This is a genomic window from Nocardiopsis eucommiae (genome assembly GCF_965344335.1).
In the GTDB taxonomy this organism is placed as follows: domain Bacteria; phylum Actinomycetota; class Actinomycetes; order Streptosporangiales; family Streptosporangiaceae; genus Nocardiopsis; species Nocardiopsis eucommiae.
This window is the reverse complement of sequence record NZ_CBDRIY010000020.1, coordinates 55937-106401: the sequence shown is the minus strand read 5'-3', so window position 1 is coordinate 106401 and position 50465 is coordinate 55937. Positions and strand designations below refer to the sequence as shown.

General features: G+C 72.5%; 41 protein-coding genes (1 of these 41 cut by a window edge). 29 read left to right on the top strand and 12 right to left on the bottom strand.

Annotated features, from left to right (window positions below):
- Positions 1-7: 7 nt before the first annotated feature.
- A complete protein-coding gene (locus ACRWK8_RS15105; RefSeq protein ID WP_431871009.1) occupies positions 8-778 on the bottom strand; it encodes a cupin domain-containing protein in 771 nt (256 codons plus the stop codon).
- Positions 779-982: 204 nt separating this feature from the next.
- On the opposite strand from ACRWK8_RS15105, the gene ACRWK8_RS15100 reads away from it, so the two are divergent.
- Complete coding sequence (locus tag ACRWK8_RS15100) at positions 983-2029, top strand: LacI family DNA-binding transcriptional regulator (protein ID WP_431871007.1); 1047 nt, start codon at positions 983-985, stop codon at positions 2027-2029.
- 29 nt (positions 2030-2058) lie between these two features.
- Here ACRWK8_RS15100 and ACRWK8_RS15095 read toward each other — a convergent pair whose 3' ends face one another.
- On the bottom strand, positions 2059-3108 hold the full coding sequence (locus ACRWK8_RS15095; RefSeq protein ID WP_431871005.1) for a LacI family DNA-binding transcriptional regulator: 1050 nt from the start codon (positions 3106-3108) through the stop codon (positions 2059-2061).
- Between the two features lie 252 nt (positions 3109-3360).
- On the opposite strand from ACRWK8_RS15095, the gene ACRWK8_RS15090 reads away from it, so the two are divergent.
- From ACRWK8_RS15090 to ACRWK8_RS15060, 7 genes are all read left to right on the top strand, one after another.
- Complete coding sequence (locus tag ACRWK8_RS15090) at positions 3361-4110, top strand: ABC transporter permease (RefSeq protein WP_378737886.1); 750 nt, start codon at positions 3361-3363, stop codon at positions 4108-4110.
- A gap of 138 nt (positions 4111-4248) precedes the next feature.
- On the top strand, positions 4249-5304 hold the full coding sequence (locus tag ACRWK8_RS15085) for an ABC transporter substrate-binding protein (RefSeq protein ID WP_378737884.1): 1056 nt from the start codon (positions 4249-4251) through the stop codon (positions 5302-5304).
- A 2-nt stretch (positions 5305-5306) separates the two neighbouring features.
- Positions 5307-6140 carry an ABC transporter ATP-binding protein gene (locus ACRWK8_RS15080; protein WP_431871002.1) on the top strand — a complete coding sequence of 278 codons (834 nt, stop codon included), beginning with the start codon at positions 5307-5309 and terminating at the stop codon, positions 6138-6140.
- A gap of 47 nt (positions 6141-6187) precedes the next feature.
- Complete coding sequence (locus ACRWK8_RS15075) at positions 6188-7348, top strand: Gfo/Idh/MocA family protein (RefSeq protein ID WP_378737880.1); 1161 nt, start codon at positions 6188-6190, stop codon at positions 7346-7348.
- Entirely contained in the window at positions 7345-8601 is a 1257-nt protein-coding gene (locus tag ACRWK8_RS15070; RefSeq protein WP_431870999.1) for a dihydrodipicolinate synthase family protein, read from the top strand. The genes ACRWK8_RS15075 and ACRWK8_RS15070 overlap by 4 nt, the downstream gene beginning before the upstream one ends.
- Positions 8598-9485, top strand: a complete 888-nt coding sequence (locus ACRWK8_RS15065) for a sugar phosphate isomerase/epimerase family protein (RefSeq protein ID WP_431870997.1) — start codon at positions 8598-8600, stop codon at positions 9483-9485. Before ACRWK8_RS15070 ends, ACRWK8_RS15065 begins: the two co-directional genes overlap by 4 nt.
- Before the next feature lie 219 nt (positions 9486-9704).
- Complete coding sequence (locus ACRWK8_RS15060) at positions 9705-12470, top strand: PQQ-dependent sugar dehydrogenase (protein WP_431870995.1); 2766 nt, start codon at positions 9705-9707, stop codon at positions 12468-12470.
- 74 nt (positions 12471-12544) lie between these two features.
- On the opposite strand, the gene ACRWK8_RS15055 is transcribed toward ACRWK8_RS15060, so the two are convergent.
- Positions 12545-12739 (bottom strand): DUF1918 domain-containing protein, encoded by a 195-nt coding sequence (locus tag ACRWK8_RS15055; RefSeq protein WP_378737872.1) that lies wholly within the window; start codon positions 12737-12739, stop codon positions 12545-12547.
- Positions 12740-12924: 185 nt separating this feature from the next.
- Between ACRWK8_RS15055 and ACRWK8_RS15050 the strand changes: the two genes are divergently transcribed.
- A complete protein-coding gene (locus ACRWK8_RS15050; RefSeq protein WP_431870993.1) occupies positions 12925-13131 on the top strand; it encodes a hypothetical protein in 207 nt (68 codons plus the stop codon).
- A 70-nt stretch (positions 13132-13201) separates the two neighbouring features.
- Here ACRWK8_RS15050 and fdhA read toward each other — a convergent pair whose 3' ends face one another.
- Together fdhA and ACRWK8_RS15040 are read right to left on the bottom strand one after the other, a co-directional pair.
- A complete protein-coding gene (gene fdhA / locus ACRWK8_RS15045) occupies positions 13202-14422 on the bottom strand; it encodes a formaldehyde dehydrogenase, glutathione-independent (protein WP_378737868.1) in 1221 nt (406 codons plus the stop codon).
- A gap of 93 nt (positions 14423-14515) precedes the next feature.
- Complete coding sequence (locus ACRWK8_RS15040) at positions 14516-14980, bottom strand: hypothetical protein (RefSeq protein ID WP_378737866.1); 465 nt, start codon at positions 14978-14980, stop codon at positions 14516-14518.
- Positions 14981-15182: 202 nt separating this feature from the next.
- Between ACRWK8_RS15040 and ACRWK8_RS15035 the strand changes: the two genes are divergently transcribed.
- From ACRWK8_RS15035 to ACRWK8_RS15000, 8 genes are all read left to right on the top strand, one after another.
- Positions 15183-15887 carry a DsbA family protein gene (locus ACRWK8_RS15035; protein ID WP_378737864.1) on the top strand — a complete coding sequence of 235 codons (705 nt, stop codon included), beginning with the start codon at positions 15183-15185 and terminating at the stop codon, positions 15885-15887.
- Positions 15888-15892: 5 nt separating this feature from the next.
- Entirely contained in the window at positions 15893-16876 is a 984-nt protein-coding gene (locus ACRWK8_RS15030) for a cytochrome c biogenesis CcdA family protein (protein WP_431870990.1), read from the top strand.
- Between the two features lie 16 nt (positions 16877-16892).
- Positions 16893-18146, top strand: coding sequence for a PQQ-binding-like beta-propeller repeat protein (locus ACRWK8_RS15025; RefSeq protein ID WP_431870988.1), 1254 nt, complete (start codon positions 16893-16895; stop codon positions 18144-18146).
- A 56-nt stretch (positions 18147-18202) separates the two neighbouring features.
- A complete protein-coding gene (locus ACRWK8_RS15020) occupies positions 18203-18583 on the top strand; it encodes a BlaI/MecI/CopY family transcriptional regulator (RefSeq protein WP_431870986.1) in 381 nt (126 codons plus the stop codon).
- Positions 18580-19521 carry a M56 family metallopeptidase gene (locus tag ACRWK8_RS15015; protein WP_431870984.1) on the top strand — a complete coding sequence of 314 codons (942 nt, stop codon included), beginning with the start codon at positions 18580-18582 and terminating at the stop codon, positions 19519-19521. The genes ACRWK8_RS15020 and ACRWK8_RS15015 overlap by 4 nt, the downstream gene beginning before the upstream one ends.
- Before the next feature lie 92 nt (positions 19522-19613).
- Entirely contained in the window at positions 19614-20345 is a 732-nt protein-coding gene (locus ACRWK8_RS15010; RefSeq protein ID WP_431870982.1) for a hypothetical protein, read from the top strand.
- Positions 20346-20523: 178 nt separating this feature from the next.
- On the top strand, positions 20524-21183 hold the full coding sequence (gene leuE, locus ACRWK8_RS15005; RefSeq protein WP_378737852.1) for a leucine efflux protein LeuE: 660 nt from the start codon (positions 20524-20526) through the stop codon (positions 21181-21183).
- A gap of 436 nt (positions 21184-21619) precedes the next feature.
- On the top strand, positions 21620-22288 hold the full coding sequence (locus tag ACRWK8_RS15000) for a DUF899 domain-containing protein (RefSeq protein WP_431870980.1): 669 nt from the start codon (positions 21620-21622) through the stop codon (positions 22286-22288).
- A gap of 43 nt (positions 22289-22331) precedes the next feature.
- Here ACRWK8_RS15000 and ACRWK8_RS14995 read toward each other — a convergent pair whose 3' ends face one another.
- On the bottom strand, positions 22332-22928 hold the full coding sequence (locus ACRWK8_RS14995; protein WP_378737848.1) for a TetR/AcrR family transcriptional regulator: 597 nt from the start codon (positions 22926-22928) through the stop codon (positions 22332-22334).
- A gap of 80 nt (positions 22929-23008) precedes the next feature.
- On the opposite strand from ACRWK8_RS14995, the gene ACRWK8_RS14990 reads away from it, so the two are divergent.
- Positions 23009-23881 (top strand): oxidoreductase, encoded by an 873-nt coding sequence (locus ACRWK8_RS14990; protein ID WP_431870978.1) that lies wholly within the window; start codon positions 23009-23011, stop codon positions 23879-23881.
- A 43-nt stretch (positions 23882-23924) separates the two neighbouring features.
- Here the strand turns inward: ACRWK8_RS14990 and ACRWK8_RS14985 are convergent, their stop codons facing one another.
- Positions 23925-26438 (bottom strand): penicillin acylase family protein, encoded by a 2514-nt coding sequence (locus tag ACRWK8_RS14985; protein ID WP_431871013.1) that lies wholly within the window; start codon positions 26436-26438, stop codon positions 23925-23927.
- Between the two features lie 315 nt (positions 26439-26753).
- On the opposite strand from ACRWK8_RS14985, the gene ACRWK8_RS14980 reads away from it, so the two are divergent.
- From ACRWK8_RS14980 to ACRWK8_RS14960, 5 genes are all read left to right on the top strand, one after another.
- Positions 26754-26966 carry a hypothetical protein gene (locus tag ACRWK8_RS14980; protein WP_378737844.1) on the top strand — a complete coding sequence of 71 codons (213 nt, stop codon included), beginning with the start codon at positions 26754-26756 and terminating at the stop codon, positions 26964-26966.
- 305 nt (positions 26967-27271) lie between these two features.
- Positions 27272-37633: an amino acid adenylation domain-containing protein gene (locus tag ACRWK8_RS14975; protein WP_431870976.1), complete on the top strand. Its 10362-nt coding sequence runs from the start codon at positions 27272-27274 to the stop codon at positions 37631-37633.
- Between the two features lie 64 nt (positions 37634-37697).
- Positions 37698-37907: an MbtH family protein gene (locus tag ACRWK8_RS14970; RefSeq protein ID WP_378737840.1), complete on the top strand. Its 210-nt coding sequence runs from the start codon at positions 37698-37700 to the stop codon at positions 37905-37907.
- A gap of 51 nt (positions 37908-37958) precedes the next feature.
- Positions 37959-38930: an ATP-binding cassette domain-containing protein gene (locus ACRWK8_RS14965; protein ID WP_431870973.1), complete on the top strand. Its 972-nt coding sequence runs from the start codon at positions 37959-37961 to the stop codon at positions 38928-38930.
- Complete coding sequence (locus ACRWK8_RS14960) at positions 38927-39727, top strand: ABC transporter permease (protein ID WP_431870971.1); 801 nt, start codon at positions 38927-38929, stop codon at positions 39725-39727. Before ACRWK8_RS14965 ends, ACRWK8_RS14960 begins: the two co-directional genes overlap by 4 nt.
- Positions 39728-39777: 50 nt before the next feature.
- Here ACRWK8_RS14960 and ACRWK8_RS14955 read toward each other — a convergent pair whose 3' ends face one another.
- The 3 genes from ACRWK8_RS14955 to ACRWK8_RS14945 all read right to left on the bottom strand — a co-directional run bounded on the left by ACRWK8_RS14955 (position 39778) and on the right by ACRWK8_RS14945 (position 43484).
- A complete protein-coding gene (locus ACRWK8_RS14955) occupies positions 39778-40785 on the bottom strand; it encodes an SRA domain-containing endonuclease (RefSeq protein ID WP_431870969.1) in 1008 nt (335 codons plus the stop codon).
- A 343-nt stretch (positions 40786-41128) separates the two neighbouring features.
- Positions 41129-42145, bottom strand: a complete 1017-nt coding sequence (locus ACRWK8_RS14950; RefSeq protein ID WP_431870967.1) for a nitronate monooxygenase — start codon at positions 42143-42145, stop codon at positions 41129-41131.
- A 73-nt stretch (positions 42146-42218) separates the two neighbouring features.
- The gene (locus ACRWK8_RS14945) at positions 42219-43484 is read right to left on the bottom strand and encodes an MFS transporter (RefSeq protein ID WP_378737829.1); all 1266 of its coding nucleotides are present in this window, start codon (positions 43482-43484) and stop codon (positions 42219-42221) included.
- 168 nt (positions 43485-43652) lie between these two features.
- On the opposite strand from ACRWK8_RS14945, the gene ACRWK8_RS14940 reads away from it, so the two are divergent.
- Positions 43653-44408: an SDR family NAD(P)-dependent oxidoreductase gene (locus ACRWK8_RS14940; protein ID WP_431870964.1), complete on the top strand. Its 756-nt coding sequence runs from the start codon at positions 43653-43655 to the stop codon at positions 44406-44408.
- A gap of 149 nt (positions 44409-44557) precedes the next feature.
- The gene (locus tag ACRWK8_RS14935; RefSeq protein ID WP_431871011.1) at positions 44558-46192 is read left to right on the top strand and encodes an AMP-binding protein; all 1635 of its coding nucleotides are present in this window, start codon (positions 44558-44560) and stop codon (positions 46190-46192) included.
- A 36-nt stretch (positions 46193-46228) separates the two neighbouring features.
- Here ACRWK8_RS14935 and ACRWK8_RS14930 read toward each other — a convergent pair whose 3' ends face one another.
- Positions 46229-46498: an HPr family phosphocarrier protein gene (locus ACRWK8_RS14930; RefSeq protein WP_378737825.1), complete on the bottom strand. Its 270-nt coding sequence runs from the start codon at positions 46496-46498 to the stop codon at positions 46229-46231.
- A gap of 78 nt (positions 46499-46576) precedes the next feature.
- Positions 46577-47518: a 1-phosphofructokinase gene (pfkB, locus tag ACRWK8_RS14925; protein ID WP_378737823.1), complete on the bottom strand. Its 942-nt coding sequence runs from the start codon at positions 47516-47518 to the stop codon at positions 46577-46579.
- A 362-nt stretch (positions 47519-47880) separates the two neighbouring features.
- Here pfkB and ACRWK8_RS14920 point away from each other — a divergent pair, with 362 nt between their 5' ends.
- The 4 genes from ACRWK8_RS14920 to ACRWK8_RS14905 all read left to right on the top strand — a co-directional run.
- Positions 47881-48642: a DeoR/GlpR family DNA-binding transcription regulator gene (locus tag ACRWK8_RS14920; RefSeq protein ID WP_352388129.1), complete on the top strand. Its 762-nt coding sequence runs from the start codon at positions 47881-47883 to the stop codon at positions 48640-48642.
- Between the two features lie 83 nt (positions 48643-48725).
- A complete protein-coding gene (mtlA, locus tag ACRWK8_RS14915) occupies positions 48726-49844 on the top strand; it encodes a mannitol-specific PTS transporter subunit IIC (protein WP_378737821.1) in 1119 nt (372 codons plus the stop codon).
- Positions 49845-49885: 41 nt separating this feature from the next.
- Positions 49886-50194, top strand: a complete 309-nt coding sequence (locus tag ACRWK8_RS14910; protein WP_378737819.1) for a PTS lactose transporter subunit IIB — start codon at positions 49886-49888, stop codon at positions 50192-50194.
- Positions 50184-50465 carry the 5' portion of a PTS mannitol transporter subunit IIA gene (locus ACRWK8_RS14905; RefSeq protein WP_378737817.1) on the top strand. Its footprint extends 159 nt past the window's final position, so the window shows 282 of its 441 coding nt (coding positions 1-282); it begins with the start codon at positions 50184-50186; its stop codon lies beyond the right edge, outside the window. Before ACRWK8_RS14910 ends, ACRWK8_RS14905 begins: the two co-directional genes overlap by 11 nt.

Genomic DNA, 50465 nt, shown 5'->3' with positions numbered 1-50465 from the left:
CCCCGCGTCACTCGGTGCGCTCGGTTCTCTCGTACTTGTCGAGGCGCCCGCACATGCCCCAGGCCGGGACGGACCCGCCCCGGTGGACGGACGCCGAGGCCAGGTGGGAGGCGTCGCCCTCCGCGAGCGCGTCGAGGTGGGCGGCGGTGCGGGCGACCTCGGCGGCCGGTCCGCGCTCGAACCGGGTCCGCCAGTCGGGCAGGCGGGCGGAGACCAGGCGCAGGGCGGCGGTGTGGAGGTCGGTCAGCGCGGAGGTGTCGCCCGATTCCAGGCGGTTCCGCAGTCGGGTGAAGCCGGACACGGCGAGTTCGCGCCGCTCACGTGCCGAGCCCTCGGGGTCGGCGGGGTCGAGGGCCGCCGCCCTCGCGTAGGCGGCCGGGTCGGCCAGGACCTCGAAGGGGAAGGTGAGGACGGCGTCGCCGGCCTCGGGCAGGCCCGCGTTCTGCATGAGGACGATCATGCGCAGGTCACCGTGGTTGATCAGGCGGTGCACGGTCCCGGGGGTGAACCAGAGGAGGTCGCCCTCGGTGAGCGGCGTGGACGCGAAGCCCGACATGGTCAGGGTCTGCACGGCCCCCGAACCGCCGGTGACCGCGTACGCCTCGGTGCAGGCCAGGTGGAGGTGGGGGGTGCCGCCGCACAGGCCGTCGGACCCCGGCGCGGCGGGCCAGTCGTAGACGCGCAGCCCGGACAGTCCGATCCCTCCGGGCAGCGCGGGGAGGTCGTGTGGCGGCGGTGTCGGTGCGTCAGTGCTGGCTGGCTGGGGAAACGGGTTCACCGCGGCTCCCGGGACGCGTGGGGGAAAGCGCTTTCTATGCCGAGAAAGTACGTTCGGTCCCCGCTGGCTGTCAAGGTCCCCAGGGGCACTCGATTCCCGCCTGCACCGGACGGGGAACTTCGCCATACTGCTGGGAACGCCTCCCCGGACGGCGCTGGCGGCAGCGCGGTCGGGAGGTTCCGGGAACGGGGGAGCAGGGCGGAGATGGCCACCACACTCGCTGACGTGGCGCGGCGGGCCGGGGTGTCACCGGCGACGGTGTCCCGGGTCCTCAACGGCAACTACCCCGTGGCCCGGGCGACGGCGGAACGGGTCCACCGGGCCGTCGCCGAGCTGGACTACGTGGTCAACGGCAACGCCCGCGCCCTGGCGGCGGCCAGCTCCGACCTGATCGGTGTCCTGGTGCACGACGTCGCGGACCCGTTCTTCGGGGTGATCGCCAGCGGTATCCAGGACGCCATGGCCGAGGGCGACGTCCTGGCCGTCGTGTGCAACACCGCCAGCTCCGCCGAACGGGAGCTGCGCTACCTCCGGCTCCTGCGCAGACAGCGGGCCAGGGCCGTGGTGCTCACCGGGGGGTCGGTCAACGACCCCGGACACCGCGCCGCCCTCCTCGACCAGGTCACCGAGTTCACGTCCGCCGGATCCCGCGTCGTCCTGTGCGGCCGACCGCCCCTGACCGGCCACGACGGCGCGCGGCTACCGGGGGTGGTCGCGGTCGACTTCGACAACGGCGAGGGGGCCCGCGAGCTCACCGCGCATTTGGTCGCGTCGGGGCACCGGGGGATCGGCTACCTCACCGGGCCGGAACACCGGACCACCTCGCGGCTGCGGTTGGACGGCCACCTCCGGGCCTTGGCCGACGCGGGCCTGTCCGAGGAGAGCTGCCCCGTGGTGACCTGCGACTTCGACCGGGAGTCGGGGCGGGCCGGGGTGGCGGAGCTCCTGCGCCGCGCACCCGGTCTCACGGCGGTGGTAGCGGGCAACGACAACGCGGCGCTCGGCGCCCTCGCGGAACTCCGCTCGCGCGGACTGGACGTGCCTGGGGACGTCTCGGTGGCCGGGTTCGACGACCTCCCGTTCAGCCGTGACGCCGTTCCCGCGCTGACCACCGTGCGCATCCCGCTGGCCGACGCGGGTCGCACCAGCGGCCTGCTCGCGCTCGGCGCCCGGGAGGATCCGCCCGGTGGGGCCCTGACCGTGCGCACCGAACTGGTCGTCCGCGACTCCTCCGGACCGGCTCCCGGGTAGGCCCCCGGGCGGTGGGACTCCGGGCGGGCTCACCCCCCGAGGGGCGGGCAGGAGTCGCGCAGGATGACCTGGCCCGGCACGGAGACGTCCTCCGTGAGCGGGGCCCCGGGGTCCAGGGCGAGGTCGGCGGCCCGGCGCCCTATCGCGGCGAGCGGGAACCGCACGGTCGTGAGCTGCGGGGTGACGTCGGCCGCGGTCTCGATGTCGTTGAACCCCGTGACGGCGACGTCCCGGCCCGGCTGGATGCCGTTGTCGCGCAGGGCGGTCATCGCGCCGACCGCCATGAAGTCGTTGCCCGCGCACAACACGTCGACGTCCCTGATCCGACCCGACCGGATGAGCCGGAGGGTGGCGCGGTAGCCGCCGGAGCGGTCGAAGGAGTCGTTCTCGACCACGGAGATCCCCCCGCCCCGGGTCGCGAGCCCCTGCCGCAGGCCCTCCGTCCGCTCCGCCACGGTCTCCAGGGATTCCGCGCCCGTGACCATCGCGGCCTCGCGGTACCCGATCCCGGCGATCGCGGTCCCGAGCTCCCTGGCCCCGGCGGTGTTGGCGGGGTGCACCGCGCCGAGGCCGCCCACCGGCTGGCTGAGGAAGAGGGTTCGGCCGCCTCCGTCCGCGAATCCCCGCAGTTCCGCGAGCAGCGCGTCCGTGTGGGGGTTGCCCGCGATGCGGCTGCCGCCGACGAGGATGGCCCGGGGCCGCTGCCCCCGGATCGTCCGGACGGAGGTGAGCTCCCGCTCGCTGTCGCGCGCCGTGATGGCGATGGTCACGATCACCCCGTGGTCGCGGGCGGAGTCAGCGACCCCGGCGGCCAGGGCGGAGAAGTACGGGTCGTCGATACTGCTGACGAGCAGGGCGAGCACCGGAGCGTTGCCCCGGGCCATGGCCTGCGCGGACAGATCCGTCCGGTAGTCGAGTTCGCGGGCGGCGCTCAGGACCCGCTCGCGGTGTTCGCGGCCGACCTTGCGGTCGCTCTCGTTGAGTACCCGGGAGGCCGTCGCCAGGGACACCCCGGCCCGTGCGGCCACGTCGGTGAGGGTCGGGTTTCCGCTGGATGCCCTGGTCCTCGTCTTGCGCATTTTCCGTCCCGTCCCTCGTGGGGGCATTGACACCCCACCTACGCGAACTTAATATTCCGGAAACGGGAAAGCGCTATCCCGCTTCCGGATCATCTGGGTAAGCGCTTTCCATCATAGCCGAGGCTTCTTCCGCCATCCCCCGAAGTGCGACACGAGGTCCGTATGACTCCACAGACTCAGCCCGCCCCAGCCCCCTCGCCCACGCAGGCCACCGCGGGGACGCGGCGTGGACGTCGCCCCTCGCTCGGGGCGGTGGCCCTGTACCCCGCCACGTTCCTCGCGCTGCTGGTGGTGGCCTGGTTCGCGGTCACGACCACGGGCCTGGTCCAGCCCTACATCATCCCCTCGCCCGTCGACACGTGGAAAGCGTTTACCGACAACCCCGAGTACCTGTGGGGCCACACGCTCGTCACCACGGGGGAGACCCTCGCCGGGTTCGTCATCGCGGCGGTGGTCGGCGTCCTCGTCGCGGTGCTGATGGTCTACTCGCCCACACTGGAGAAGACCTTCTATCCGCTGATCCTCTTCGCCCAGGTCATCCCGAAGATCGCGATCGCGCCGCTGTTCGTGGTGTGGCTCGGCTTCGGCGCCAGCCCGAAGGTCCTCGTGGCCGTGCTCATGGCCTTCTTCCCGGTGGTCATCTCCGGGATCAGCGGCCTGCGGTCGGTCGACCCCGAACTCCTCGAACTCACCTCCACCATGGGCGCGTCCCGGATCAAGACCTTCTGGAAGGTCCGCTTCCCGGCGGCCCTGCCCGAACTGCTGTCCGGCCTCAAGGTCGCCGCGACCCTCGCTGTCACCGGCGCCGTCGTGGGCGAGTTCGTCGGAGCCAACTCCGGTCTGGGCTTCGTCATCCTCCAGGCGAACGGCAACATCGACACCGCCATGCTCTTCGCCGCGCTGATCATCATGTCCGCGCTGGGCGTCCTGCTGTTCGCGATCATCCAGGTCGCGGAGACGCTCCTCATCCCCTGGCACGCCTCGCGCCGCAACCGGGGCTGAGCCGCTCCGACCCCGCGTCCGCGCCCCTCGCGCGGACCCCGGGCCCGCACCCCCCTCCGAACACCGAAAGCCCGGACCCCGGGCCACCCTGGCCTCCGTGCCTCCCCAGCAGTACCCGGAACTCCCGAAGGACCCCTCATGGCCTCTCGAAACTCCCGCACCGCGCGGTACGGCACCCCCTCACGCCCGGCCCTGACCGCCCTCGTCGCCGGGGCGAGCGCCCTGGCCCTCGTCGCCTGCGGCGGCGGGGACGGCGAGACCGGCGGGAGCGGCGACACCGACGCGGTGACGTTGCAGCTCAACTGGTACCCCTACGGCGAACACGCGCCCTTCTACTACGGCGTGGAGGAGGGGATCTTCGAGGAGCACGGGATCGACCTCACCATCGAGGCGGGGCAGGGCTCCGCCCGGACCGTGCAGGCCGTCGGCCAGCAGGACTTCGACTTCGGCTGGGCCGACACCCCCGCGCTGCTCGCCAACGTGGACGAGGGCGTGGACGTGCGCTCGGTCGGCGTCTACCTCCAGTCCACCCCCGCCGCCGTGCAGTACTTCGCCGAGACCGACATCTCGGGGCCGGACGACCTCCGGGGCAGGACCATCGCGGTCTCCGCCGGTGACGCGGTCACCCTCACCTTCCCCCTGTACCTGGAGGCCGTGGGCCTGTCCGAGGACGACGTCGAGCAGCAGAACCTCGACTCGGCGGGCAAGAACGCGGCGCTGATCTCCGGCCAGGTGGACGCGCTCATCGGCTTCGGCCACGACCAGGGCCCCAAGATCTCCGCCGAGAGCGGCAAGGAGGTCAACTACCTGCGCTACTCCGACGCCGGGCTGAGCTTCTTCAGCAACGGGCTGCTCGCCCACAGCTCCACGATCGCGGACGACCCCGACCTGGTCCAGCGCATGGTCACGGCGACCACGGCGGCCTTCACCGCCGCACAGGAGTCGCCGGAGGACGCGGTCGCGTCCATGGAGGGCCAGAACCCGCAGATGCCCAGCGGCGAGGTGCTCCTGGAGCAGTGGCAGGGCACCATCGAGCTGCTCCACACCGAGAACAGCGAGGGCCTGGAGCCGGGCCACACCTCCGAGGACGACTGGCGGGGGACCATCGAGGTCCTCGCCGAGGCCGGGCTGATCAACGAGGCCAAGGAGACCAGCACGTACTTCGACGCCTCCTTCACCACGGAAGGGCAGTGAGCATGTTCGCCAGAACAGCCGACCGCGCCCGGGACGGAGCCGGTTCCGGGCCGCCCGCGGAGCAGGGACCGATGGTCGACATCCACGGGGTCGACGTCACCTTCCGGACCAAAGACCGTACGGTGCACGCGCTCAGCGGCATCGACCTCACCATCCAGCACGGCGAGTTCCTCAGTATCGCGGGCCCCTCCGGTTGCGGGAAGTCCACGCTGCTGCGGGTGATCGCCGGGCTCACCGCGACCAGCGCGGGCGGGGTGACCCTGCGAGGGACACCCGTGGAGGGTCCCCGCCGCGACGTCGGGTTCGTCTTCCAGCGGGCCGCGCTCCTGGACTGGCGCAACGCCCGCGACAACATCCTCTTCCAGGCCGAGATGCGCGGGCTGCCCAAGGCGTGGGCGCGCAGGCGTACCGACGAGCTCATGGAGATGACCGGCCTCACCGGCTTCGAGAAGGCCATGCCCTTCGAGCTGTCCGGCGGCATGCAGCAGCGGGTCTCCCTGTGCCGCGCCCTCCTGCACGAACCCGACGTGCTGCTCATGGACGAGCCCTTCGGCGCTCTCGATGCGTTGACCAGGGAGAACATGAACGTGGAACTCCGCCGGATCTGGGAGGACACCGGTATGACGGTGGTCCTGGTGACGCACTCGGTGGCCGAGGCCGTGTACCTGGCGTCCCGCTCCGTGGTCATGGGGCCGCGCCCCGGCCGCGTGATCGAGGAGTTCGACATCGCCATCCACGGCCACCGCGAGTACGAACCCACCCTGGAGAACCCCGAGTTCCAGCGCGTGACCGCCAGGATCCGCGAGCTCCTGGGCTCCACCGCCACCGCCGACTGACCCCGAGCCACGGTCGACCGACCGCAACTGGACAGGACCTGCACGACATGACGACACAGACGATCGGGATCATCCTCAACGGCGTCACCGGCCGCATGGGCTACCGCCAGCACCTGGTGCGGTCCATTCTGGCCATCCGGGACGAGGGCGGGCTCGCCCTGCCCGACGGCTCCCGGGTGCCGATCCGCCCCGTCCTCGTGGGGCGCGACAAGGAGAAGCTCGACCGCATCGCCCTGCGGCACGATGTCGAGGAGTACACGACCGACCTCGACGCGGCGCTGTCCGACGACGGGCTGGGCGTCTACGCGGACTTCCTGCTCACCAGCGCCAGGGTCCCCGCCCTGCGCAGGGCCATCGCGGCGGGGAAGGCGATCTACAGCGAGAAGCCGACCGCCGAGACCCACGCGGAGGCCGAGGAACTGGCCCGGGAGGTCGAGCGCGCGGGCCTGCACAACGGTGTGGTGCACGACAAGCTCTACCTGCCGGGACTGCTCAAGCTGAGGCGGCTGGTCGACTCCGGCTTCTTCGGGCGGGTCCTCTCGGTGCGCGGCGAGTTCGGCTACTGGGTGTTCGAGGGCGGGTGGCAGCCCGCCCAGCGGCCCAGCTGGAACTACCGCAAGGAGGACGGCGGCGGGATCGTGGTGGACATGTTCCCGCACTGGAACTACGTCTTCGAGCACCTCTTCGGGCCGGTGCGCTCGGTGTACGCGCACACCGCCACGCACATCCCGGAGCGCGTCGACGAGCACGGCGCCTCGTACGCCGCGACCGCCGACGACGCCGCGTACGCGATCTTCGAGGTGGGCGAGGGCACCGTGGTGCAGATGAACTCCAGCTGGTGCGTGCGGGTGGACCGCGACGAACTGGTGGAGTTCCAGGTGGACGGCACGCACGGCTCGGCGGTGGTGGGGCTGTTCAACGGGCGGGTGCAGACCCGCGAGACGACGCCCCGGCCGGTGTGGAACCCCGACCTCGCGGACGCCCACGACTACCGGGCGGACTGGAGCCGGGTGCCCGACAACGCGGAGTTCGGCAACGGGTTCCGCGCGCAGTGGGAGGAGTACCTGCGCGACCTCGTCGCTGGACGGCCGCACCGGTTCGACTTCGCGTCGGCCGCGCGCGGGGTGCTGCTCGCGGAGCGGGGCCTGGAATCCGCCGCCACGGGTCGGCGGATCGCCCTCGGCACGAACGCGGAGGCGCGGTCATGACGGGAGCCACCCCCGGGGACGCGGCCGAGGATTCCGCCGACCCCGCCACCGCGCCACGAGTGCTGCTGCCGCGCGCCTCGGGCCGCGTCGACCAGCTGGACCTCGCGGCCGCGCCGGAGCCGGTCCCGCCGCGCGGACACCACCGGGTGCGGTCGGTGTACGCCGCCGCCCACGTGGTGCCGGTGCCCTGGGGGGCCAACGTCCCCGGTGCCCCCGCCGAGGTGGACTGGGAATCCACCCTGGGGTTCCGCCGACGGGTGTGGGGCCTGGGCCTCGGGGTCGCGGAGGCGATGGACACCGCCCAGCGGAACATGGGGCTGGACTACGCCGCCACCCGTGAACTGGTGGAGCGCACGGCCCGCGCCGCCACGGAGTTCGGCCGGGAGCACGGTGTCCCCACCCGGGACCTCGTCGTCTCAGGCGTCAACACCGACCAGCTCCCGGACGCCCCGGTCAGTCTCGACCGGGTGGTAAGCGCTTACCGGTCCCAGCTCGAGCACGTGGAGTCCACCGGTTCGGGGGTCGTGCTCATGGCCAGCAGGCACCTAGCGGCGGCGGCCCGCGACGCCGCCGACTACGCGAAGGTCTACGCCGAGGTGCTTGGGGCAGCACGGACCCCGGTGGTCCTGCACTGGTTGGGCGAGGCCTTCGACGCCCGCCTCGCCGGGTACTTCGGGTCGCGGGACACGGCCGAGGCCATGGACACCGTGGTGGACCTCATCGAGGACCACGCCGACCGCATCGCCGGGATCAAGCTCTCCCTGCTGGACGCGGCGGCCGAGCGCTCGCTGCGCTCCCGGCTGCCGGACGGGGTCCGCATGTACACCGGCGACGACTACAACTACGTGGACCTGATCCTCGGAGACGGCGAACACCACTCCGACGCCCTGTTGGGCGCCTTCGCCGCCGTCACCCCCCAGGCGTCGGCGGCGCTCACCGCCCTGGAGGCCGGTGACACCGCCGCCTACCGGCGGGTGCTCGGACCCACCGAGGAACTGTCCCGGCAGGTCTTCGCGCCGCCCACCCAGTACTACAAGACCGGGGTGGCCTTCCTGGCCTGGCTCAACGGGCTCCAGCCGGGGTGGTCGATGGTGGGCGGGCTGCACTCGGCCCGGAGTCTGCCGCACCTGTCCCGAGTGATCGAACTGGCCGACGCGTGCGGCGCCCTCGCGGACCCCGCGCTCGCCGCGCGGAGGTGGCGGAACCTGCTGCTGACACACGGTGTGACCGAGGAGAGGAAGGGGCGGACGTGAGCGCCGTGCGGACGGACACCGAGCGGTTCTCGCTCAACCAGGCCACCATCAAGCGGGCCGACCTGGCGGCCACGATCGACCACGCCGTGGCCGCCGGGGTCGGGGCGGTGGGACTGTGGCGCGACCGGGTCGCGGAGGCGGGCCTGCCCGAGGCCGCCGCCCGTCTGGCCGACTCCGGGCTCCGCTTCTCCAGCCTGTGCCGGGGCGGGTTCGTCACGGACCCCGGCACGGCCGACGACCAGTGGAAGGAGAACCTCCGGGCGCTGGACGAGACCGCCGCGCTGGCCGAGGCCGGGGCCCCGGGTTCGGCGCCGGTGCTCGTACTGGTCCTCGGCGGGTTGCCGCCCGGGGACCGGGACCTCGCGGCGGCCCGGGAGCGGGTACGGGCGGCGCTGCGCCGCCTCGCGCCGGAGGCCCGGGCACGCGGGGTGCGGCTGGGCGTCGAACCCATGCACCCCATGTTCTGCGCCGACCGCGCGGTGGTCTCCACCCTCGGACAGGCCCTCGACCTGGTCGCTGACCTCGATCCGGAGACGGTCGGGGTGGTCGTGGACACCTACCACGTGTGGTGGGACCCGCAGGTGCTGCCGATGATCGCGCGGGCCGGGGCGGAGGGGCGGATCGTCTCCTACCAGGTGTGCGACTGGCTCACCCCGATTCCCGAGGGCGCGCTCCTGGGCCGGGGGCTGCCGGGAGAGGGCCATGTCGACTTCGCGTCCCTGACCCGCGCGGTGGAGGCGACCGGGTACCGCGGGGACGTCGAGATCGAGGTGTTCCACCAGCGGGTGTGGGACGCGCCCTTCGCGGACGTGGTCCGGGACTGCGTCCGCGCCTTCGGTGAGGTCATCTCCCCCCACCTCACCCCGCCCGCAGGGCGGGCCTGACCCGTCCGGTGCCGACCTCCCGGGGGATCGGCACCGGACCCCCACCCCCCCGGCGTCACGGACCGGCGCCGCACCCCGGCCGAGCACGCTCCGTCACCCCCCGAAGGAGAACCGACGATGCGAGGCGCCGATCCCGTGTCCCCCCGTCCGAGACCACCCAGGCCACCCGTACCGAGGATCGCGGCGGCGACCACGGCCTGCGCACTCCTCGCCTCGCTCATGTCGGCGGCACCCGTCACGGCGGCGGAGGGCACCCTCGCCGGTCCGCCCGACGCGGTGGCCGACGGCTTCCGGCCCCTGGCGGTCTTCGACGACTACGCCAACGGCAGCCTGCGCGGCCAGGGTCCCTGGCACGTCAACACCCCCGGAGCCCCGGACGGCGCGGTCGTCTCGGAGGAGGCACCGGCCTCGCTCTCCGGCAAGGCCATGAGCGTCCTGCTGTCCGAACGCCCCGAGCCGGTCCGGTACCGGGGCAACGCCTATGCCGAACTCGGTGACCTCGCCGTGGAGGCGGACGCCACGGGCACCGTCTTCTGGGAGTTCGTCGCGGACGACCTCGCGGCCACCGGGCTCGACATCGGGCTGAGCGCCAACCCCACTCCCGGGCTGGGCGCCGACACCACGGGCAACCCCTTCGACCCGGACGACTTCGGCCCGCACGTCACCCTGGACGAACGGGGCCTCGTGGCCCGGGACGGGGCCGGGGAACGGGTCCTCGACACGGAGATCACCGACGGCGAGCGGTACGCGGTGTGGCTGGTCGTGGACAACGCGGCCGACACCTACCGGGTGCACGTCGCGGTCGCGGGCGGAGACCCCGTACCGGCCCGGGGCCCGGACGGCGACACCGAGTTCGCCTTCCGGACCGCGGGGGAGGCGGATCTCCGCACGTTCCTGCTGCTCAACGACGCCGACGAGCCGCCCTCGGGCGACACCCACCTCGACAACATCCACCTGGCCCCGGACGCGGACTCCACGGCCAACCCCGCACCGGAGTACGCCGAGGTGGTCGACTTCGACGCCTACGAGGCGACCGCGCTCGACGGTCAGGACGGGTGGCGCGCCGACGCCGACGTGCGGGTCGTGGCGGACCCCACGGGGCCGGATCCCCGCCAGGTCGTGGAGATGACCGGCGACGGCCTGGCCGCCGACCGTGCGGTGCCGGAGATCGCGGACGGGGCGACCGGAACGCTGTTCTTCCGCGTGCACCGGGACGCCGACCTCGACACCTCCCTGGGTCTGACCGAGGTGGCCGACCCCGGCGGCTTCGACGACATGCGGGCGCAGGCCAACGTCCAGAACTCCGACATGCTCAACGTCCGGGACGGCGACTCCTTCGCCGAGGCCGGATCCTGGCCGTCCGGTACGTGGCAGTGCGTGTGGATGGTGGTCGACAACGACGCCGACACCGTGCGCGCCTACAGCAGGGGCGGCCCGTACCGCACCACCACCCGGCTGCCGGTGGGGGAGGAGGCCGAGTTCGCCCTGCGCTCCTCGGTCGAGGACGGTCTGGACCGGTTCCTCGCCCTCAACGGGGCGGACAGCGCCGGACGCCTGCTCGTGGACGACGTCGCCGTGGACCGGCACAGCGCGAACCTGCGCGTGCCCAGCGGCGACGCGGGTGACTGCGAGGTCGTGGACGACGGTGAGGGGCCGGTGGAGACCCCGATCCCCGAGACACCGCTGCCCTCCGGGGTCACGCTCCAGGTGGAGGAGCTCACCCGGCTTCCCGAGACCGACGGCGACGGCGGCGCGCGGATCAACTTCGTCTCGGAGGTTCCCGGGCCGGACGGGGGATCGGGGCGTCTGGCCGTTCCCGACCTCAACGGCCCGCTGTACCTGGTGGACGAGGAGACCGGCGCGGCCACCGAGTACCTCAACGCCGGTGACGCGTTCCCCGACTTCGTCATCCGGCCCTCCCTCGGCACCGGGCTGGGCTTCGTCGCCTTCCACCCCGGGTTCGCGGACAACGGCCGCTTCTACACGGTGCACACCGAGGCCGGTCGGGCCCTGGAGACCCGGACGCCCACGCACGAGCCGCCCGAGGACACACGGGTGCACGGTGTGGTCACGGAGTGGACCGCCGACGATCCGGCCGCCGACGTCTTCGCCGGTGAACGTCGTGAGGTCCTGCGGATCGGGTACAGCCGCTTCCTGCACGGGATGCAGCAGATCGGCTTCGACCCGACCGCCGCGCCGGGCGACCCCGACCACGGGCTGCTCTACGTCGCCTCCGGTGACGGGGACGAGGTGCCCGACTTCCGCCCGAACCCGCTGGACCCCGGCCAGCCGCAGGGGAAGGTCCTGCGGATCGACCCCGAGGGGGACGACGGGCCCGGCGGCACCTACGGCATCCCACCCGACAACCCATTCGTGGGCGACCCGGACGCCCTGGGTGAGGTCCACGGCCTCGGCATGCGCAACCCGCACCGGTTCACCTGGGACCCGGAGGACGGGCGCATGTTCGTCGGGATGATCGGTGAGCAGTCGATCGACTCCGTCTACGAGCTCAGGCCGGGTGACGACTTCGGCTGGAACGAGCGGGAGGGCGGGTTCCGCTTCGACCGGTCCGATCCGTCCAACGTCTACCCGCTGCCGGAGGACGACGCGGAGAACGGCTACACCTATCCGGTGGTCTCCCTCGGACGGAACTCCGGGGTGTCACTGGTCGGCGGGTTCGTCCCGAGGGGCGGCCCGTACCCGGTCCTGGAGGGCCGGTACCTCTTCGGTGACATCGTCAGCGGCGAGATCAGGTTCGCGGACACGGCCGAGATGGTCCGGGGCGGTGACCGGGCGCCGTTCTACGAGGTGGGTCTGGTGGACGCGGCCGGTCAGCCCACGGACATGCGCGAACTGGCGGGCGACACCCGGGTGGACCTGCGGTTCGGTCAGGACGCCGAAGGCGGCCTGTACCTGCTGTCCAAGGCCAACGGGAAGGTCTGGCGGGTCACCGCCGCCACCGAGGAGGCCGTCACCCGGGAGTAGGCGGCCCCGCCCCTCCCGCCCCGGAACCGACCCCTCCGGCCCGACCTGCACTCGGGCCGGAGGGGTCCTCCTCGTCAGTCGCTCGGGGTACGGGGGTGCACCACGGTCCGGGGGCCCGGGTAGACCACCCGCTCCTCACCGTCGGCGAAGCGGACGAGGTAGGGCGGACCGTCGTCCGCCCCGAGGACGTCGATGATCTCCGCCTCGTGCTCCCCCCGGGAACTGGTGACCCCGTGAGTGTGCAGCTGGTCTCCGATGGTGGCGCGCATGCGTACTCCCGACGGTTCGACGACCGGCCTCCCCCAGGCCGGTCACAGTCGGGTGGTACCCGCTCACAAGTCCGGACGAACCATGTCCACCTGGGAAGACACCGTCGCTTTCGGGTGAACGGTCACACTTGGGGGTGAGGGCGGACCGGGCGCGGGGACCGGCGCGCCCCTCGCATAATGAACGGGTGGACAAACTCTCCCCGATCATCGCGTTCGTCGTTTTCATGGGTGTGTTCGTGCTGTCACGGACCCCCGTCCGGGACTTCCTGGAGTCCTGGGTCGCCCTGGAGGGGGTGATCCTCGGCCTGACCTCGCTCGTGGCCTCGATGGGCGTCGCCGCCCTCGCCGCCGGGGCGGTGCTCTACGTGTCCCGGCTGATCACCGGGGAGTAGTCCCGCTCTCCGGTGGACGACCGGAGAGCGGTGGTCCGCGAGCCGGGCCCACGACCCGTTCGCGGCGCGGTCAGCCGGTGCCCAGGTAGCCGTTCGGGTCGAGCACGTACTTGCTCGCGGCCCCCTTGTCGAAGGACTGGTACCCCTCGGGCGCGTCCTCCAGCGGGATGGCGACGGCGTTGACGGCGTCCGCGATCCGGACGCGGTCGTTGAGGATCGCGGCCATCAGTTCCCGGTGGTACTTCATCACCGGGCACTGGCCGGTGAAGAAGGCGTGCGACTTCGACCAGCCGAGCCCGAACCGGATCGACAGCGAACCGACCTTCGCGGCCTCGTCGGCGGCGCCCGGGTCGCCCGTCACGTACAGGCCCGGGATGCCGATGGCGCCGCCCGCCTTGGTGACGTCCATCGCCGTGTTCAGGACGCTCGCGGGTGCCTCCTTGGCGGCCTGGTCGCCGGTCCCGTGCGCCTCGAACCCGACGGCGTCCACGGCGCAGTCCACGGCCGGAACACCGAGCAGCTGCTCGATCTGGTCGCCGGGGTCGCCCTCGGCGACGTTGACGGTCTCGCAGCCGAACCCGCGCGCCTGGGCGAGCCGGTCCTCGTTGAGGTCGCCGACGATCACCACCGCCGCGCCCAGCAGCTGGGCCGAGGCCGCCGCCGCGAGCCCGACGGGTCCGGCTCCGGCCACGTAGACCGTGGAACCCACGCCCACTCCGGCGCTCACGCACCCGTGGTAGCCGGTCGGGAAGATGTCCGAGAGCATCGTGAGGTCCATGATCCGCTCCAAGGCCTGGTCGCGGTCGGGAAACCTCAGCAGGTTCCAGTCGGCGTAGGGCACGAGCGCGTACTGGGCCTGTCCGCCGACCCAGCCGCCCATGTCGACGTAGCCGTAGGCGGAGCCGGGGCGGTCCGGGTTGACGTTGAGACAGATCTCCGTGTGCCGGGCCTTGCAGTTCACACAGCGCCCGCACGCGATGTTGAAGGGGACCGAGACGAGGTCGCCCACCTGGACGAACTCGACGTCGGGGCCCCGCTCGACCACCTCGCCGGTGATCTCGTGTCCCAGGACCAGCCCCTGGGGCGCGGTGGTGCGGCCCCGGACCATGTGCTGGTCACTGCCGCAGATGTTGGTGGCGACGACCTTCAGGATCACGCCGTGGGGGACCTCGCGCCCCACGTTCGCCGGGTTGACGCCGGGTCCGTCCCGCAGGACGAAGTCCGGGTACGCGATGTCCTCGACCTCGACCCTGCCCGGGCCCTGGTAGACGACTCCTCTGTTGCCGGTCATGGTCCCTCCTACCTCCCGCCCCGGCGGCCTCACGGCTCCGGCGCGTGTGGTTCCGTTCCCACGTCCCCCCTCCATTTCCGCTGGAGGCCCCGGCTAATCGGACCCGCGCGAACCTCGGGCCGAGGTCGGGAGCGGGCAGGAGGCGTTCGCGCGGAGCCGGGCACGCAGGGCCACGACCAGCAGGACGATCCCGGCGGCGGCGAGGAACGGCTGGAGCGGCGCGAACCAGGCCATCGCGCCACTGGTACCCAGCGCCAGCAGGACGATCTTGTTACAGACCGGGCAGCCGATCGCGAACCAGGCGAGCAGCCCGCCGCCGAGGCCGCGTCCGCCGCCCGGTCCGTCGGAGCCCTCCGGGACCGGGCGGGTGTACGTGGCCAGGAGCAGACCGGACAGCACGGAGGCGGCCACCCACACGGGGTGGGACCACCAGGTGGGTTCGATCTCACGAGCGAAGATCCCGTTGGGGATGAGCACGGCGGGCAGGCCGAGGACCAGCAGCGTGAGCGCGGTCCCGGCCGCGGCGGTCGCCCACTGGCGGATTCCCCAGTCGCGCATGGTCCGTCCTTCCGGGAGAGTGGGCGGGGGCGGTGTACCGGCATGCCCCGACGTTGTTTCTATGGAGCATAGAGTACTCTCTATCTGCCATAGAAAACGGGGGAGCGGCATGCCGAAGGAAGCCAGGACACCACAGGACGCGGACCGCGGGGGCCAGAGGGCCAGGGGAGCGGACCCACGCGAGAGGACCGGCAGGGGCGGGATGTCGCCGCTGCTCATCGGCGGGGCCGTCACGGTCGCCCTGGTGGTCGCCGTGGTCATCGGACTACGTATGGAGGGGGGCGAAGGGGAGCAGGGGACCCCCGAGGCGGCCTCGGCGGTCGACCACGTCGACGCCGAACAGCGCGAGTGGGGGCAGGCCCTGGCCCGCCGTAACGCCGACGACCCGATGGCCCTGGGCAGCGAGGACGCTCCCGTGGTCCTGGTCGCCTACTCGGACTTCGCCTGCCCCTACTGCGCCTCCTGGGCACAGGAGACCCAGCCGGAGCTGGTCGAGCGCTACGTGGACTCCGGTGACCTGCGGATCGAGTGGCGGGAGTTCCCCTACCTGGGCGACCTGTCCACCACCCTCTCCCTCGGGGCGGCCGCCGCCGGGAAGCAGGAGGCGTTCTGGGAGTACCAGGAGGCCGTGTTCGCCCAGCAGGACGAGCTCAAGTCCGCCGACGACCCCGACGCGGTCCTCGACGGCATCGTCGCGGACCTCGGGCTCGACGCCGACCGGTTCCAGGAGGACCTGGACGCCGAGCGGACCAGCATCGAGGTCGGCCACGACTTCGTGGAGGGCCAGCAGATCGGCGTGAGCGCCACCCCGGCCTTCATCGTCAACGGCGACCCGATCATGGGCGCGCAGCCCCTGGACGTGTTCGTGAAGAGCGTGGACACCGCGCTCGCCGCGGCCGGGGAGTGACCGCAGTGGACATCGGATTCGTCGCCGCGATCCTCGGCGGGCTGCTGGCGCTGCTCAGCCCGTGCAGCGCCCTGCTCCTGCCCTCGTTCTTCGCCTACGCCTTCCGGGACACCGGGCGGCTCCTGCTGCGCACGGGCGTCTTCTACGTGGGGCTCTGCCTGACCCTGGTGCCGCTCGGCGCGGGTTCGGCCATGGTGAGCGTCCTCTTCCACGGGCACCGCGACCTGCTCATCTCGGTGGCGGGCGGCCTGATCATCGCCTTCGGCGTCGCGCAGATCCTCGGGCTCGGCTTCACCTGGGGCGTCCTGGCGCGGGCGCAGAGCCGGTTCGCCGGAGGCCGGGGCAACCTGTCCGTCCTGGGGCTGGGCGCCGTCTACGGGCTGGCCGGGTTCTGTTCCGGTCCGATCCTCGGCGCGGTGCTCACCGTCGCGGCGACCGGGACCCCCGTCCGGGGCATGTTCCTGATGGCCGCCTACGCGCTGGGCATGGTCCTGCCGATGTTCTTCCTGGCGCTGCTCTGGGACCACTTCGACCTGGGCGGACGGCGCTGGCTGCGTGGCCGCGTCGTCGAACTGGGCCCGCTCCGCACGCACACGACGGCGCTGCTGTCCGGCGGCCTGTTCGTGGGGATCGGCGTGCTGTTCGTGGCCTTCGACGGCACCGCCTCGATGACCCTCCCCGGTGCCGGCTGGATGGCGGAGACCGCCGACCGCGCCCAAGGGGAGTTCGCACGACTCGGGACCAGCACCGACCTGGTCGCCCTGGTGGCGCTGGCCCTGGTGGTCGCCCTGGTCGCGGTCGCCGCCCTCCGTTCGCGGCGCCGGAACCACGACGGGGAGGAGACCGGCGGGGGCGGGAACGCGGCGGTGGAGGACACCGAAGAGGTCGGAGCCGGGAAGCACCCGGCCGGGGAACACGGGGCCGGGGAAGCAGGAGCCGGGAGGCACGACTCCCCGAACCCCGGACGGGCGCCCGGGCGTGCGGAGTAGTGCGCGGCCCCGCACGATGCGGACCGCCGTCCTCGCGGCACCCCTGGCGGCCCTCCTCCTGGCGGTGGCCTGCGCTCCCCGACAGGGCGGAACGTCCGGCGTGGAACCGCGCGACACCCCGGCGGCGCCCCCGCCGAGCGTCACCGGCTCCCTCCCGCACCCGGTGGAGGGGCCGCCCCTGTGGACGGCGCCCTTCTCCTCCGAGCCCAGGGCGGCGGGCTCCTCCTTCGTGGGGGTGTCCCAGGAGAGGGCCGGCGGCCCGCTGCACTTCCTGGGCGTGGACCGGGACGGGGTCACCCGCTGGGCCACGGAACGGGACCCGAGCTGCACCGGGTTCACGGTCGCGCGAGCGGAGGAGGGCGGGGACGAGTTCGTCGTGCTGCTGGACCGCGAACCCGACCCGGACGGCGGTGTCCTCGCCCACGTGACCACTGCCTCCGCCCACGACCCCGACACCGGCGAACTCCGGTGGGGGCCGACCGAGGTGCCCGGGACGCTGGTCGGACCCGGCCTGGTGTTCGCCGCCGTGGCGGGCAGCGTCATGAGCGAGGAGACCGGCCCGAGGACGGCGCTGGCGGCGACCACGGGGGAGGTGGTCGCGGACGAGGACGACGGGGACGCCGTCCTGCACGAACACCACGGCACGCTGCTGCTGCACCGGGACGGCGCGCTACGTGCCGTCGGCCCCGGCGGGGAGGGGTTGTGGACCCACGCCGACCTCGCGGTCCCGGACCCGCTCGGCGACCGTCCGGTCGCGGCCGGGTACGGGCCCCGGCCCTCCAGCGACTCCAGCTCCGCCGTGGTCCTGGAGTGGACGGCGGACCCCGCCGAGCGCGGGGAAGAGGCCCGGGACGCGCTGCTGTACACGGTGCACCACCTGCGGACCGGCGCACGCCTGCTGACCCTCGACCCCGGCACCCGCCCCCGCCTGCTCGGAGACGGCCGGGGCCGCACGGTGGTCCTCGGCACCCCGGCCGCAGGAGGGGAGGCCCGGCTGTACGGCCTGGCCGCCACGGAGCCCGCGCCGGTCTGGGAGCTGCCCGCCCGCCCGGGCGAACGCCTCGCCGGTCTGGTCGGCGGCACCCTCTACACGGACGTCCCCGAGGGCGGGACCGGTCGCGCGGTCGACGCCGCCACCGGGGACGTCCCCGCCGAGCTCCCCACGGAGGTCGCGGACCGGATCCCGGTGGCCGCGCTCCCCGGCGGTCCCGCCCTCCTCCAGGTCCCCGAGGGCGGGGGCGGTGCGCTCGCCGCACTGCCCGTCAGCTGAACGGGGGCCGGGATTGCCTATTCTTGGACGGAGAAGCGCATGACGAACGGTGGACCATGAGAAACACGGTTCCGGGGCTCGGGTCACTGGAGTCCGCGGTGATGGCGGTCCTGTGGGCCGCCGGACGCCCCCTGAGCGTGCGCGAGGTGGTCGACGGCCTGGCCGACCGCGAACCGGCCTACACCACCATCTCCACGGTGCTGGAGAACCTGCGCCGCAAGGACTGGGTCGACCGGGAACGCACCGGCCGCCTGTGGTTCTACCGCGCGCTGCGCGACCGGGCATCGTACGCGGCCGACCGCATGCACGGGGCCCTGGACGACAGCGGAGACTCCGAGGTGGCCCTGCTGCGGTTCGTGGACCGCATGGACCCGCGCGACCTCGACCTCCTCCGTGACCTGCTCGCCGACATCCCCCGGCCGGAGGACGACCCGTGACCTGGTCCGTGGCGGCCCTGACGGCGGTCCTGCTGTGGAGCACGGCGGGCCCCCGGGCCCTGCGCGCGTTCCAGGAGCGTCGGGGCGCCAGCGCCCGGGCCATGCTCGCGCTCTGGACGCTCACCACGGTCGCGTGGCTGCTGGCCTGCGCGGTCCTGCTCGCCACCCTGGCCACGCGGGTGATGGGCCCGGGGGTCAAGGCCTTCGTCGCCGCGTGCGTGGACCTGTTCCAGGCGGTCCAGCAGAACGGGGCGGAGAGCGGGGTGGCCGCCGCCGGTCTGCTCGGCGCCCTCGGTCTGGCCCGCCTCGGGTGGACGGCGGTGCGCCGCGGCCGGGACCGACGCGCCTGGACCCGGGAACACGGCCGGGCCCTCGCCTCGGTCGGGGACCGCCGCGTCCTGCACCTGAACCGGGTCTGGCTGCTGGAGGACCCCGAGCCCGCCGCCTACTGCCTGCCCGGCCGCCGCTTCGGGATCGTGGTCACCAGGGGCGCGCTCGACCGGCTGACCGGGCCCGAACTCCGCGCGGTGCTCGCCCACGAACGGGCCCACCTGAACGGCCGCCACCACCTCCTGGTCACCTGGACCAGGCTGCTGGACACCGCCTTCCCCGGGGTCCCGCTGCTGCGCGCGGCGGCCCGGGAGGTCCCCGAACTCGTGGAATGGGTGGCCGACGACCACGCGGCCCGTGAGGCGGGCCCGCACGCCCTGGCCCACGCCCTCGGGATCATGGCCGGGGCCCGGGGGCCCGAACCGGCGCTCTCGGTGACCGGTGCCTGCCCGGTGCGCCGGGTGAGCCGCCAGGTGCGGCCCGCCCGGGTGACCGCCGGACCGGGTGCCTACGTCCTCGCCGCGCTGGTGGTGATCCTGCCCTTGGTGCTCACGGTCCTGGCCACCGCGTTGAACGTCGCCGTCCCGCACTGCGACTGCGTGGGCTGAGCACCGGGGGCGGCGCGCACACGACCCCCTCCGACCGGACACGGCCACGGAGATCCGTGGCGTCGCCGGGGCCGTTGGGTCATGCTGGGGTCGTGCAGAGCGAGATCGAGGACGTGTACCGGGTGTTCGCGCGCTACCCCCGACCCGTGAGGGTGGAGGGGTGCCAGCACTGCGTCACCGAGGACGACCACCGTGACCTGCTCGGGGCTCCGCTCCGGGAACTGGACGCCGAGCGGCTGCGCCGGTACTCCCACAAGGCCCTGAACACCTGGGGTGACGTGGACGACCTGCGCCACTTCCTGCCCCGGCTGCTGGAACTCTCCCTCCGTGGTGACGCCGACCTCCACGGGCTCTTCGCCAAACTCCGTCAGGCCGGGTGGACCGACTGGCCCGAGGAGGAACGCGCGTCACTGCGCGCCTGCCTGTCCGTCTGGTGGGAGCTCGGCCTCACCGAGGAGGAGCGCGCGCACGCGTCGTGGGGGACGCTCACGGAGTCCGGCGACGACCCCGGCCCCTACCTGGAGTCGTGGTGGGGGCGGAGTACCCCGCAGGCACTGTGGACCCTGGTCGAGCTGGTGGGCGAGGTCGCGCACACCACGCCCCGGGCCCGCGACGAGCGCGTGGTCGCGTGGCTGGCGACCACCCGGGGGTGGATGGAGGAGGCGTTCTTCGAGGTGTCCGAGACCGGTCAGGCCGAGCTGGCCGAGGCCCTCTCGGAGGCCCGCCAACTCCTGGACCTGGTCACCCTCGACGAGACGGTCGCCGGAACCGGCGGCACCGGCTCGTCGGAGTCCGGAACCGACGGGTCGGCGGACCCGCGCTGAGGGGCCCGCCGGGAGCGTGTTTCCGTCGTGGCCGGGGCCATGTCCCGGGTACGCCAGGACCTCCCGCGCGGACGTGGGGGCAGGGCGGTGCCACCGGGAGGCGGTCGTCGGCCTGGGACGGGTCGGCAAACGGCGGCCGGGGTGCGCGGGCCCGACGGCCGGATGAAACACTGCGGCCATGCTCGGTATCACCGACCTGCCGACCTACCTGGCGGGACTCGTCCTCATCGTGCTCCTGCCGGGGCCGAACTCCCTCTACGTGCTCTCCGTCGCCGCGCGCGGCGGCACCCGCACGGGCTACAGGGCCGCCGCCGGGGTGTTCACCGGCGACACCCTCCTCATGCTGCTCGCGGCGGCCGGTGCGGCGACCCTGCTCCAGACCAACCCGCTGCTCTTCACTGTGGTGAAGTACGCGGGAGCCGCCTACCTGGTCTGGATGGCGATCGGGATGCTGCGCTCCGCGCACGCCATCTGGACCTCGCGGCACCAGCGCGCCGAGGAGCAGCGGGCGGCCGACGCGGTGGGGCCCACCACGGGTGAGCGCCCCTTCCACCGGGCGCTCGTGGTGTCCCTGTTCAACCCGAAGATGATCCTCTTCCTGATCTCCTTCTTCGTGCAGTTCGTGGATCCCGCCTACGCCTACCCGGCCCTGTCGTTCCTGGTCCTGGGGCTGCTGCTCCAGGCGTTCAGCCTGCTGTACCTCTCCGTGCTGATCTTCAGCGGGACGCGGCTGGCGGCGGCCTTCGGACGGCGCAGGCGGCTCTCGGCGGGCGCCACGTCGGCGGCGGGCGCGCTGTTCCTCGGCTTCGCCGTCAAGCTCTCCGTCAGCAGCGCCTGACGGCGCCCGTTCCGCCTTCACCGGGGTCGTGGAGGAATTCCGTGATCCGTGGCGTGGTGCGGAATAGGCCCGGGGGTGGTGTCGTTACACGGTGCGGGTCGGTGCGGTTCAAGTGTCCCCCGGGCTCTAAACAAAGCCTTCAGGGAATACCGCACCCCAGTGGTGGTCAGGAGCCCTGTTGTGCCACCCGCCGTGAGGCGACCGCCGCACCGGCCCCTCGACGTTCCGAAGGCCCACCGGGAGACCCCGGTGGGCCTTCGTCGTGTTCCGTACCCTCGCGGTTCGCCCCTCCGGCCGCCCGGCGTCAGCGGTCCGACACGACCGGTCCTCGGCGGAGCCTGCCGTGGACTGTCGGACTCCGGTGGCACTGTGGACCTTCCGGTGGACGGGCCTCCACACCGCGGCGGCCCCCGCCGAACCGCCCGAGGAGGAAGCGATGTACGTGCCCGACACCGTCTCACCCGCCGAGTGGAACGCGGCCCACGAGGAGTTGCTGGCCAAGGAGAAGGAGCTGACCCGGGTCCAGGACCGGCTCGCGGCCGAGCGTCGGAGGCAGCCCGCGGTCCGGATGTCCGAGGAGTACGTGTTCACGGGAGGTAGCAGGGAGTTCTCCCTGGCGGACCTGTTCGAGGGGCGCCGTCAGCTGATCGTGTACCACTTCATGCTCCCGCCCGGTGCGGAGCACCAGTGTGAGGGCTGTTCCATGTTCGTGGACAACCTGGGCCAGCCGGAGCACCTCAACGCCCGGGACACCACGTTGGCCGTGGTCTCGCGGGCCCCGTACCCGGAGATCGCGGCCGTGCGTGAGCGGATGGGGTGGACGGTGCCCTGGTACTCGTCCTTCGGGAGCGGCTTCAACGAGGACATGGGCGTCACCGTGGACGGCGGCGAGAACTTCGGGCTGAGCGTGTTCATCCGGGACGAGGACGCCGTGTACCGGACCTACTTCACCCAGGGCCGGGGCGTGGAGAAGCTGGGCACCAGCTGGAGCCTCCTCGACCTGACCCCGCTGGGCCGACAGGAACTCTGGGAGGACAGCCCCGAGGGCGTCCCGCAGAGCGCGCCGTACGCGTGGTGGCGCCTGCGCGACGAGTACGGCACCTGATCCCGCGGCGCGAGCCGAGCCGGCGCCCCCGCGCCGGATCGGTTCAGCGCGGTTCCAGGCCGGTCATCAGCAGCCGGACCACGGCGTCCAGGTTCTCCTCGACGTCCTCGACGGTCTCGTTGGCGCTGAACGAGGCGAACCCGTGCAGGGTGGAGGCCACGGCGAAGGCGATCGTCATGGGGTCGCCCTCGATGATCTCCCCTGTGCGCTGACCCTCGGAGATGGTGTTCAGGACGATGGCGATCATGTCTCCGACGGCCGCCGCGAGCTGGTCGGAGACGTCGCTGTCGTGCTTGCGCGCGTACATCAGGTCCAGCAGGGCCGCGTTGGACAGGGCGAAGCCGACGTAGGCGCGGGCCAGCCCCAGAAGGTAGGCGCGGGTGTCCGTCTCCGAGCGGTCCCGGGTCTCCTTGGCGTGCTCCAGGGAGGCCCGGAGCCGCTGGAAGCCGTCGAGCGCGAGGGCGTCGAGCAGCGCCTGCTTGTCCTTGAAGTGCCGACCGGGCGCCGCGTGGCTGACACCGGCCTCCCGCGCGAGTTCGCGCAGCGAGAGGGCGCCGGGGCCGCGCTCGGCCAGGGTGCGCTCGGCGCTGCTCAGCAGGACGGAGCGGAGGTCGCCGTGGTGGTAGGGGCGGTCAGGCATGTCCTCCAGCATAGTCGCATGTTTGCAATGACATCATTGTTGTCATTGACAACTTCAAACGGTCTGCCTACGTTGGCGATATGAGCCGAACCAGCGTGAACCTGCCCGACCTGTCCGGAAGGACCGCCGTCGTCACCGGGGCCAACAGCGGCCTGGGACTGGAGACCGCCAGGATCCTGGCCGGACGCGGCGCCCGTGTGGTGCTGGCCGTCCGCGACACGGCCAAGGGGGAGCGCGCCGCCGCCGAGATCCCGGGTGCGACCGAGGTCCGGCGTCTGGACCTGGCCGACCTCGCCTCGGTCCGAGCCTTCGCCGCCGGGTGGAAGGGCGACCTCGCACTCCTGATCAACAACGCCGGGCTCATGGCGATCCCCGAGTCCCGCACGGTGGACGGCTTCGAGACCCAGTTCGGGGTGAACCACCTGGGCCACTTCGCCCTCACCAACCTCCTCCTGGAACACGTCACCGGGCGCGTGGTCACCGTCTCCTCCGGCCTGCACCGATCCGTCAACCGGATCGACTTCGACAACCCCGACCTGGAGGGCCGCTACACCCCCTACCGGGCCTACGGGCAGTCCAAGCTGGCCAACCTGCTGTTCACCCTGGAGCTCCAGCGCAGGCTCGACGAGGTGGGCTCGCCGGTGCTGGCCACCGCGGCGCACCCCGGGTACGCCGCCACCAACCTCCAGAGCCGCAGCGAGAACCGCCTGCACGACGCCGTCCTGCGGATCGGCAACCGGATCTTCGCCCAGAGCGCCTCCAGCGGGGTGCTGCCCACGGTCTACGCGGCCACGCAGGACGTCCCCGGAGCGTTCTTCGCCGGTCCCACCGGGCTGTTCGTGAACGGCGCGCCCGGCCCCGCCAGCCGCAGCCGCGCGGCCCTGGACACCGAGGCGGCCCGGCGGCTGTGGGACCTGTCCGAGGAGAGGACCGGGACCACGTTCCCGCTGTGACGCGCTGGCCCCGGGGACGCCGCGTCCCCGGGGCCGTCCGGCGTCACGGCACGAGGGTGAGTTCGTCCGTGTGCGCCGCCCGGACCGCCTCCTCGGTCACCGCCCACGGCAGTGTCTCGCCCCGGGCCCACGGTTCCAGCTGGTCGTCGTAGTTCGGGTGGAAGGCGTGCCCGGAGTTGCCGGTCAGGTGGATCCAGGTGGAGGAGTCCCGGTCGGCCAGGTCCACGACCATGCGCATGGACGGAACCGTGGTGATGCCGTAGCCCTCCGCCGTGTTCCACCCGGTGGCGTTGACCAGGTCCGAGCCGCCCGCGCTCTCCACCGGACCCCGGTTGAACAGCCACTCCACGGGCCCGATCCCCGAGGTCCCGAAGGAGTCGTGGGTGGCGGTCAGGGTGTGCAGGTCGCCCCAGCGCCAGTCGGCGGGGGTGTCGCCCAGCAGCTCGGTGAGTTCCTCCACGGCGGCGTCCATCGCGGCGGCCAGCACCGCGTCGCGTCCGCTGACCTCCTCGCCCTCCCACCAGGTCGAGTCGGGGTCCGCCAGCAGTCGGGACACCACGTGCATCCCGCGCGAGCGGCCGTCCATGTCGTGTTCCCCCAGTTCGTCGAAGAGCAGGGGGAGGAGCTGGCGCCAGGTCGCGTTGTAGAACGCGGCGGCGGCGGAGTCGGGTTCGTTGCGGTGGTCCCAGTCGGTGAGGAGGTCCCGGGCCTCGGCCGTCGCGCCCTCGACCGGGACGTCCAGCAGGTACGGGGTGACCTCGAGCGCGCTGGTGTGGAGCGAGTCCACGAGGATCCGCTCCATGTCCGCGACGCCCACGGGGCCCTCGGCCGTCGCCTCGGCCAGGAGGTCGTTGATCCGCTGGCCCCGGTAGCCGTAGTTCCAGTCCGAGGTCAGGAAGTGCTCGTAGTCCTCGTCCACGACCGCCTCGTTGGCGGTGACGATCACCCCGGACTCCGGGTTGTACACGCTGGGCAGCTCGTCGAACGGCAGGAACTCCTCCTCCCAGTCGTACGCGGAGTCCCAGCCGGGGGCGGGCCAGCGGCCGTCGCCCTCGCCCCGGACCGGGACCAGGCCGGGGGCCTGGTAGCCGATGTTGCCCTCGTCGTCCGCGTAGACGAGGTTCTGCGAGGGCACGTCGAACTTGCTCGCGGCCTCGCGGAAGGTCTCCCAGTCACGGGCGCGGTTCAGGGAGAAGATCGCGTCGGCGGTGGTGCCCGGCTGAAGCGCGGTCCAGCGCAGGGACACCTGGTAGGGGGACTCGTCTCCCTCGCGGGGGTTCTCCCCGATCTCGCGCAGGTCGGAGCCCGCGGCGGTGGTGGAGAGGATCGGGCCCCGGTGGGTGGACCGGATGGTCAGTTCGAGGTCCTCCCCGCCGGAGACCGCGATGGTCTCCTCGATGATCTCCAGGGGTCTCCGCTCCCCGTCCACCACGTACTCGTCGCCCTCGACCCGCTCCAGGTAGAGGTCCATGACGTCCGGGTTGAGGTTGGTGAAGCCCCAGGCGATGGACTCGTTCTGGCCGATGACCACGCCCGGCAGGCCCGCGAAGCTGAACCCGCTGGTGTCGAAGGGGCACTCCTCGGTGAGCTCCGTGCAGTGCAGCCCCGTCTGGTACCAGGTGGAGGGCATCGAGGCGCCCAGGTGCGGGTCGTTGGTGAGGAGCGGGGAGCCGGTCTCCGTGTGCTCGCCGGACACGACCCAGGAGTTGGATCCGAGGTCGGGGTCGTCGGAGGGGCCGAGGAGGTCCGGGACGGCGTCGTGCACGTCGGACAGGCCGCCGAGCGCCGCCAGGGCCTCCTCGGGGAGGTCGGGGGCGCGGCCCAGGTCGGCCTCGGAGTCGGACCCGGCGTGCTCGTCGGTGTCGGTGATGGTGGCGTGCTTGTCGGTCGGGTACGCCGGGTAGAGCTCCTCGATCAGTTCCTCGTCGAGGCCGTCCGCGAGGAGCAGGGCGCGCCGCGTCTCGTCCTGGAGGTTGCCGCCGAGGTCCCAGGCCATGGCCTTGAGCCAGGCGAGGCTGTCCGTGGGGGTCCACGGCTCCACGGTGTAGTCGTCCGCCGTGATGCCGAGGAGGCCGTACTCCAGGCTGGCGGAGAGGCCCTGGTTGTCCTCGATCCAGGCGTTCACCCCGGCCGCGTAGGCGTCCAGGTAGCGCCGGGTGTCCTCCTCCAGGAGGTCGTACTCCTGCTCGGCCACCCGTCGCCAGCCCATGGTGCGCAGGTAGACGTCGGTCTCCACCTGGCCGGGGCCGAAGAGCTCGGCGGTGCGGCCCGCCGTGACGTGCCTGCGGAAGTCCATCTCCCAGAACCGGTCCTGGGCGTGGGTGAACCCCTGGGCGACGAACAGGTCCTCGGCGTCGTCGGCGTACACGTGCGCCACGCCGTGCTCGTCCCGCAGCACGGTCACCGGGGAGCTGAGCTCGGACAGCGTCAGCTCCCCGGAGACCGTGGGGAACGACCTCCGTACCGCCCAGACGCCCAGGAGCGAGGCGATCAGCGCGAGTGACGCGACCGTGGCGACAAACCCCAGAAACACACGAAGAAGGACACGCTTCCGCATTACACCCATGTCGGAACACTAGGGTGTGCCGCCGCGAGCGTTCTAGGGATCGATCGCAGTCTATTTAATTGTTACCAAGTGGTAGAAAACTCTGTTCCCCCTGGCTGTGCGGGTGAACTCGCGCGGGTGCGGGAACGTGTCGGTGTCCGGGCGCGGAGGGCGCCGCCGGGGTCGGACCCGGATCGGTCGTGGTGCTCGGAGGATTCCGTGGCGGAACGGACCAATACCCCTGCCGTTCGGCCACGAATGGACCCTGAGGGGCGATTCGTCCAACCGGCGACAGACCCCGTCCGACCATCGAAGGGAACCCCCGCCATGACGTCAGTTCGTCGACGTGTCTCCGTGCTCCTGCTCTCCGTGCTCACCGCCTCCACGGTCCTCGGGTTCGCCGTCGCTCCTGCTCAGGCTGCCGCGACCCCCGCCGTCGGAGCCCCGTCGTCCTCGGGTGGGCTGCTCGGCGGGCTGGGCCTGTTCGGGGACGGCGGTCTGGTGACCGTCTTCATCGGCAACTACCAGATCAACAACTAGCGATCCCTTTCAGAGAGGCCGGAGTGGTGCACTCCGGTCCCTTTGTCCTGTCCGGAATATGGCTTTTAGTAAGTATGTGATTGCTATGTGTGATGTGCATCACGCAATCCTTCCGAACTTTCCCCACGAATCACCAGTGATCACAGACAAGCTATTGAAAGCGGTCATCCCACCCCACGGGGTGGCCGATCCGCTGGCGTGCTCCGCTCCCCGCCCGGAGCGCCCCGGACCCAGACACGCAATTCCCCGCAACCGCGGCCCGCCACTGCTCCGGCAGGGGCGCCGACGCGATTGGAAGGTCCTCGATGACGAACACCGGCCGAGCCCGCCGACTGCCGCTCACGGCCGCCCAGAGCGGGCTCTGGTACGCGCAGCAGATGGACCCGGGAAACCCGGTGTACGCCATCGCGGAGTACCTGGAGCTGGACGGACCGCTGGACGTCGCGATCCTCGGCGCGGCCCTCCGCCAGGCGGTGCTGGAGACCGAGTCGCTCCACCTGCGCTTCGGTGAGGAGGACGGGGAGCCCTGGCAGGAGGTCCGTCGGCCCGAGGACTGGTGGCCCACCGTCGTGGACCTCACCTCCGAGCCCGACCCCGCGGAGGCGGCCCGCCGCTGGATGCGCGACGACCTCGCCCGAGCGCAGGACGTCCTGGGCGAGACCCTGTTCGCCGAGGTGATCTTCCGCCTCGGCGCGGAACACCACTTCGTCTACCAGCGCGTCCACCACCTGCTCCTGGACGGCTACGGGGCCATGCTGGTCCTGGGCCGGGTCACCGAGATCCACGACGCCCTGGCCGCCGGGACCGAGCCGGGCCCCAGCCCCTTCGGTTCGTTGAGCCGGCTGCTGGAGGAGGAGGCCGACTACCGGGAGGACGGCACCGAGGAGGCCGACCACCGCTTCTGGTCGGAGCGGATGGCCGACGCCCCGGACGCCGTGGGACTGGCCGGGGCACCCGTGCGCATGCCCACCACCCTGTACAGGGTCACTGACGACCTCCCCCGCGAGACCGCCGCGGGGCTCCAGGCCGCCGCGCGCGCCCAGCGTACCGGCCTGCCCACCGCGGTCCTCACGGCCACCGCCATCCACCTCCACCGCTTCACCGGCGCCCGGGACGTCGTCCTGGGCCTGCCGGTCACCACCCGCCGCACGTCGCACGCCCGGACGGTCCCGGCCACGGTCTCCAACATCATTCCGCTGCGGATCCGGGTCCGACCCGACCAGCCGGTGTCCGCACTCCTGCGGGAGGTGGCCGTGGAGACTCGGCTGGCGCTGCGGCACCAGCGCTACCGGAGCGAGGACCTGCGTCGCGGTGCGAACCTCGGCCGCCGCCTGACCGGACCGTCGGTGAACATCATCCCGGCCCTGGGACGGCTGGTCTTCGCCGGTCTCCCGGCCACCACGCACAACCTCTCGGTCGGCCCCGTCGAGGACCTGTCCGTCATCTTCCACGGCCTCGGCGCCACGGAGGACGTCCGCGTCGACTTCGACGGCAGCCCCGACCTGTACACGCGCGCCGAACTGGTCGACCACCAGCGCCGCCTGTTCGCCGTCATGCGCGCCATGGCCGAGGACCCCTCCGCACCGGTGGGGGCCCTGGAGGTCCGCACCGCAGAGGAGCGGCGGCGCGGGCCGAGCGTGAGCGAAGGCCCGGCGCGGGCACTGCCCGACCTGACGGTCGCGGACGAGTTCGCGATCACCGCGTCCCGGTTCCCCGAGAGCACCGCGGTCGTCGCGCCGGACGGCCGCCTCACCTTCGCGGACCTGGACGCCCGGTCCGACCGCTGGGCCGACCACCTCGTCGCGCTCGGCGCCGCCCCCGGGCGCGTGGTGGGGCTCCGGCTGGGACGCCACACCGACCTCGCCGTCGCCCAGCTGGCGGTGCTCAAGGCCGGTGCCGTCTGCCTGCCGCTCGACCCCTCCTACCCCCGGGGCCGACTGGCCGCGATGGTGCGGGACGCCCGTCCGGACCTCGTGCTCGCGCACGGCGACACCCTGTCCGAGTCCGAGGAGGGAGCCCCCGAGGACGCCCCTCGGACCGTCCTGATGGACGACCCGGCCACCAGGGCCGCCGTCGAGGACGGGCCGCGCCAGCCCGCCCCGGAGCGGCCCCGCCCCGTCACCGGGGCCGACCTCGCGTACGTCATCTACACCTCCGGTTCCACGGGCACTCCCAAGGGGGTCGCCGTGGAGCACCGGTCGCTGCTCAACCTCCTGCACTCACACCGCGCGCTCGTCTTCACCCCCGCCCGCGAGCGCCACGGTCGGGCGCTGCGGGTGGCCCACACCGCCGGGCTCTCGTTCGACGCCTCCTGGGACCCCTTCCTGTGGATGGTCGACGGACACGAGCTGCACCTGGTCGAGGACGAGGTCCGCCGCGACCCCCAGAGACTCGTCGCCCACCTGCGTGAACACGGTCTCGAAGCCGTCGAGACCACACCCTCCTTCGTCCGCGCGCTGCTGGCCGAGGGGCTCGCGGAGCCCGGCGGCCCCACCGTCGTCGCCCTGGGCGGGGAGGCGGTGGACGCCGACCTGTGGAACACGCTCGCGGCGCTCGAACACGTCACCGCCCTCAACCTCTACGGACCCACCGAGACCACGGTCGACAGCCTCACCGCGCCCGTCACCCCGGACCGCCACCCGCACATCGGGGTGGCGGTCGCCAACTCCCGCGCGTACGTCCTGGACGCGGGTCTGCGGCCCGTCCCGCCCGGCGCCACCGGCGAACTGTACGTCTCGGGAGCGTCCGTCGCGCGCGGTTACCTCGGCCGCCCGGGGCTGACCGCCGAGCGCTTCGTCGCGGACCCGTTCGCCGCCGACGGAAGCCGCATGTACCGCACCGGGGACCTGGTCTCACCCGGGGCCGACCACGCCCTGCGGTTCCTCGGTCGCGCCGACGACCAGGTCAAGGTGCGCGGGGTGCGCGTCGAACCGGCCGAGGTCGAGGCCGTGGTCCGGGAGTGCCCCGGTGTGCGGCGGGCCGCCGTGATCGTCGTGGGCGACGGCGCGGACACCCGACTGGTGGCCTACGTGGTCACGGACGATCCCTCCGACACGGCCACGGCCACGGACACTGACGCGGCCACGGCCACGGACGCGGTCCGCGCGTACGCCTCCGAACGCCTGCCCGCGTTCATGGTGCCCTCCGCGACCGTCCGGGTCCCCGAACTGCCGCTGACCCCCAGCGGCAAGCTCGACCGCGCCGCCCTGCCCCTGCCCTCCGGCGGATCCGACTCCCGCAGGGCGCCGCGCGACGAGCGCGAGCGCAGGCTCTGCGCGCTCTTCGCCGAGGCGGTCGGGGTCGAGGGCGTCGGTGTGGACGACGACTTCTTCGCTCTGGGCGGCCACTCCCTGCTGGCCACCCGCCTGATCGGGCGGATCCGCGCCGAGTTCGGCGCGGCCCCCACCATCCGTGAACTCTTCGAGAACCCGACCGTGGCCGGGTTGGCCGGGGTGCTCCCCGACGGGGCCGGGACCGCACCGAGGCTGGAGGCGCGGGAGCGCCCCGAGGTGGTGCCGCTGTCGCACGCCCAGCGCGGACTCTGGTTCCTCAACCGGTACGCACCCGACTCCGGCGCCTACAACATCCCGGCCGCGCTCCGGCTGCGCGGCGAGCTGGACACCGGGGCCCTGCGTGCCGCGCTGGACGACCTGGTGGAGCGCCACGAGACCCTCCGCACCGTGTTCCCGCTGCACGGGGAGGAGCCCCGCCAGCACGTCCTGGCTCCGGGCGAGAGCCCCCTCGACTTCGCCGCCGTGGCGTGCCCAGAGCACGACCTGGAGCGGGTGATCGCGGCCGAGGCGGGCCGGGGCCTGGACACCTCCGTGGAGACGCCGCTGCGCGTGCGGCTCCTGAGGGTCGGTGACCGCGACCACGTCCTGCTGCTGGTCCTGCACCACATCGCCGGTGACGGATGGTCGCTGGGACCCCTCGCCCGGGACCTGTCCGACGCCTACTCCGCCCGTTCGCGGGGGCGGGCCCCCGACTGGGAGCCCCTCCCCGTCCAGTACGCCGACCACACGCTCTGGCGGAACGAGGTGCTCGGCGCGGACGACGACCCGGGGAGCGAGCTCTCCCGTCAGCTCGCCCACTGGCGCGAGGCCCTGCGCGGGGCCCCGGAGGAGACGGTCCTGCCCGTGGACCGCGCCCGCCCGGAACGGTCCAGCGGGCGCGGCGGCTCGGTCCCGCTGCGCCTGTCATCCGAACTCCACGAGCGCCTCGGCGCTCTCGCGGACCGGCACGGCGCGAGCCTGTTCATGGTGCTCAACGCGGGCCTCACCGCACTGCTCTCACGTCTGGGAGCGGGCAGCGACCTCACGGTGGGCACACCCACGGCGGGCCGCACGGAGGCCGAGCTCGACGACCTCGTCGGCTTCTTCGTGAACACGGTCGCCATCCGGACGCGGACGTCCGGAAATCCGACCTTCGATGACCTGGTCATCCGATCCAGGCAGGCCTGCCTCGCCGCCTTCGCCCACCAGGACGCCCCCTTCGACCGCGTCGTCGAGGAGCTGCGTCCGACCCGCCTCGGCTCACGGCCACCGCTCTTCCAGGTGATGCTCGCCCTCCAGAACCTCCCGGCCGCGCGGGCGTCCCTGGGCGACCTCGACACCACGGTGATGGACGGCGTCGGCACCCGGCAGGCCAAGTTCGACCTCACCTTCAACCTGACGGAGCACCTCGGTTCCGGCGGAGTCGCGGACGGGCTCCTCGGTGACCTGGAGTACGACGCCGACCTCTTCGACGAGGGCACCGCCCGCTCCATCGCCGCCCGGTTCACGCACCTCCTCGCGGTCCTGGCCGAGGCTCCGGACCGCGCGATCGAGGACGCGGAGCTCCTCATGCCGGGGGAGCGGGCGGAACTGGACGAGGGTTCGGCGGGACCGGACCGCCCCGGGGTCGCGGACTCGATCCTGGAGGCCTTCGAGGCCCAGGTCCTGTGCACGCCCGACCGGACCGCCGTGGTCGCGGGCGACCACTCCCTGACCTTCGCCGAGCTGGACGCCCGCGCCGAGAGCCTGGCCCGCCTCCTGGCCGACCGGGGCGCCGGACCCGGCTCGACCGTGGCGACGGTGCTGCCGCGCTCCGTCGACCTCGCGGTGGCGCTCCTGGGCGTGCTCCGCAGCGGGGCCGCCCTCCTGCCCGTCGACACCTCCTACCCCCGCGAGCGGATCGACCACATGTTCGCGGACGCCCGGCCCGATCACGTGCTCATGACGACGGGCCACCGCACGCGCGTTCCCGCCGACAGCACCGTGCTGTACGTCGACGCGCTGCCGCTGGACACACCGACGCTCCGGGTGCCGGACCGGCCCGGCCCCCGCGACACGGCCTACGTCGTCTACACCTCCGGATCCACCGGGCGCCCCAAGGGCGTCGTGGTCGAGCACCGCTCGCTCGCCAACCTGCTCCACTCGCACCGGGAGCGCGTCTTCGGCCCCGCCGTCACCGCCGTGGGCCGGCCCCTGCGGGTCGCGCACACGGCCGGGGTGTCCTTCGACGCCTCGTGGGACCCGTTCCTGTGGATGGTGGACGGCCACGAACTCCACATCGTGCAGGACCCCGTGAGAGGGGACGCCGAACGACTCGTCGCGCTCCTGCGCGAACGCGGGGTGGACGCCGTCGAGACGACGCCCTCCTACGCCCGGCAGCTCGTGGCGCTGGGGCTCTTCGACGGCGGTACCGGGCCGCGCGTGCTCGCCCTGGGCGGCGAGCCCGTCGACGCCCGGCTCTGGGCCGAGCTGCGCGAGGTCCCCGGCCTGACCGCGCACAACCTGTACGGGCCGACCGAGTGCACCGTCGACAGCGTCACCGCCCGCTCCGACGACGAGGCCGAGCCGGTGATCGGCGGACCCATCGCCAACACCGGTGCCCGGGTCCTGGACGGCGGGCTCCGCCCGGTCCCCGCGGGGGTCGTCGGAGAGCTCTACCTCAGCGGGGCCGGGGTCGCGCGCGGTTACCTCGGCCGCCCGGGGCTGACCGCCGAGCGCTTCGTCGCGGACCCGTTCGCCGCCGACGGAAGCCGCATGTACCGCACCGGGGACCTGGTCACCCGCCGGTCCGACGGGGCGCTGCGCTACGTCGGCCGCGCCGACGGACAGGTCAAGGTGCGCGGCCACCGGATCGAACTCGGTGAGGTCGAGGCCGTCGTGGCCGAACACCCCGACGTCGCCCAGGCGGCCGTGGTGCTCACCCGCACCCGCGACGGGGACGCGCGGCTGGCCGCCTTCGTCACCGCGCGCCCCGGCGGGCGCCCCGACACCCGGGGGGTCCGCGACCACGCGGCGCGCAGGCTTCCCGCCGCCATGCTGCCCGGGGTGGTGATGGTGCTGCCCGAACTCCCGCTGACGCCCAACGGCAAGCTGGACCGGGCGGCGCTGCCCGAACCCGAGGCCGTCACCGGCGGCGGACGCGGACCGCGCAACCACGACGAGACCGTGCTGTGCGAGCTGTTCGCCAAGGTCCTGGAGGTGCCCGAGGTGGGCATCGACGACGACTTCTTCGCCCTCGGCGGCCACTCGCTCCTCGCGGTGCGCCTGGTGGCCCGGATCCGTCACACGGTCGGCGCGGAGGTCTCAGTGCGCACGCTCTTCGAGGCACCGACCGTCGCGGGTCTGGCCGCCGCGCTCGGCACCGGACGCCGGTCCAGGCCCCCGCTGCGACCGACGCCCCGGCCCGCGCGGATCCCGCTCTCCTTCGCCCAGCGCAGGCTGTGGTTCCTCAACCGGCTGGACCCCTCGGCGGCCCTCTACAACCTGCCGATGGCCGTGCGGATCACCGGTGAGCTGGACACCGAGGCGCTGCGCGGGGCCCTGGACGACGTCTCCGCGCGCCACGAGAGCCTGCGCACGGTCTTCCCCGACATCGACGGAGAGCCCCTCCAGCACGTATTGCCCCCCGAGGCGGTCACCCCGGGCGGCGCGTGCGTCGAGGTCGCCTCCGAGGAGGAACTGCGACGCGCCCTGGCCCGCGAGGCGGGGCGGGGCTTCGACCTGGCCGTCGAGACACCCCTGCGGGGCCACCTGTTCAGGGTGGGGCGTGAGCACGTCCTGCTGCTGGTCCTGCACCACATCGCCGGGGACGGATGGTCGACCGCCCCCCTGGCGCGGGACCTCTCCATGGCCTACACCGCCCGTGTGCACGGCACCGCGCCCCTCGCCCGCGACCTGCCGGTGCAGTACGCGGACTACACGCTCTGGCAGCGCGAGGTCCTGGGCGACGAAGGCGACCCCGAGAGCGCGATCCGGCACAGCCTGGACGCCTGGGAGCGGCGGCTGTCCGGCGCCCCGGACGAGGTGCGGCTGCCCTCCGACAGGCCCCGTCCCGCCACGGCCTCCCCGCCCTCCGCGAGCACGGGGGTGGAGATCGGCGCGGACCTGCACGAACGCCTGCTGCGGTTGGCCCGGTCCACGTCCACGAGCCTGTTCATGGTCCTCCAGGCCGGGCTCGCCGCCCTGCACACCCGCCTGGGCGCGGGCGACGACATCGTCATCGGAAGCCCGGTCGCGGGGCGCACCGACCCCGCCCTGGACGACCTGGTCGGCTTCTTCGTCAACACGCTGCCGCTCCGCACCGACACCTCCGGCAACCCGACCTTCACCGACCTGCTGGCGCGGGTGCGCGACGCCGACCTCGACGCCTTCGACGACCAGGAGGTGCCCTTCGAACAGATCGTGGAGCGGCTCAACCCCTCCCGCGCGCTCGGACGGCACCCCCTGTTCCAGACCGCCCTCACCCTCCAGAACAACGAGACGCCCACCATGGAGCTCTCCGGGCTGGACGTGCGCCCCGAACCGGGAGCCCCGGCGCTGGGCGCCAAGTTCGACCTCTCCTTCGACCTGGCCGAACAGGCCGGACCGCTGGGCGGCGCCGCCGGTGTCACCGGCACGCTGGAGTACAACAGCGCGATGTTCGACCCGGGAACGGCACGGCGCCTCGTGGAGCGCTACGTCCGGTTGCTCGACGCGGCCACCCGGACACCCGGGGCCCGCCTCGGCCGCCTGGAGATCCTCTCCGGCGAGGAGCGGGAGGGACTCCTGGCGGACGGCCACGGCCTGCGCAGGGAGCTCCCGGTCGAGACCGTCGTGGAGCTGTTCGAGGAGCAGGTCCGGCGCACCCCCGACGCGACCGCCCTGGTCTGCGGGGAGGAGCGGCTCAGCTTCGCCGCGCTCGAACGCCGCGCCAACTGCCTGGCCCGTTCGCTGGTCAAGCTCGGGAACGGCCCCGGCGACGTGGTCGCCGTCCTCCTCCAGCGTTCGGTGGAGACGGTGGTGAGCCTCCTGGGCGTGCTCAAGAGCGGTGCCGCCTACCTGCCCCTCGACCCGGACCACCCGGACGAGCGGTTGGCCACCATGCTGGCGGACGCCGCTCCGGGGCTGGTGCTCACCGACTCCTCACTCGCCCACCGGGTCCCCGACGCCCCGCTGGTGCGGGACGTGGACGCCATCACCGACAAGCACGGCGACTGCCACTGCGGCACCGCGGGCGCGCTCACCGACCGTGAACGGGTCCGCCCGCTCACCGCCTCGGACATCGTGTACGTCATCTACACCTCCGGCTCCACCGGCAGGCCGAAGGGCGTCGAGGTCGAGCACGGGTCGTTGGTCAACCTCTTCCTGAGCCACCAGGAGGAGCTGTTCACCCCGGTCAGCGAGGAGCTGGGCCGCAAGCTCCGCGTCGCGCACACGGCGGGGGTGGCCTTCGACGCCTCCTGGGACCCGATCCTCTGGCTGGTCGACGGGCACGAGCTGCACGTGGTCGAGGACACGGTGCGCCGGGACCCGGCCGGGCTCTCCGACTACCTGACACGGCACCGGGTGGACTCCGTCGAGACCACCCCCAGCTACGCCCGCAGGCTCATCGCCGAAGGTGTGCTCGACCACGCGGACGCGCTCTCGGTGGTGGCGCTCGGCGGGGAGGCGGTCGACGCCGACCTCTGGGACGACCTGACCCGCCGCCCGGGCGTGCGCGCCTACAACTTCTACGGTCCCACCGAGACCACCGTGGACGCCGTCATCGCGGGTATCCGCGGGGAGGACGGCCCGACCATCGGCAGGCCGGTGGGCAACATCCGGGTGTACGTGCTCGACGGCGGACTCCAGCCCGCGCCCGTGGGCGCCCTCGGTGAGCTCTACATCGCCGGGGCCGGGCTGGCGCGCGGGTACCGCAGCCGCCCCGGCATGACGGGGGAGCGGTTCGTGGCCGACCCCTTCGCCGCCGCCGGCGGACGCATGTACCGGACCGGGGACCTGGTCCGGTGGCGCGCCGACGGCACGCTGGAGTTCGTCGGCCGCGCCGACGACCAGGTCAAGCTCCGGGGCTTCCGGATCGAACCCGGGGAGATCAGGGCGACGCTGGTGGACCACCCCGGCGTGGCCGAGGCCGCCGTGCTGGTCCGCCGCACGGCGGCCGGGGACGCGAGGCTCGTGGCCTACCCGGTACCGCTCGTCCACCCCGGACCCACCGACGCCGAGCTGCGGCGACACCTGGCCGCGCGGCTGCCCGAGTACATGGTCCCGGCGGTGTTCGTCCGTCTGGAGTCCCTGCCCCTGACCGTGAACGGCAAGGTCGACGGCGCGGCCCTGCCCGACCCCGCCGAGCACGCCCCCCAGGTCACCGGGGCTCCCCAGACACGGCGCGAGATCCGGATGTGCGCGCTGTTCGCTGAGGTCCTGGACCTGCCGAGGGTCGGCGTGCACGACGGGTTCTTCGAGCTGGGCGGGCACTCCCTGCTCGCCGCGCGCCTCGTGCGACGCGCCAGCGCGGCCCTGGGCCAGGAGGTCACGGTGCCCATGCTCTTCCAGAACCCCACGGTCGCCGGGCTCATCCAGGCGGCGGACGGGGAGACCACCGGGACGGGGCTCGGGCGGATCCTGCCGATCCGGCCCACCGGCGAGGGCGCACCGCTGTTCTGCGTGCACCCCGCCGGAGGGCTCGCCTGGCCCTACGCGGGGCTGGCACGGCACATCGGGGCCGAGCACCCCGTGTACGGACTCCAGGCCCCCGGGCTCAGCCCCGGCGACCGGACCGAGCACGCCACCGACCTGCGGTCGCTCACCGAGGACTACGCCGCGCGCATCCGCGAGATCCAGCCGGAGGGCCCCTACCACCTGCTCGGGTGGTCCTTCGGCGGCAACATCGCGCACGCGCTCGCCGGGCACCTCCGGGAGACCGGTGACGAGGTGGCCACCCTGGCCCTGCTGGACTCGCACCCGTTCGGCCAGTCCGCCGACGCGGGCTTCGACGACGACACCCAGGTCCTCGACGCGCTGCTCCGGGCCATCGGCTACGGCGAGGACGCCGACCGCCTGGGCGACTCCCCGACGACCGGGGACGCCATCGCCGTGTTCCGGCGCCACGGCGACCCCCTCGGAGAGCTCTCCGAGGACGCGGTCGAGGCCATGCTCCTCGGCTTCGACCGGCAGGTCTCCCTGCTGCGCCGGGGCGAGCCGCCCGTCTTCGACGGAGACCTCCTCTTCTTCACCGCGACGCTCGACGGCGTCCCCGGAGTCGACCTCGCGCGGACCTGGCGCCCCTACGTCGAGGGCCGGATCGACGACCACGACGTGACCTGCACGCACGCGCTCATGACCACACCGGAGGCGCTGTCAGTGATCGGCCCGGTCGTCGCCGACCGGATCGCCCGCTCCCTGGCGCACCGCCGCTGACCCCCACGCACCACCGACAACCCGCGGCCCGCGATCGCGCGCCGCTCGGACAGAAGGGCACACCATGCAGAACCCGTTCGACGACACCGACGCCTCCTTCCTGGTCCTGGTCAACGCCGAGGACCAGCACTCCCTGTGGCCCGCCTTCGTCCCGGTCCCCGCCGGCTGGGTCGTGCGCCACGGCCCCGCCGAGCGCCAGGAGTGCCTGACCTACATCGACACCCACTGGACGGACATGCGACCCCACCGGGTCCGCCAGCTCGACGCCGCCTGAGAGACCCGGGCCCGGCCGTGCGGCCGGGCCCCCGACCACGAAGGGAGTGACGTGGGGGACGACCATGTCATCGACGTCGAGGGACTGACGAAGTCCTTCGGGGGACACCGCGCGCTGCGGGGCATCGACCTGGCCGTGCCGCGCGGGCACGTCCTGGGGCTGCTCGGCCCCAACGGGGCGGGCAAGACCACCACCGTCCGTGTGCTGACCACCCTGCTCCGGCCGGACGGCGGCCGGGTCCGGGTCGCCGGTCACGACGTGGTGGCCGACCCCGGCGCGGTCCGCCGCAGCATCGGGCTCTCCGGCCAGTACGCGGCCGTGGACGAGAAGCTCACGGGCTTCGAGAACCTGCGCATGGTGGGGCGCCTGTACGGGATGAACCGCGCGCAGGCGGCCGAGCGCGCCCGGGAACTGCTGCGGCGCTTCCGGCTCTGGGACGTCGCGGACCAGCGTTCGGGCGCCTACTCGGGCGGGATGCGGCGACGCCTGGACCTGGCCGGGGCCCTGGTGGCCCGGCCCGAGGTGGTCGTGCTCGACGAACCCACGACCGGCCTGGACCCGCGCGGGCGCCTGGACACGTGGGAGATCGTCTCCACCCTCGTGGAGGACGGGACCACGGTCCTGCTGACCACGCAGTACCTGGAGGAGGCCGACCAGCTCTCGGACACCATCGTGGTCATCGACCGGGGAACGGTCATCGCCCGGGGCAGCGCGGACGCGCTCAAGGAGCACATGGGCGGGGCGCGGATGGACTTCGTCCTCGCGGACGCGGCCGACCTGGAGTCGGCCGCCGGGATCGTCGCGGACCACGGCAACGGCCGGCCCGAGACGGACCCGGGAGCCCGGAGGCTCTCCGTGGGCACCTCCGAGGGACAGGAGGCGCTGACCGGGGCGTTGGCCGCGCTGCGCCGCGGCGGCGTCCCCGTGGTGGAGGTGGCGCTGCGCCGCCCCACCCTGGACGAGGTGTTCCTCGAACTCACCGGCCGGGACGAGCCCGCCTCCCTGGTGGGAGGGCACCGGTGAACGTACTGGCGAGATCGGTGAGCGACAGCGGCGTCGTCGCCCACCGCAACCTGCTCCATGTCGTGCGCACCCCGGGATCCATGGTCGCGGGGGTCATCCAGCCGGTGATGTTCGTCCTGCTGCTCGCCTTCGTCTTCGGCGGCAGCCTGGGCGGCGCGCAGTACCGCGAGTTCCTCATCGGGGGCATCTTCGCGCAGACCCTGCTGTTCAACTCGTCCTTCACGGCGGTCGGGCTGGCCAACGACCTCCAGCAGGGCATCGTGGACCGCTACCGGTCGCTGCCGATGTCCCGGATCGCCGTCATCCTGGGCCGGACCCTCTCGGACCTGGCGACGAGCTCCCTGTCGCTGCTGGTCACGGCCGCGTGCGGGCTCGCGATCGGGTGGCGGGTCACCACGGGGGCGAGTGAGGTGCTCCTGGGCGTGGCCCTCCTGCTCTTCTTCGCCTTCGCGACCTCGTGGATCGGTGTGTTCATCGCGCTGACCGCCCGCAGCGTCGAGGTGGCCCAGAGCCTGGGCCTGGTCTGGCTGTTCCCGGTCGCCTTCGTGTCGGGCGCGTTCGTCTCCATCGAGGGCATGCCCGCTCCGCTGCGGGTCGTCGCGGAGTGGAACCCGGTCACCGCCGTCGCCTCGGCCGCCAGGGAACTCTTCGGCAACGCCCCGCCGCCGGGACTGGCACAGCCGACCGGGTGGCCCGCCGAGAACGCGGTGCTGTACGCGGTGCTGTCCTCGGCCGTGGTCATCGCGGTCTTCGCCCCGCTGGCCCTGCGCCGCTACGTGCTCATCAGCGCCCGCTGACCCACGGGGCGCGGAGGCGGAGCGCGACAGCCCGCCCCCGCGCCCCGTGGTTACGGGTTCGGTACCGGCCAACCGACGAAGTGGTCTCCCTCGCGGTAGACCAGGTGGATGTCGACTGACTGGAGGAGGTTCACCAGGTCCTCTTGAGGCCGCTTCGGGAGCAGGACCGCTAGGCGGGGGTCGGCGGGCTCGACATGCCGGCGGTAGTCCATGAGCTGCCCGATTGCCATGCGTACGTTTTCCCGAGTAGTAGATCCTTTTGCCTCGAAGAGCACGTGACTGCTGACGTCGTAGAGATCAGTGACCAACGTAGTGGAGTAGCCCTCGGGTCGAATCTGGAAGCGCTTGACCTTGTGCTCGTGTTCTTCGAGCATGGCTCGGAAGTCGTTGCAGAGCTGAGACTCGTGGCGTTCAACCTTGGTCTTAGGGGAAGCGGATCGGGCCAGCGGAGTTCCATCTGAGGTTTCCGGCTCGACCAGCGTGCTGGTAGTGGCATCGGCGGAAACCACCGAAGATTGTGTGAAGGACATCGGCGGGATGGTGTACTCGGGGGTTGGTTCCATCGCGTCGATGGGGCGCAACTGAAAGACGATGACGGTGCGTTGCTTGCCCGCCTTGTTGGGGCGTTCCTCTACTCGGTAGGGCACCAGATCGTCCAGCTGGAAGCTGCCTACATACCGCTGTTCAGCGGTCTTTCGGCCGACCTTCCTCCCCGTAGCCTTGAAAACACGGAGGGTTCGCTCGGGGAAAGTCTCATGCGTCCCGCGGTGTGGATTCTTATGCTTCAAGATTGCCGCATTGCGCGGCCCGAATGTTCCAACAAAGGTTTGATTTCCTTGGCCGTCCCCCGTGTATTCAAAGAGGTAGCCCTGCTCGTCCGGTACGGGTAGCCACCCATCGTGGAAGCCCGATTCCTCGCCCGCGGCTGGGTCGCTAAACAGGAAGATGTTGGGGCTCGTGTTGGACGTGAGGATACCCATGCCCTGCCCTCCGCCACAGTTGTCCTTCACTTCCTGACGGGTGGTGAGGGCCCCCGGCTTAAGGAAGAAATCACTCATGGTTTGAATCTACCTTTCCCTGTGGTTCAGGGCGTCAGTCGCTTGATCGTGGAGGCCCCTCGTCGAAGGAGCGCAGGAGCTGGAGGTGGTGAGGAATGTCTTGGAGGGTGGTGGCAGATTGCCGCCCTCAATGCCGGTACCGACAGTTGAAGGAGGCCTTCGGGGAGCCGATCGCTCCCCAATGGTGCACCGAGGACCTCCACGAGGTGCTCGGTGGCGGGGGCCTTGTAGTGGTCCACACGGAACGTCTCGCCGTCCTGGTCGAGTACAACCGCGGCCACGACCAGGCCTGCTGGCGGGACCCGCCCGCCGCGCTCGTGGCCCTCACCGGCGACTGGCCGCGCTAGACGACCTCGCGGAGGGCGGCGACGAGGTCCGCGGCGGGCAGCTCGCGTGCCCGACGGAACCCGGTCCCCGCCCACAGGGCCATGCCCCCGGTGTCACCGGCCCGCGCCGCGGCGGCGCGCAGCGGCTTCGTCATGTGGTGCACCTCGGGGTAGGCCGCGGGCGCGTCCGGGTGCTCGGTCATGAACCGGTTGGTGAGGCCGCGCGCCGGGCGTCCGGTGAACGCCCGGGTCAGTGAGGTCCCGGTGAAGGACGGGTCGGCCAGCGCGGCCTTGTGCGCGGGCTGCGCGCCGCTCTCCGGGCACCGGAGGAAGGCCGTGCCCAGCTGGACGGCGGTGGCCCCCGAGGTCAGGGCGGCGGCGACGTCCTCCTCGGTCATGATCCCCCCGGCGGCGATCACCGGCACCTCGACGGCGCCCACCACCTCGGGCAGCAGGGAGAGCAGAGGCCGGTCGTCGCCCCGGGCGGGGTCGAAGGTGGCGCGGTGCCCGCCCGCCTCCACCCCCTGGACGCACACCCCGTCGGCACCCCGGGCCACGGCGGTCCGGGCCTCCTCGACGGTGGTGGCGGTGACGACCGTGGCCGAACCCGCGTCGCGCAGTCGCTCCAGCACCCTTGTGGAGGGGCAGCCGAAGGTGAAGCTCACGACGCTGACGGGGGAGCCCACCAACAGGTCGATCTTGGCGTCCCAGGCGTCGTCGTCGTACGTGGACGGGCCCACCTCGGCCCCGTGCCGCACGGACTCCGCCGCGAGGTCCCTCCGGTAGCCGTCCAGCACGGACACCGGAGCCGGTGCACCGGAGGGGACGAACACGTTCACGCCGAACACGTCGGTGCCCAGCCCGCGTACCCCGCTGATCCGTTCGGCCAGCGCCTCCACGGACAGGTACCCGGCGGCCAGGGAACCCAGGCCGCCCGCGCCGTCCACCGCGTGGACCAGGGCGGGGTTGGACGCGCCTCCGGCCATGGGGGCCTGGAGGACGCGGCGCGCACCGAGGAGTTCGTGCAGATCCATGCTTCCCGCCTTCCGGGATCCGGTGCGGGACGCTCCCCGCGTGACCTGCGCGCAGGCTAACAGGCGCGCCGGATCAGCCCCGGGCCGCGTCCTCGTTCCGCCGCACCGCCCAGGTGAAGTCCGCCGACTCGGGCAGCAGCCGGGTGAGGACCAGCGCGGCGGCGGCCAGGGCCAGGGCGAACCCCGCCAGGACGGACACGGCCGTGGCGATGCCCCACAGCTCCCACAGCCCGCCGAACGAACTGGTCGTGAGCGCGCTGCCGAGCAGGGTCACCACCGTCACCGCCGAGAACATCGTGTTCCGGTTGGCGTCGGTGAACATCAGCTGGCACCAGGCCCCGGAGAGCACCCCCGCGAGCCCGATGAGGAACTCGGCCGCCACCAGTCCCGCCACCAGCGGAACCACTCCGTGGGCGGCCAGGACCAGCGGGAGGCCGATCCCCATCGACAGGAGCGGGCCCCACACGTGCGGGCGGTCCTGGTGCACCCAACGGGCGGCGGCCGCCCCGGCGGCCAGGGAGAGGCTCATGACCAGGAGGACCAGCCCGTTCAGGCGCACGTCGTCGCCGTACTCGGCCAGCAGCATGGGCTGCCAGGACACCACGAGCAGCATGGTCGCGACCATCAGGGACAGGGCCAGCACGATCGGCGGGAGGAAGCGGCGGGAGGCCACCAGGACCACCGACTCCAGGACGATGGCGCCGATCCGGCGGTCCCGCCGTCCCAGCGTCGGCGGGAAGCACACGGGGGCCAGCACGCCCAGGAGGAGGACGAGGGCGCCGCCCACGGCGATCATCGTGCCCGCCGACAGCCACGTGCCCCCGACCATCACCGAGGCCGCTCCCAGCACGGAACCCAGGCGCGTGGACACCGAGCCGACCCGGACGATCCTCGTGATGCGCGCGTTCCTCTCGTGGGAGCCGATCCGGTTGATCAGGATCGCTTCGAGGGTGCCGGACTTCAGGGACATGCCGATGTTGCCCAGGCACACGCCCACCACCGTGAACACGAGTCCGTCCGCCAGACCGAGGGCCACGAGCCCCGAACCCCACACCAGGAGGCCGAGTGTCAACAGGCGCCGGTGCCCGTACCGGTCGCCCAACGCGCCGCTGGGCGCCTCCATGACCAACCCGATGAGGTGGCCCCCGGCCAGGACGAGCCCCACGGCCCAGGGGTCGGCCCCGCGCGCGAGGATCACGGTGACGAAGACCGCGCCGTAGGCGAAGTCGGCCGTGGTGCTGACCAGGGTGAAGACGCTGAGCCGGGCCAGGAGCGGGAACCGGCTCCTCTCCGGAACCGGTGCGACCCCGGGGGTCGGGTCGGAAGTGCTGGGGGACATGGGCGGCCCGCTTCCGTCGGGCCCGTGCACCGGGCCGGTGGGGGTTTCGCCGACGCTAACAGCGCCCACCCCCACCCCTCCAGGTGTTTTCCCCCGTGGCCCCGCCAGGCGGCGGGGACTACGGTCCCCGATACGCTCGGCGCGACACCTGACCTTGGGAGGAACCACATGACAGCGACCGCGGTCGTCACCGGAGCCAGCAGCGGGATCGGTGCCGCCACCGCGCGCGGCCTCGCCGCCGAGGGCTACGACGTGGTCCTCGTGGCCCGCCGCGCCGACCGGATCGCGGCCCTGGCCGAGGAGATCACCGGAGCCGGTCACTCGGCGCGCGCCCAGGTCCTCGACGTCACGGACCGCCCGGCGGTGGACGCCTTCGCGGAGGCCCTGGGCTCCTGCGACGTGCTGGTCAACAACGCGGGCGGGGCGATCGGCACCGAGACCGTCGCCGCCGGCGACCCCGCCGACTGGCGTCGTATGTACGAGGTCAACGTCCTGGGCGTGCTCAACATGACCCAGGCCCTGCTGCCCAAGCTCATCGCGAGCGGGGACGGCACCGTCCTGGTCGTCTCCTCGGTGGCCGGACACGGGGTCTACGAGGGCGGCGGCGGGTACGTGGCCGCCAAGCACGGCGCCCACACGCTGGCCGCCACGCTCCGCCTGGAACTGTGCGGGGAGCCGGTCCGGGTCCTGGAGGTGGCCCCCGGCATGGTCAGGACGGAGGAGTTCTCCCTGAACCGGCTGCGCGGGGACTCCGAGCGGGCCGAGGCGGTCTACGCCGGGGTTCCCGACCCGCTGAGCGCCGAGGACGTGGCCGACACCATCGTGTGGGCGATCACCCGCCCGCCGCACGTCAACGTCGATCTGCTCGTGGTGCGTCCGCGTGCCCAGGCGGCCGCGCACAAGGTTCACCGCATCAGGGAGTAGGCGACGCCCGGGAGCGATCGGGGAGGGCCTTCCCGGGAGCCGGAACGCGTGATTGGGTGTGACCCGTATTACATGGCTGGCGGAGTGGAACCGCGCTGCGCCAGCCGTGGGGTCACCCGTCCCGCACGGCTAGGAGCCTGGACTTGAGTCTGAACGCCGCCCTCCCCAGTTACGCCTCCGGTACCTCGACCACCCCGCTGCTCGGTGACACCATCGGCGGGAACCTGGCCCGGACCGTCGCCGCGCACCCCGACCGGGACGCTCTGGTGGACCGCGCCTCCGGCCTCCGACTCACCTACGCGGAGTTCGGCGCGGAGGTCGAGAGGGTGGCGCTGGGCCTGCTCGACCTCGGTGTGGTCCAGGGCGACCGGGTCGGCCTCTGGTCGCCCAACCGGTCCGAGTGGGTCCTCGTGCAGTACGCGACCGCCCGCATCGGCGCCGTCCTGGTGAACATCAACCCCGCCTACCGGACCCACGAGCTGGAGTACGTGCTCAACCAGGCGGGCGTCTCCGTGCTGGTCGCCGCCCCCTCCTTCAAGACCTCCGACTACGCCGGGATGATCGAGCGGGTGCGCGGGAAGTGCCCCGACCTGCGCGAGGCGGTGCTCTTCGACGGTCCCGCGTGGGACGCCCTGCTCGCGGCCGGTGACGGCGGGGATCCCGGGAGACTGGCCGGGATCGAGGCCACGCTCTCCCCGGACGACCCGGTCAACATCCAGTACACCTCCGGCACGACGGGGTTCCCCAAGGGTGCGACCCTCTCCCACCACAACATCCTGAACAACGGCTTCTCGGTCGGTGAGCTGCTGGGATACACGGAGGCCGACCGCGTCTGCATCCCGGTGCCCTTCTACCACTGCTTCGGCATGGTGATGGGGAACCTCGCGGCGACCACCCACGGCGCCTGCATGGTCATCCCCGGCCCCGGGTTCGACCCCGCCACGGCGCTCGACGCCGTCCAGGCCGAACGCTGCACCTCGCTGTACGGCGTGCCCGCCATGTTCATCGCGGAGCTCGCCCTCCCCGACTTCGACTCCTACGACCTCTCCACGCTCCGGACCGGGATCATGGCCGGGTCGCCGTGTCCGGTCGAGGTGATGCGCCAGGTCATCGACCGGATGGGGATGGCCGAGGTGTCGATCTGCTACGGGATGACGGAGACCTCCCCGGTGAGCACCCAGACCCGCACCGACGACTCGGTGGAGCGCCGGGTGTCCACCGTGGGGAGGGTGGGGCCGCACCTGGAGGTGAAGGTCGTCGATCCCGACTCCGGGGTCACGGTCCCGCGCGGCACCCCCGGCGAACTCTGCACCCGGGGCTACTCGGTGATGCTCGGCTACTGGAACGAGCCCGACCGGACCGCCGAGGTGATCGACGCGGGCCGCTGGATGCACACCGGCGACCTCGCCGTCATGGACCACGACGGCTACGTGGGAATCACCGGTCGGATCAAGGACATGGTGATCCGCGGCGGCGAGAACGTCTACCCGCGCGAGGTGGAGGAGGTGCTGTACACCCACCCTGACCTGCTGGACGCGCAGGTCATCGGCGTTCCCGACCACCGGTACGGCGAGGAGCTCATGGTGTGGGTGCGCATGCGCGACGGAGCCGAGCCCCTCACCGCCGACGCCCTGCGCGCCTTCTGCGAGGGCCGGATCGCGCACTACAAGATCCCGCGTTACGTCCACGTCGTGGACGAGTTCCCCATGACGGTCACCGGCAAGGTCCGCAAGGTGGAGATGCGCGAGGAGGCCGTGCGCCTGCTGGACGCGGGGCTGATCTGAGGGGCGGGCGGGGACGGCCGCCCGCCCCGGTACGGGCTACTTCGGGTCCAGTTCCTTGCCCAGCATCTCCACGAGCCCGTCCAGGGCCGCGTCCGACCCCTCGTCCTCACAGGTCAGCGTGACGGTCTCGCCGTGCGAGGCCCCCATCGCCATCACCGCGAGCACGCTGCGGGCGTCCACCGGCTTGTGGTCCGCGCGGGAGACGGTCACGGGCAGGCCGGTCTCGTTGACCGCCTGGACGAAGAGGGTCGCGGGCCGGGCGTGCAGGCCGAGGAGGGAGCCGATGACAACGGTGCGCTCGGGCATGTCAGTCCTTGGAGGGTGTCGGGCGGGGCCGGGTGGTCCGGCCCCGTTCGCGGCGGGCTGTGGCTGTGGAACGGTCGGTCAGGACGGGTCGATCCGCCAGGACGGGTCGGGCTCGGTGGCCGGGCCGACCGCGTCGGTGGCGACGTCGTCGAGGTGGGGGACGGTCGTCCCGGGGAGTGCGACGGCCGCGGTCCCCCAGGCCACGGCCTGACGGAGGCGCTCCTGGGGGGAGTGCTCTCCGGCGAGGAACCCCGCGAGCGCGCTGTCGCCCGCGCCCACGGTACTGAGGGTGCGTACCCGGGGGCCGCGCGCCCAATGCGCGTCCCGCTCCGTGACGAGCAGGGCGCCGTGGCCGCCGAGGGTGACTAGGGCCGCCTCGTTGCCCCAGGCGAGGACCTCGCGGGCGGCCTCGGTGACGTCTCCGAGGGTGGGGAGCTCCCGGCCGACCAGCGCCGCGAGTTCCTCGTGGTTGGGCTTGAGCAGGGAGATCGACCCCGCCTTGGCGGCGGCCGTCAGGGGTGCTCCGGAGGTGTCCAGGGCCAGCGGCACGCCGTGGGCGGCGGCCAGGCTCGCGACCCGCACGTACAGGTCCTCGGGGACCCCGGCGGGCAGGCTGCCGCTGGCCACCACCCAAGAGGGGGAGCGGGTCAGCTCGTCCTCCAGGGCGCCGAGCAGGGCCTCGATCTCCTCGGGGGACATCGTGGGGCCGGCGGCGTTGAGCTTGGTGGTGGTGCCGTCGGTCTCGGTGACGGTGACGTTCGCGCGGGTCTCCCCGGAGATGGGGACGGTGACGCGGGGCAGGTCGTCGAGGAGGGTGACGAGTTCGGCCCCCCCGCCACCGCCGACGGGGAGGACCGCCCGGGTGGTGATCCCGTTGCCGAACAGGGCCCGGGAGACGTTCACTCCCTTGCCGCCCGCCTGGGAGCGGGTGGCGCGCACGCGGAGGACCTCGCCTCGGACGAGGCGGTCGACCTCAAGGGTGTGGTCGACGCTCGGGTTCGGGGTGAGGGTCAGGATCATGGGTGCTCTCTTCGAGGGGTGTGACGCGCCCGGTCCGGTGCCTCCGGGGTGGAGGGGTGCGCCCGAGGAGGTGGGGGTTCGGCTGGCTGTGGGGTGGCTCCATGGTGATGTGGTTCTGTCTTTGATTATGTGTGTTTGTCTGTGTGTGTCAATGGTGTGACGCGGATCCGATGGGTCCTCTTCAGCGACCCGGGGTGGGCGGGGGTCCTGCCGCCTCCTGGTCACACCGCCCGAGGGTCGGATGATCCCTCTCCTGGCAACGCGGTGGGGTTGCTGGAATATTGGGGGGAGATACCCCTTGTGTGTCCCATGCAACACCATTAAACTCACCGAAAACCACACCGAAACACAGGTGATCCAACATGTACGCGGAAGAGCGCCAGAAGGTGATCCTCGAACGCGCCCGCCACGAAGGCCGGGTCGACGTCACGGGGCTCGCCTCGGAGTTCGACGTGACCTACGAGACCGTCCGCCGCGACCTCACCGCCCTGGAGCGGCACGGGGTCCTGCGCAGGGTCCACGGTGGCGCGATCCCCGTCGAGCGACTGGGCTTCGAGCCCGCTCTCACTGTGCGCGACTCCGTCATGACCCAGGAGAAGGAGCGGATCGCCAAGGCCGCGCTCGCCGAACTCCCCGACGAGGGCGCCATCCTCCTGGACGCCGGATCCACCACGGGGCGCCTGGCCGAACAGCTGCCCACGGACCGCGAGCTCACCGTCGTCACCAACTCCCTCTCGATAGCCCTCACCCTCACTCCCCGAACCAACATCAACCTCATGCTCCTCGGTGGGCGCCTGCGCACCAGGACTCAGGCCAGCGTCGAGGCCTGGGCCCTGCGGGCCCTCTCCGAGTGCTTCGTCGACGTGGCCTTCATGGCCACCAACGGAGTGTCCGTCGAACGTGGTCTGACCACCCCCGACCCGGCCGAGGCCGAGGTCAAGCGGGCCATGATCGCCTCCTCCCGGCGCTCCGTGCTCCTCGCCGACCACACCAAGGTCGGCAACGACCACTTCGCCCGCTTCGCCGCCGTCGAGGACCTCGACCTCGTCATCACCGACGACGGAATCGCGGACGGACTCTCGGACGAACTGGAGACGGCCGGTCCCTCCGTCCGCTCCGTCTGACGACCCCACAGCCTGACCACCCCACAGCCATTCCCTTCCCGGCCGAGGCAGACCGCCCGCCGGACCTCCCAGGAGGTTCCCCCATGTCAACCCAGCAAGGCAGACTCGTCGCCGTGCGCTCCCGAGTCCAGCGCTTCGGCGGATTCCTGGCGAGCATGGTGATGCCCAACATCGGCGCGTTCATCGCCTGGGGCCTCATCACGGCGCTGTTCATCCCCGACGGCTGGTGGCCCAACGAGCACATGGCCCAGCTCGTCGACCCGATGATCGGCTTCCTGCTGCCGCTGCTGATCGGGTACACCGGCGGTCACCTCATCTACGACAAGCGCGGCGGCGTGGTCGGCGCCATCGCGACCATCGGTGTGATCGTCTCCGCCGACATCCCGATGTTCCTCGGCGCCATGCTGGCCGGTCCGCTCGCGGCCTACCTGATCAAGCAGATCGACAAGGTCCTCCAGCCCCGGACCCCCAGCGGCTTCGAGATGCTGGTCAACAACTTCAGCGCGGGCATCCTCGGTGGCCTCATGGCCATCACGGGGCTCTACGCCATCGGGCCGGTGGTCACCGCCATCGCGTCCGGGCTGGGCAAGGGCGTGCAGTTCCTGATCGACCTCTCGGTCCTGCCGCTGGTCTCGATCATCATCGAGCCCGCCAAGGTCCTGTTCCTCAACAACGCCATCAACCACGGTGTCCTCGGACCCCTCGGCGTGGTGCGGGTCGCGGACCAGGGCAAGGCCATCGAGTTCCTCATCGAGACCAGCCCCGGCCCCGGTCTGGGCATCCTCCTGGCCTGCATGCTCTTCGGCCCGAAGCTGAGCAGGGCGACCGCCCCCGGTGCGATCATCATCCACTTCTTCGGCGGCATCCACGAGATCTACTTCCCGTACATCCTCGCCCAGCCCAAGCTGATCCTCGCGGCCATCGCGGGCGGCATGTCCGGCATCACCACGTTCCTCCTCTTCGACGTCGGCCTGCTCGCCACCCCGGCACCCGGCAGCATCTTCGCGCTCATGGCGGTCACCCCGCGCGGCGACCACATCGGCGTCCTGGCTGGTGTCCTGGTCGGCACGCTCGCCTCGTTCGCCGTCGCCTCGCTCCTCCTCGGCTTCGGCCGGGCCGAGCGCAAGGCGGAGCGCGAGGCCGCCGAGGCCGAGAAGGCCAAGGCCGACAAGGACAAGGCCAAGGCCGACCAGGGCGAGTAGCCCACCGAAACCCACTCACCACCGAACCGGGAGAACCGTTCATGGCCACCATCGAAGGCTCGGACATCAAGAAGGTCGTCGTCGCCTGCGACGCCGGGATGGGCAGCAGCGTCCTGCTCACCTCGCAGCTCAAGAAGACCCTGTCCCCCCACGGCGTCAGCGTCGAGCACTCGCCGGTCGACCGCATCCCCGAGGACGCCGACCTCGTCCTGTGCCACACCGGCCTGGTCGACCGCGCCCGCCACCGCGTCACCGACACCGTGGTCGTGCCCTTCCAGATGTTCCTCGGCGACCCCGCCTTCGCCCGTGTGGAGGCGGCCATCCGGGACGGTGGCACCCTTGCCGACTGACCTCACCCTCACCGCCGAGTCGGTGCGGCTGGGCGGGACCGCCAAGGACCGCGCGGACGCCATCGACCAGTGCGGCGCCCTCCTCGTGGAGCTCGGCGCCGTCGAGCCCGGGTACGTGCCCGCCATGCACGAGCGCGAGGCCTCCATCCCCACGTTCGTGGGGGAGGGGGTGGCCATCCCGCACGGCACCGACGCCTCGCGGACGATGGTCAGGAACACGGCCCTGGCCGTGATCCAGTTCCCGGAGGGGGTCGACTGGGGCGGGCCCACC

Bases quoted from the DNA above. Each gene is read 5' to 3' on its own strand.
- ACRWK8_RS15100 (WP_431871007.1), top strand. From the start codon at position 983: ATGGCCACCACACTCGCTGACGTGGCGCGGCGGGCCGGGGTGTCACCG.
- ACRWK8_RS15095 (WP_431871005.1), bottom strand. From the start codon at position 3,108: ATGCGCAAGACGAGGACCAGGGCATCCAGCGGAAACCCGACCCTCACC.
- ACRWK8_RS15085 (WP_378737884.1), top strand. From the start codon at position 4,249: ATGGCCTCTCGAAACTCCCGCACCGCGCGGTACGGCACCCCCTCACGC.
- ACRWK8_RS15080 (WP_431871002.1), top strand. From the start codon at position 5,307: ATGTTCGCCAGAACAGCCGACCGCGCCCGGGACGGAGCCGGTTCCGGG.
- ACRWK8_RS15075 (WP_378737880.1), top strand. From the start codon at position 6,188: ATGACGACACAGACGATCGGGATCATCCTCAACGGCGTCACCGGCCGC.
- ACRWK8_RS15070 (WP_431870999.1), top strand. From the start codon at position 7,345: ATGACGGGAGCCACCCCCGGGGACGCGGCCGAGGATTCCGCCGACCCC.
- ACRWK8_RS15060 (WP_431870995.1), top strand. From the start codon at position 9,705: ATGTCGGCGGCACCCGTCACGGCGGCGGAGGGCACCCTCGCCGGTCCG.
- ACRWK8_RS15055 (WP_378737872.1), bottom strand. From the start codon at position 12,739: ATGCGCGCCACCATCGGAGACCAGCTGCACACTCACGGGGTCACCAGT.
- fdhA (WP_378737868.1), bottom strand. From the start codon at position 14,422: ATGACCGGCAACAGAGGAGTCGTCTACCAGGGCCCGGGCAGGGTCGAG.
- ACRWK8_RS15040 (WP_378737866.1), bottom strand. From the start codon at position 14,980: ATGCGCGACTGGGGAATCCGCCAGTGGGCGACCGCCGCGGCCGGGACC.
- ACRWK8_RS15035 (WP_378737864.1), top strand. From the start codon at position 15,183: ATGTCGCCGCTGCTCATCGGCGGGGCCGTCACGGTCGCCCTGGTGGTC.
- ACRWK8_RS15025 (WP_431870988.1), top strand. From the start codon at position 16,893: ATGCGGACCGCCGTCCTCGCGGCACCCCTGGCGGCCCTCCTCCTGGCG.
- ACRWK8_RS15020 (WP_431870986.1), top strand. From the start codon at position 18,203: ATGAGAAACACGGTTCCGGGGCTCGGGTCACTGGAGTCCGCGGTGATG.
- leuE (WP_378737852.1), top strand. From the start codon at position 20,524: ATGCTCGGTATCACCGACCTGCCGACCTACCTGGCGGGACTCGTCCTC.
- ACRWK8_RS15000 (WP_431870980.1), top strand. From the start codon at position 21,620: ATGTACGTGCCCGACACCGTCTCACCCGCCGAGTGGAACGCGGCCCAC.
- ACRWK8_RS14995 (WP_378737848.1), bottom strand. From the start codon at position 22,928: ATGCCTGACCGCCCCTACCACCACGGCGACCTCCGCTCCGTCCTGCTG.
- ACRWK8_RS14990 (WP_431870978.1), top strand. From the start codon at position 23,009: ATGAGCCGAACCAGCGTGAACCTGCCCGACCTGTCCGGAAGGACCGCC.
- ACRWK8_RS14985 (WP_431871013.1), bottom strand. From the start codon at position 26,438: ATGCGGAAGCGTGTCCTTCTTCGTGTGTTTCTGGGGTTTGTCGCCACG.
- ACRWK8_RS14980 (WP_378737844.1), top strand. From the start codon at position 26,754: ATGACGTCAGTTCGTCGACGTGTCTCCGTGCTCCTGCTCTCCGTGCTC.
- ACRWK8_RS14975 (WP_431870976.1), top strand. From the start codon at position 27,272: ATGACGAACACCGGCCGAGCCCGCCGACTGCCGCTCACGGCCGCCCAG.
- ACRWK8_RS14970 (WP_378737840.1), top strand. From the start codon at position 37,698: ATGCAGAACCCGTTCGACGACACCGACGCCTCCTTCCTGGTCCTGGTC.
- ACRWK8_RS14955 (WP_431870969.1), bottom strand. From the start codon at position 40,785: ATGAGTGATTTCTTCCTTAAGCCGGGGGCCCTCACCACCCGTCAGGAA.
- ACRWK8_RS14950 (WP_431870967.1), bottom strand. From the start codon at position 42,145: ATGGATCTGCACGAACTCCTCGGTGCGCGCCGCGTCCTCCAGGCCCCC.
- ACRWK8_RS14945 (WP_378737829.1), bottom strand. From the start codon at position 43,484: ATGTCCCCCAGCACTTCCGACCCGACCCCCGGGGTCGCACCGGTTCCG.
- ACRWK8_RS14940 (WP_431870964.1), top strand. From the start codon at position 43,653: ATGACAGCGACCGCGGTCGTCACCGGAGCCAGCAGCGGGATCGGTGCC.
- ACRWK8_RS14930 (WP_378737825.1), bottom strand. From the start codon at position 46,498: ATGCCCGAGCGCACCGTTGTCATCGGCTCCCTCCTCGGCCTGCACGCC.
- pfkB (WP_378737823.1), bottom strand. From the start codon at position 47,518: ATGATCCTGACCCTCACCCCGAACCCGAGCGTCGACCACACCCTTGAG.
- ACRWK8_RS14920 (WP_352388129.1), top strand. From the start codon at position 47,881: ATGTACGCGGAAGAGCGCCAGAAGGTGATCCTCGAACGCGCCCGCCAC.
- mtlA (WP_378737821.1), top strand. From the start codon at position 48,726: ATGTCAACCCAGCAAGGCAGACTCGTCGCCGTGCGCTCCCGAGTCCAG.
- ACRWK8_RS14910 (WP_378737819.1), top strand. From the start codon at position 49,886: ATGGCCACCATCGAAGGCTCGGACATCAAGAAGGTCGTCGTCGCCTGC.